Origin of the sequence: Streptacidiphilus carbonis (assembly GCF_000787775.1) — a bacterium.
GTDB lineage: Bacteria > Actinomycetota > Actinomycetes > Streptomycetales > Streptomycetaceae > Streptacidiphilus > Streptacidiphilus carbonis.
In genome coordinates, this window is record NZ_BBPM01000017.1 from 1 (window position 1) to 41852 (window position 41852).

General features: G+C 71.3%; 38 protein-coding genes, 1 other RNA gene and 1 pseudogene. 14 read left to right on the plus strand and 26 right to left on the minus strand.

Annotated features, from left to right (window positions below):
- Window positions 1-151 precede the first annotated feature (151 nt).
- Window positions 152-1039 (minus strand): sugar phosphate isomerase/epimerase family protein, encoded by an 888-nt coding sequence (locus tag TR46_RS15560; protein ID WP_042400622.1) that lies wholly within the window; start codon window positions 1037-1039, stop codon window positions 152-154.
- A 176-nt stretch (window positions 1040-1215) separates the two neighbouring features.
- On the opposite strand from TR46_RS15560, the gene TR46_RS15565 reads away from it, so the two are divergent.
- Window positions 1216-2331, plus strand: a complete 1116-nt coding sequence (locus TR46_RS15565; protein ID WP_042400624.1) for a substrate-binding domain-containing protein — start codon at window positions 1216-1218, stop codon at window positions 2329-2331.
- A 94-nt stretch (window positions 2332-2425) separates the two neighbouring features.
- On the opposite strand, the gene TR46_RS15570 is transcribed toward TR46_RS15565, so the two are convergent.
- On the minus strand, window positions 2426-3265 hold the full coding sequence (locus TR46_RS15570) for an ATP-grasp domain-containing protein (protein ID WP_042400628.1): 840 nt from the start codon (window positions 3263-3265) through the stop codon (window positions 2426-2428).
- Window positions 3262-3624 carry a hypothetical protein gene (locus tag TR46_RS15575; RefSeq protein ID WP_042400631.1) on the minus strand — a complete coding sequence of 121 codons (363 nt, stop codon included), beginning with the start codon at window positions 3622-3624 and terminating at the stop codon, window positions 3262-3264. The genes TR46_RS15570 and TR46_RS15575 overlap by 4 nt, the downstream gene beginning before the upstream one ends.
- 116 nt (window positions 3625-3740) lie before the next feature.
- Here TR46_RS15575 and TR46_RS15580 point away from each other — a divergent pair, with 116 nt between their 5' ends.
- Together TR46_RS15580 and TR46_RS41120 are read left to right on the plus strand one after the other, a co-directional pair.
- The gene (locus TR46_RS15580; protein WP_042400633.1) at window positions 3741-4220 is read left to right on the plus strand and encodes a macro domain-containing protein; all 480 of its coding nucleotides are present in this window, start codon (window positions 3741-3743) and stop codon (window positions 4218-4220) included.
- Window positions 4213-4803, plus strand: a complete 591-nt coding sequence (locus TR46_RS41120) for a hypothetical protein (RefSeq protein WP_152626511.1) — start codon at window positions 4213-4215, stop codon at window positions 4801-4803. The genes TR46_RS15580 and TR46_RS41120 overlap by 8 nt, the downstream gene beginning before the upstream one ends.
- A gap of 154 nt (window positions 4804-4957) precedes the next feature.
- Here TR46_RS41120 and TR46_RS15590 read toward each other — a convergent pair whose 3' ends face one another.
- The 8 genes from TR46_RS15590 to TR46_RS15620 form a co-directional block, all read right to left on the minus strand.
- Entirely contained in the window at window positions 4958-5872 is a 915-nt protein-coding gene (locus TR46_RS15590) for a ribose-phosphate diphosphokinase (protein WP_042400915.1), read from the minus strand.
- 306 nt (window positions 5873-6178) lie between these two features.
- Window positions 6179-6550: a hypothetical protein gene (locus TR46_RS15595; protein ID WP_042400638.1), complete on the minus strand. Its 372-nt coding sequence runs from the start codon at window positions 6548-6550 to the stop codon at window positions 6179-6181.
- Window positions 6493-7383 carry a PD-(D/E)XK nuclease family protein gene (locus tag TR46_RS15600; protein ID WP_042400640.1) on the minus strand — a complete coding sequence of 297 codons (891 nt, stop codon included), beginning with the start codon at window positions 7381-7383 and terminating at the stop codon, window positions 6493-6495. Before TR46_RS15600 ends, TR46_RS15595 begins: the two co-directional genes overlap by 58 nt.
- 190 nt (window positions 7384-7573) lie before the next feature.
- Window positions 7574-8143, minus strand: coding sequence for a Fic/DOC family protein (locus TR46_RS15605; RefSeq protein WP_042400643.1), 570 nt, complete (start codon window positions 8141-8143; stop codon window positions 7574-7576).
- A complete protein-coding gene (locus tag TR46_RS37995) occupies window positions 8140-8844 on the minus strand; it encodes an antitoxin VbhA family protein (protein ID WP_161790140.1) in 705 nt (234 codons plus the stop codon). Before TR46_RS37995 ends, TR46_RS15605 begins: the two co-directional genes overlap by 4 nt.
- Window positions 8845-9059: 215 nt before the next feature.
- An RNA gene (gene rnpB / locus TR46_RS38015) (RNase P RNA component class A) lies at window positions 9060-9462 on the minus strand.
- Between the two features lie 61 nt (window positions 9463-9523).
- Window positions 9524-10300, minus strand: a complete 777-nt coding sequence (locus tag TR46_RS15615) for an alpha-ketoglutarate-dependent dioxygenase AlkB (protein ID WP_042400646.1) — start codon at window positions 10298-10300, stop codon at window positions 9524-9526.
- A complete protein-coding gene (locus TR46_RS15620) occupies window positions 10284-11513 on the minus strand; it encodes a hypothetical protein (protein ID WP_042400650.1) in 1230 nt (409 codons plus the stop codon). The genes TR46_RS15615 and TR46_RS15620 overlap by 17 nt, the downstream gene beginning before the upstream one ends.
- Window positions 11514-11944: 431 nt before the next feature.
- Between TR46_RS15620 and TR46_RS15625 the strand changes: the two genes are divergently transcribed.
- Window positions 11945-12508, plus strand: a complete 564-nt coding sequence (locus tag TR46_RS15625; RefSeq protein ID WP_052432842.1) for a Uma2 family endonuclease — start codon at window positions 11945-11947, stop codon at window positions 12506-12508.
- Window positions 12509-12530: 22 nt separating this feature from the next.
- Here TR46_RS15625 and TR46_RS15630 read toward each other — a convergent pair whose 3' ends face one another.
- Window positions 12531-13976 carry an RNB domain-containing ribonuclease gene (locus TR46_RS15630; RefSeq protein WP_042400653.1) on the minus strand — a complete coding sequence of 482 codons (1446 nt, stop codon included), beginning with the start codon at window positions 13974-13976 and terminating at the stop codon, window positions 12531-12533.
- A 318-nt stretch (window positions 13977-14294) separates the two neighbouring features.
- A pseudogene (locus TR46_RS45550) lies at window positions 14295-16160 on the minus strand (NEW3 domain-containing protein); the annotation flags it as partial.
- A 265-nt stretch (window positions 16161-16425) separates the two neighbouring features.
- Here TR46_RS45550 and yaaA point away from each other — a divergent pair.
- A complete protein-coding gene (gene yaaA / locus TR46_RS15640; RefSeq protein ID WP_042400657.1) occupies window positions 16426-17226 on the plus strand; it encodes a peroxide stress protein YaaA in 801 nt (266 codons plus the stop codon).
- A 99-nt stretch (window positions 17227-17325) separates the two neighbouring features.
- On the opposite strand, the gene TR46_RS15645 is transcribed toward yaaA, so the two are convergent.
- Genes TR46_RS15645 through TR46_RS15655 form a run of 3 tightly spaced genes read right to left on the minus strand, consistent with a single transcriptional unit; the run spans window position 17326 to window position 20357 of the window.
- Window positions 17326-18696: a bifunctional RNase H/acid phosphatase gene (locus TR46_RS15645; RefSeq protein ID WP_042400660.1), complete on the minus strand. Its 1371-nt coding sequence runs from the start codon at window positions 18694-18696 to the stop codon at window positions 17326-17328.
- A gap of 14 nt (window positions 18697-18710) precedes the next feature.
- Window positions 18711-19454 (minus strand): zinc ribbon domain-containing protein, encoded by a 744-nt coding sequence (locus tag TR46_RS15650; RefSeq protein WP_084718537.1) that lies wholly within the window; start codon window positions 19452-19454, stop codon window positions 18711-18713.
- A 30-nt stretch (window positions 19455-19484) separates the two neighbouring features.
- The gene (locus TR46_RS15655) at window positions 19485-20357 is read right to left on the minus strand and encodes a Nif3-like dinuclear metal center hexameric protein (protein WP_042400667.1); all 873 of its coding nucleotides are present in this window, start codon (window positions 20355-20357) and stop codon (window positions 19485-19487) included.
- Between the two features lie 248 nt (window positions 20358-20605).
- Between TR46_RS15655 and TR46_RS38000 the strand changes: the two genes are divergently transcribed.
- Complete coding sequence (locus tag TR46_RS38000; protein ID WP_052432843.1) at window positions 20606-22783, plus strand: alpha/beta hydrolase family protein; 2178 nt, start codon at window positions 20606-20608, stop codon at window positions 22781-22783.
- Window positions 22784-22944: 161 nt separating this feature from the next.
- Window positions 22945-23133, plus strand: coding sequence for a hypothetical protein (locus TR46_RS15665; RefSeq protein ID WP_042400671.1), 189 nt, complete (start codon window positions 22945-22947; stop codon window positions 23131-23133).
- Between the two features lie 60 nt (window positions 23134-23193).
- Here TR46_RS15665 and TR46_RS15670 read toward each other — a convergent pair whose 3' ends face one another.
- The 5 genes from TR46_RS15670 to TR46_RS15690 all read right to left on the minus strand — a co-directional run bounded on the left by TR46_RS15670 (window position 23194) and on the right by TR46_RS15690 (window position 29920).
- Window positions 23194-24138: a 3-oxoacyl-ACP reductase gene (locus TR46_RS15670; RefSeq protein WP_042400675.1), complete on the minus strand. Its 945-nt coding sequence runs from the start codon at window positions 24136-24138 to the stop codon at window positions 23194-23196.
- A gap of 34 nt (window positions 24139-24172) precedes the next feature.
- A complete protein-coding gene (locus TR46_RS15675) occupies window positions 24173-25249 on the minus strand; it encodes a Zn-dependent alcohol dehydrogenase (protein ID WP_042400676.1) in 1077 nt (358 codons plus the stop codon).
- Window positions 25250-25320: 71 nt separating this feature from the next.
- The gene (chsH3, locus tag TR46_RS15680; protein ID WP_042400680.1) at window positions 25321-26184 is read right to left on the minus strand and encodes an enoyl-CoA hydratase ChsH3; all 864 of its coding nucleotides are present in this window, start codon (window positions 26182-26184) and stop codon (window positions 25321-25323) included.
- 277 nt (window positions 26185-26461) lie between these two features.
- Window positions 26462-27655, minus strand: coding sequence for a lipid-transfer protein (locus tag TR46_RS15685; RefSeq protein WP_042400683.1), 1194 nt, complete (start codon window positions 27653-27655; stop codon window positions 26462-26464).
- Window positions 27656-27682: 27 nt separating this feature from the next.
- Window positions 27683-29920: an acyl-CoA dehydrogenase family protein gene (locus TR46_RS15690; RefSeq protein WP_042400686.1), complete on the minus strand. Its 2238-nt coding sequence runs from the start codon at window positions 29918-29920 to the stop codon at window positions 27683-27685.
- A 231-nt stretch (window positions 29921-30151) separates the two neighbouring features.
- Between TR46_RS15690 and TR46_RS15695 the strand changes: the two genes are divergently transcribed.
- From TR46_RS15695 to TR46_RS15715, 5 genes are all read left to right on the plus strand, one after another.
- Window positions 30152-30811, plus strand: a complete 660-nt coding sequence (locus tag TR46_RS15695; RefSeq protein WP_042400689.1) for a class I SAM-dependent methyltransferase — start codon at window positions 30152-30154, stop codon at window positions 30809-30811.
- A gap of 121 nt (window positions 30812-30932) precedes the next feature.
- Window positions 30933-32537, plus strand: coding sequence for a hypothetical protein (locus tag TR46_RS43100; RefSeq protein WP_152626513.1), 1605 nt, complete (start codon window positions 30933-30935; stop codon window positions 32535-32537).
- On the plus strand, window positions 32527-33567 hold the full coding sequence (locus tag TR46_RS15705; RefSeq protein ID WP_042400695.1) for an N-acetylmuramoyl-L-alanine amidase: 1041 nt from the start codon (window positions 32527-32529) through the stop codon (window positions 33565-33567). The genes TR46_RS43100 and TR46_RS15705 overlap by 11 nt, the downstream gene beginning before the upstream one ends.
- Window positions 33568-33758: 191 nt before the next feature.
- On the plus strand, window positions 33759-34910 hold the full coding sequence (locus TR46_RS38005) for a DUF5336 domain-containing protein (protein WP_152626514.1): 1152 nt from the start codon (window positions 33759-33761) through the stop codon (window positions 34908-34910).
- A 196-nt stretch (window positions 34911-35106) separates the two neighbouring features.
- Window positions 35107-36123 (plus strand): LLM class F420-dependent oxidoreductase, encoded by a 1017-nt coding sequence (locus TR46_RS15715; RefSeq protein ID WP_042400698.1) that lies wholly within the window; start codon window positions 35107-35109, stop codon window positions 36121-36123.
- 68 nt (window positions 36124-36191) lie between these two features.
- Here the strand turns inward: TR46_RS15715 and TR46_RS15720 are convergent, their stop codons facing one another.
- Window positions 36192-36971, minus strand: a complete 780-nt coding sequence (locus TR46_RS15720) for a maleylpyruvate isomerase family mycothiol-dependent enzyme (RefSeq protein ID WP_042400700.1) — start codon at window positions 36969-36971, stop codon at window positions 36192-36194.
- 80 nt (window positions 36972-37051) lie between these two features.
- Between TR46_RS15720 and TR46_RS15725 the strand changes: the two genes are divergently transcribed.
- A complete protein-coding gene (locus TR46_RS15725; RefSeq protein ID WP_042400703.1) occupies window positions 37052-37330 on the plus strand; it encodes a hypothetical protein in 279 nt (92 codons plus the stop codon).
- A 7-nt stretch (window positions 37331-37337) separates the two neighbouring features.
- On the opposite strand, the gene TR46_RS15730 is transcribed toward TR46_RS15725, so the two are convergent.
- From TR46_RS15730 to TR46_RS15740, 3 genes are all read right to left on the minus strand, one after another.
- Window positions 37338-38423, minus strand: coding sequence for a prenyltransferase/squalene oxidase repeat-containing protein (locus tag TR46_RS15730; protein ID WP_042400705.1), 1086 nt, complete (start codon window positions 38421-38423; stop codon window positions 37338-37340).
- Entirely contained in the window at window positions 38420-39163 is a 744-nt protein-coding gene (locus tag TR46_RS15735; RefSeq protein WP_042400708.1) for a class I SAM-dependent methyltransferase, read from the minus strand. The genes TR46_RS15730 and TR46_RS15735 overlap by 4 nt, the downstream gene beginning before the upstream one ends.
- A 144-nt stretch (window positions 39164-39307) precedes the next feature.
- On the minus strand, window positions 39308-40636 hold the full coding sequence (locus tag TR46_RS15740; RefSeq protein WP_042400709.1) for a glycosyltransferase family 4 protein: 1329 nt from the start codon (window positions 40634-40636) through the stop codon (window positions 39308-39310).
- A 215-nt stretch (window positions 40637-40851) separates the two neighbouring features.
- Here TR46_RS15740 and TR46_RS15745 point away from each other — a divergent pair, with 215 nt between their 5' ends.
- The gene (locus TR46_RS15745) at window positions 40852-41448 is read left to right on the plus strand and encodes a TetR family transcriptional regulator (RefSeq protein WP_030251215.1); all 597 of its coding nucleotides are present in this window, start codon (window positions 40852-40854) and stop codon (window positions 41446-41448) included.
- Between the two features lie 167 nt (window positions 41449-41615).
- Here TR46_RS15745 and TR46_RS15750 read toward each other — a convergent pair whose 3' ends face one another.
- Window positions 41616-41846, minus strand: coding sequence for a ferredoxin (locus TR46_RS15750; RefSeq protein WP_042400715.1), 231 nt, complete (start codon window positions 41844-41846; stop codon window positions 41616-41618).
- Window positions 41847-41852 lie beyond the last annotated feature (6 nt).

The window sequence follows — 41852 nt, forward strand, 5'->3', positions numbered from 1 at the left end:
TGCCAATCCGCCGGTGCTCCAGATCATCAGCCACTGAGGCCGCTGAGGTCGCCAAGGCCACTGAGGCTGGCGCACTGCCGTGGGCTTCCTCCGCCGGGCCTTTTCGTACCGGCCCAGCGCGGCCCGGCGCGGCCCGGCGGCGGAACCCCGCTCAGCCGGCCCGCGCGAACTGGGCCAGGACGGCTTCGCGCACCGCGGTCTCCAGCCAGGCCCGACCCTGGGCCAGCAGCAACGGGAAGGGTGCGGCCTGCTCGCCCTGTCGCCCGGGTTCGCACCCCCAGACCAGCCAGCCCTGTTGGCCACCGACGACCATGTGGCGTACCCCTTCGCCGACCGGCAGGCCGCCCTCGCCCAGCGGGGCGGGGGCGAGGTCGGAGCCGTCCACGTCCTTGACCCGGGCGTAACCGAGGAACGGTGCAAGCAGGTCGGCGGCGGTGCGGGGCGAGTCCCCCGCCAGGTGGGTGTTCATCATGTCCCAGAGCACACCGACAGCGGGCGAGTCCACGCCGGCGGCCAGCCGTGTCGCGGCGGCGGCCGACCGGTGCGACCCCTCGGTCTCCAGCAGCAGACGGACGCCGCAGGTCTGGGCGAGGGAGGTGACTGCGGCGAGCCGGCGGGCGGCCCGCCGATCGGCGGCGTCCAGGTCGGCGACGGTCGAGGCGCTGCCGGCCAAGGCGACAGAAGACCGGCCACCAGGAGAGCGACCTTGACCGTCGCCCGCTCCCGGCAGGACGCGGACGAACGGGGCACCGATGTCGGCGGCGAGCCAGATGTGGCGGCGCAGCGCGGCCAGTACCGGGGCGTCCTCCCCGGGCGCGGTGATCCGCACGCGGGAGGCGACAGCCAGCGGGATCACCCGGGCCCGGGCGAAGTCCCGAGCCAGTACGGCACGTTCGGCGCGGTCGAGGTCCAGGCGCACCGGCTCGTCCAGCTCGCAGCGCAGTTCCACCCCCTGGTAGCCGTGGGTCTCGGCGAGGTCCAGGACTGTCTGCAGCGGCAGTCCGGGCAGGCCCAGGGTCGAGAAGGCGAATCTGGTCACAGGGGTCCTCGCACGGCAGGGGAGAGCGATGACGGGGGCGATTCCTGAATCTACGGAGTCAACCGAAAGCCGTCAAGAGCGTTCGATCAAACGATCTCAATACGTTCAAACGCAGATTTCCTGCAGTAGGATCAGCCGGGATGTCGCCGACCGATCGACCTGCGAGGGGATATGGCATGCGCATGCAGGTGGAGGAGCGCCATGCCCGGATCCTGCGAATCGTCCGGCAGCGGGGCAGTCTGCGCGTCGCCGCGCTCGCGGCGGAGCTGCGCGTCTCGCCGGTGACGGTGCGCCGCGACGTGGAGACCCTGGCCGAGCGCGGCGACCTGCGACGACAGCACGGTGTGGTGTCCTGGCCCGAGCCGGCGGCCCGCGCCGGTACCGGCCCGCTCGTCGGCCCGCTCATCGGCATGGTCGTCCCGGCCGCGGCCTACTACTTCGGCGAGATCATCCGAGGTGCGCAGGCGGCGAGCGCGGCCCTGGGCGGGCGGCTGGTCCTCGGCATCTCGGACTACGGCGCGGAGGAGGACCACCGTCAGATCGAACGGCTGCTGCGGGCCGGCGTCAACGGCCTGCTGCTGACGCCCGCCTGGGCGAGCGGCGTGGCACGGCCCGACGAGGAGGCGCGGGTCATGGGCCTGGGAGTGCCGACCGTGCTGGTGGAGCGGCGCGCCGCGCCCGGGACCGCGGCCGGTGAGCTGGACCGGGTCGGCTCCGACCACGCCCACGGCGCCGCCCTGGCAGTGCGCCACCTGGCCGGGCAGGGACACCGCAGGATCGCCCTCGCGGTCCGCGACAGCCCCACCGCCTTCCACCTGCGGGCCGGTTACCGGTCCACCCTGCACAGCCTGGGCCTGCCCGCCCCCGGCAAGGATCCCGGCGCGGACCTCGACCCGGCCGGGAACACCCTGGTCTTCCGCGCCACCCGGAGCGAGGGGTTCGAGGCCGCCGCGCTGGACCGGTTGACCGAGGAAGCCGATCAGGGCCGCGTCGACGCGGTGCTGGTGCACAGCGACGTCGACGCGATCATGCTGGTGCAACGGCTCCAGGCACGCGGTATGGACGTCCCCCGTGACCTCGCCCTGGTCGCCTACGACGACGAACTGGCAGCACTGGCCGACATCCCACTGACCGCCGTCGCACCCCCCAAGCGAGCCGTAGGTGAGACCGCAGTCCACCTGCTGCAACGTCAACTCACAGCCCCGGCCGAGGCGGCAGAGCACCGCCACGTGGAACTGCTCCCCGAACTCCACATCCGAGCCTCCTGCGGCGCTCGCGGCAACCCCCGCTGAGCGGGAGGTACTTGGCGTAACCGGACATGCACTGAGCGGCCTGGCCGTCAACGCGGCCCACAGTGCCTGCCCCGCCCAGCCGACCAAGCCACACTCAGATCGGTCGGTCCAGCACAGGATCGGCCGTAGCCGGCGACTCCCGCACGAAGCGCCTGTCGAACCTGTCGACCGCGCTTCGCGGTCCGGTCGCGCGCAGGACGACGTCCAGGAACGCGTCGGGGGTGGCGGCATAGCTGTGGGCGAACCACGGCATGTTGGCTTCGACGACCGCCCACTGCTCCTCTCCGTTGTCGGGGTCCTGAATAAGGCCGACGTCGACAGCCACGCCGCTGGGCAGCGAGTGGCCCACAGCCTCCAGCAACCGCTGGGCGAAGGCCCGCACCGCGGCTTCGTGCGGGTCGCCGCCGAGAGGGCGGGTATCGAGACGTCCATAGCGGGCATAGCGGCTGCCGGCGACGACCCTCCTGTCGAGGATGAACAGCCGGTACTCGACGGCAAAGGTCACTACGTCGGACACAAGGACCGCTGTGTCGGGGCCGATGCGCTCACCTTGCCTGGGCAGGCGAGCACCGTCGGCGTAAACGGCGGCCGGGAACTGCTTGTCGCTGGGCGGCTTCACGAACATCGGACGGTGCAACGCCCACGCCTCCGAAAGCGTGGTCGACTCGATCCAACGACCGGTGAATTCACGCTCCAGGCGAGCGAGCCAGTCATCGGCCGGCTCCAACAACGCCAGATCCAGACGGCCCGTGACCCGATCGGCCGCGAGCGGCCCGCCGTACCAGTGAACCTGACGACCCGCCATAGACCCGAGGACCGCAGGACCATCCAGCACCACCACGTCCAAGCCGCGCCGCTTGGCCGCCTCCGCCAGGAGCTGCGACGTACTGCTCTGCTGCGGCGCCAGCAGCAGAGCAGGCGTGATGGCGTTCACAGCTGCGGTCGAAACTCGTGGACGACCTCGATGAGGCCAACGATGTGTCGGTTGAACTCGTCCAACTCCTCGGCCGGCACCCAGAGCTCCAGGATCGACTCCCCGCCGGCCTGACGGACGGGGTAGCGAGCGAGGAATCCGGAGTCGACCTTGAAGCGCGTCACGAAACCGACGCCGGAGGCAGGAACGTTCCAGTCCCGGGCGATCCGAATCGCATAGTCCTCGTTCATCACCGGGTAGAAGATCGGCTGTTCCGGCAACCGCGGCGGCCAGGCGCGCCGACCCGACGCCTCGACCAGCGCGAGCTCCTCCGGACCGGTCGGACGCCACAAAGTCGTCGTCGGCACTGTCTCGCTCATCGCACTCTCCTGCACATTCCCACCTGGTCGGCTGCCCACCGTATGCGGCACGCCCGGTCCCCAGCCAGCGGATATCCCCGCGCCGGATGTCAGTGCCACCCGCTACCGTCCGGATCATGGCTACGGCGATCGAGTACGTCCGGGGCGACGCGACCACACCGCTGGGCAAGGGCCCGAAGGTGATCGCCCATGTCTGCAACGACCAGGGCGGCTGGGGCAAGGGCTTCGTCCTGGCCCTCTCCCGCCGCTGGCCCGAGCCCGAGAAGGCCTACCGCCGCTGGCACCGGGAACGCGCCACCAACGCCTTCGGTCTCGGCGCCGTGCAACTGGTCCAGGTCGACCGCCTGCTGTGGATCGCCAACATGATCGGCCAACACGGCACCCGCACCGGCAGCAAAGGCGTCCCCGTCCGCTACGAGGCCATCGACACCGCACTGGCCTCACTCGCCGAACAGGTCCTCGAACTGAACGCCTCCGTCCACATGCCCCGAATCGGCTGCGGCCTCGCCGGCGGCCGCTGGGAGTTGGTCGAACCCCTTGTCCGCACCCGACTGAGCGACCAAGGCGTACCCGTCACCGTGTACGACCATGAGTGAACTCGGCTCCGGCAACACCACCGATGCTGACCACCTCGCATGGGTCTGGGTAACGTTGAAACCCATGGAGAAGTGGGGCGCAGGTCTGTATGGAGATCCATGTGATGATTGCGACTTCGGCTGGTCGCTGACTCCGCAGGAGGCGATCCTCACCGTAGAGGGCTTACCAGCTCGAATCCGCGCGCTCCTGGTCGGGCGGACGGGCTTCGAGGGGCACCCGGATCTGGCGTGGACGGCCGCGGCCTACGTCAGCCACGTGACCGACAATCTCCGAAACTGGGCGGAACGGCTCGCGGGTGCCCGGTTGTCCGGGGCGGTTGACGTTCCCGGCTATGACCAAGACCTCGTCGCAGAAGCCCGTCACTACAACGAGATCGCTCCCGCGGCGGCTCTCTGGTCTCTGGAGCATGCCGTCGATGCCTGGGTTGCGTCGGTAACTGCCGCCCTCGAAGCGGGGGTTGTCCTGTGGCATGCCACCCGCGGAGCCCAGCGTGCCGAAGATGTCGCGCGCAACAACGCCCACGACGGTCACCATCACATCTGGGACATCGAACGCATCCTGCAGTACTGCGGAGATGCCTGAGAGTTGGAAGACGGCCACCGCGTCATCATCTGTCCACCAAAGCGGTCGGCCTCCATCCGTGGCCACGCCTCGTCGGCTTCAGCACCGACCAGTGCATCACGCTCCATGCCCTAGCCTCAGCCGCCGACAGCTGTCGCCACTCTGTCGGCCATCCTCAACCGCGGTGGATGCGGGCCATCGCCCTGGCGAATGCGGGTGCGACGGAGAGCACTCGCAGCTTGTCGGGCACGGGCCCGGCGGGCAGCGGCACGGTGTTGGTGCAGACGATCTCCAACACGTCCTCCTGCTCTGCCAGCGTCTGCAGCGAGCCGTTGGAGAACAGGCCGTGAGTGCAGGCCACCCTGATGGAGCGGGGTCCCAGTTCGCGCAGCCTGTCCAGGAGTTCGAGCACGGTGCTGCCCTTGGCTATCTCGTCGTCCAGCACGATGGCGTCGCGGCCGGCGACGGGGCCGATGACATGACTGATGCTGACCCGTCCGTCGGCGAACCGCTGCTTGACCCCGAAGGCCACCTCGGCCTCAAGCATTCGCGCGAAGGCATCGGCCTCCTTGGCATTGCCGAGGTCCGGCGAGACGACGGTGGTCTGCGAGAGGTCGTACCGCCGCAAGTGACCCGCGAATTCCCGCAGCGCGTTGAGATTGTCCACCGGCATCGAGAAGAACCCGTTCACCTGTGGCGAGTGGAGGGTCATGGTCAGCACGTGCTCGACTCCGGCGGTCTTCAGCAAGTCCGCCACCAACCGCCCGCCGAGTGAGATCTGCGGCCCGTCGCGCTTGTCCGAGCGCGCATAGGAATAGTGCGGTACGACCGCCGTAATCCTCGCCGCGGACGCGGCCCGCGCGGCGTCGCTCATCAACAGCAACTCGACCAGGTGCTCCTGCACCGGTGCCGTCAGCGGCTGCACGAGGTACACATCGCGTTCGCGACAGTCCTGGTCCAGTTGCACCTGCAGACAGTCGTTGGCGAACCGAGTCAGCGTGACCTGGCTCGGCGCCAGCCCGAGCTCCGCGCAGATCTCCTTCGTCAGCTCTGGATGGGCCCTCCCGCCGAACACCGCCATGTCCTGAATCACCATGCCGCCCCCGTCCTCGCCCAAGCGATGTGAGGTGATCAGGATTCCCCGCTGCCCCCAAGTTACGCGTGCGCCACGGAGTTCGATCACACCTGCACAGGGTGCGCGCACATCGACGCGATCCATCACCGCGGCCACGAGCCCAAGCCCGACGTCAGAGCTGAGCGGCCCGTCGCGAAGCTGCTCGACACCGACCGCCGCCCACGACTGAAGGCATACGCGTCACTCTGTACGGCCACGATTGATCCGATGCAGGCGACGACGCTCGCTGGTTGGCCATGACCAACGGCCTTCGCCAGGATCTCAACCCACCTTGGAGGCCCCGGGCGTCTGGGCAGCGGCCAAGGAGTCCTCCACGAGCTGGGCGTACTGGTGGAAGAGGTCGAGGACGCGGTCAGCGGCGCGTTGGGCGAAGGCTTCGAGCAGGCGGGGAGCCTCGGCGGGACAGTCGAGTTCGAGCAACTCCCAGCGCGGCCACCAATCCCAGGACCCCTTCTCCCACTTCGGACACTGCGTCAGGAAGTGGTCGAAGGCCGCCTCAGGCCCTTCGACCCGGATACCCAGGTATGGGCGGCGGTGCAGATCGAAGGGGTCCGGCTTCTTCCGCTGGCCAAGGCCTACGCCGGCCCGCAGGCCGCTGTCGGGCTCGATCCAGTGCGGCCGAGCCAGCAGCACGCCGATCTCGTCATATGGTGCCTTCTGTCCCTCGGCCTGGTAGGGGAACGGGCCAACGACGAGCAGTTTCTCGGGGGCGGTGTCGGTGCGTTCGGCCAGAGCAGTGGCGACGGCAGCCGGGAGCAGTTCCAGGACGGAGCATGCAGCCTGGTGGGCTGCCTGGAGATGTGCGCTGAACTGGAACCCGATGCGGGCCGCGGCCAGGTCGGTGGTGCCATGCCGATCATCCTCTCGATGGTGTCCAGGTAGTCCTCGGCACTGCGCCGTCCGCGAACGGCCTGGGGCGTGCTCGCCGGCGGGGCGGCGGTGAGCGCGCGGCGCAGCACGTGCGCGAAGTCGGTCAGGCCGATTGGTGTGAAGCGCGGGTCTGTGGGCTCGTCGTGGTCGAGCGTCAGGTAGAGGAGGGCCAGCTGCTTGCCGGTATGTACGGCAGCCGCGTAGTCGTCCGCGAGGCGTGAGGTCTGCCGGTCGCCCTCCTTGGCGTGGATCTTCAGCTCTATGACCAGGGTCAGGTCCGGCGTCGTGACGAGGATGTCGGCGCGGGACTTGGCACGTACGACCTCCGTCTGGACAGTGATCCGGCCTGGAGTGCGGAGGCGGGATGAGGACTGGTCGACGCTGGCAAGCAGTCCGTCCAGGACCGATGACCCCAGATCGTGCGGGCCTTGCGGGTTCAGCAGCCAGGCGATCATTCGCTGGTGGGAGACCTCCAGGTGGCCCCACTCCAGGATGCCCAGTACCGTGCTGGGCCCGAGGAACCAGCCTCCCGCCGTGGTCAGCTCGTCCAACTCGGCTTGCACAGAAGCCCAGTCGGGCCTGCCGGTGTTGGTCATCGTCGTCAACTCCCCCCGTTGTCGTCGGGAGGAGTGAATCACGGAGGTCTGACAGTCTGCAGACGGTCGTGTCCACGCCGTGTCCAGAACGGTGTTGGTTGTCGGCCGGCCGTGAGCATCCGCCGAGTCCGGTGCAGCACCGGCATCCCGGACCGATCCGGAGCGCCTCTGCCTCTCGCGCGGTCGGCACTCAGGCCAGGCGGACCAGACCGTTGAGCATCTTCTCCAGTAGATCGTTGTTCGCGTTGAAGCTGGCCACAGATGCGGCGATGTTCTCCTCTTGGTCCATGTCCTGCCAGGAGACGGTGTAACCAGCGTCGCGGGAGAGTTGGGCGAGGAAGGCGCGCTGGGTGCGACCGTTGCCTTCCCGGAATGGGTGAATAGCGTTCACGTCGCCGCAGAGGTCGGCCAGGGCTCTGACGAAACCCGGGCGGTCCAGGCCGCGTAGGTGGTGGTTGTCGGCGAGCCGGTGGAACACGTCCTCTGCGAATGGGACGATGTTGATCGACGGGCAGAACGATGTGCCTTTGGAGATCTCTACGGTCCGCAGTTCCCCAGCCCAGGGATACACGCAGCCGAAGATCTGGCGGTGGAACGCCTGTAAGTGGGCGAGGTCGTAGCCGCCGGGCAGGGGCTCGGCGTCCAGGATCGCGAGTTCTACGACGGCCAGATCCGCCTCGGCTTCGGCCAGCACAGCTGGGTCCGTGATGCCGAGCTTGTTGCGGAAGGTGCCGTTGGGCTCGACGTAGGGGTCGGTCACTCAGCAGCCTCGCGGGTATGGCGGGCGAGAGCGCGGGCACGCAGAGCTGCGGCATCGAGCTCGCCGCGGGCGTAGGCGTTCAGGTCGGCGGTGGTGTCCGCGCTGACCCGCAGTCCCTCCACCTCGGTGGAGCGGACGGCTGAGGCAACAGCCGCGCGACGGCGCTGGGCCTGCTCGTTCTGTTCGCGCCGCTGGTATTCCTCCAGAGATGCGACGTCCACGCGGCGATGAGTGCCGACTCTGCGGAACTCGATCACGCCCTTATCGAGCAGCTTGACCAGGTGCGGCCGGGAAACACCCAGAGTCTTTGCTGCCTGGATGGTTGACAGTTCCATGCTCTTGGCGATCACCTCGACCGCACGACCGGAGGCAATGAGCGCCATGGTCTCCACGAGGACCGCCAGGGCCTCACGCGGCACCTCCATGGTGACCTTGCCCGCCTCGGCGACGGTGACGTGGAACGTCTCCGCGCTGCTGGTGAGTGCGTCACGCAGGCACGGAACGGCCTCCTCCGTGGTGCGTTTGCGCTGCTCCTTCCGGGCGCGCTGCACCTGGGGCCCGCGTAGCGGCAGCAAGTCCTCTGCGGGGCGCTTCCGCGTCTTCTTCTTGGCGCGTGACGTCTGAGGCTCGTGGGCGATGCCTACTGTCTCGCCGTTGGGTTGCCGCTTCTGCTTGATTGGCTTTTGCTCCTGGTGGGTCACAGGCATTGGATGCGTCCCCGGCTTCACTGGCTAACCGTCGTCATCCGCAATCATATGAAACAAGTGAGCCAAGTGCAATATGTGAAACTACCTATAGTGACTGGCTGGCAGCTGCGGGTGGCCGAAGGGGCGCCTCGCGCGACACAACAAGACTGTGTCCACACCGGATCGCTCAGCACCTACGGGGCGCAATGCGCACACCAGAGGGAATACAGCGGACGAGTCGGCCTGTACGCCGGGTTTTGTCTCGCGGGGGCCTTGCGGCCCGCGCGGAGGCGGTCATCCATCTACGGCTGCCGTTGCCGACAGCCTCCAGCGGTCTACCCGCAGGCTCGGGCGGGCAACCCTCGAACGCCTGCGCGGAGCGCCTCGCGGCGCTCCATCTTGACCTTGCTCCAGGTGGGGTTTACCTAGCTGCCCAGGTCACCCTGGGCACTGGTGGTCTCTTACACCACCGTTTCACCCTTACCGGCGGCCGAAGCCGCCGGCGGTCTGTTTTCTGTGGCACTTTCCCGCGGGTCACCCCGGGTGGGCGTTACCCACCACCCTGCCGTGTGGAGCCCGGACGTTCCTCGGCACACCCCGTGAAGGGTGCAACGCGACCGCCCGGCCGGCTCGTCCGCCGTGTGGACCATGGTAGCGGCTCCCGGGAGGGCGCCGGCCCCGTGATCGGTTGTGTTCAAGGTCGGACGGGCGGCATGAGATCGCTCTCGCTGACGGTGTAGGTCAGCGGGGGATAGATGAAGTCCGTTTCATTGTTCTCGCGGCGTCGGAGTTGGTAGAACTCACGCTTCTGCTCATCGTCGGCCGGCATGAGGCGCGCGCCCTGCGGGAGGTACGCCTGTCCGTCGCGAAAGCGGACGAAGGTCTTTGAGGTTCGAAACGTCAGGCCCATCCACTGGTTGTCCGCCGGACGGATGCGCGCGTCCAGCACGATCTTGTGCTTGAGTCGCCGATTCGATTTGACGGAGAAGGCGATGACAGTGTTGTGAGTGAGAGGGATCTCAAACGTTTCACCATCCGACCCCTTTGATTCGAAGATAAGCTTCCTCGGCGGCCCCAGTTCGGGGTGCTCGTAACAGGAGAAGACGGCGATAAACGACTCGTCAGCCAGATCAAGGGCTTGGTCGGAATGGCTGCCCATGGTTGTGTAAGCGTTTGTGTAGCACTCGATGAGGGCGTTGTTGAAGCCGACGGAAAGCGCCGCACAGCCTTGGATCTGCTGTGCCAGCCGTTCATGCACCGTACTGAAACACTGCGCCGGGCTGCCGTACCGAGTAGTTGTACGTACGAGAGGAACACCGCCCGCCTCGTCGAGCCTGGTCAGCACGGCGCCGCGCCGGCCTTTGCCCACGTCCTCCAGACGAGCCGAATTCGACAGCTCCGCAAAGAGGTTCCCCTCGATTGGCAGGGCATACGAAAGGATCTCGTCCGAGATCCTAGACTCGGGGGGCAACGTAGTCTCCAGTATTCATGCTGAAGAGCAGTTCTTCGCCGTAGTCGATGAAGGACGAGGTCCTGTTCTCCTCGGCGTACAGCCTGCGCAGGCTGTCCATGCCGGCCTGTGTGGGTGGCTCCAGCTTCGCCAGATCGCCGGCCATTTTGAGGAACGTGTGGCCGTTCTTGTGAACGGCTTCGGCATTCGAACAACGCACCACGTAGCCGAGACGGGTCGGGAGCAACTCGGCGTCCAGCGCTGAGGGCCGGATTTCGTGGGTATACAGGCGGTTGGTCGACAGCGGCATGAAGAACACGGAGCCGGGGTAGAGCGTGATGGCGAACTGCACAGGGAGCGCGACGCCGTCGCCTGCTTCGGACGGATCCTTGAGGCGAAAGTGGAGTTTGGTCAGTCCGCTGGTGCCCTTTACGCCGTAGTCGAAGGCGTCTTCGGCCAGAGGCTGCAGTTTGTCGAGCCCGTCGTAGAAGGTGCAGAAGGCCATGATGCCGTTGACGGGCATGTCCTTGGTCTTGTCGGCATGGGACGAGATCTTGGCCTTGGACTGCTTGCGCTCGGCCGTGGCGAGGGTGTTGTGGTAGATCTGAGCGAGAACGTGATTCAGCGGCGCATGGTTCTGAAAGACGGCCGCGGCCTCGCGGTTCAGAGCCTCGACGATGGACGCGTCCGTCGGGCGGAAGGTCTCGGTCGGCCCCGATAGATTCGTGGAGCACCGGAGCAGGCGGAAATGCAGTTCGTCACCGGTTTGCGTGACGGGCGTCAGATAGATCCCGCTGCGGTGGGCCGTTCCGGGCTTGGTGGACTCCGTCAGGGACTGGAACTCGTGCTCCGCACTGATCCGTCCGAAGTGATCGGCGTCGAGGTCGAAAAAGCGACGGTAGTACACGCCGGCGCCGTGTACGCGGACGGGCACCCGGCCGAGGTCCACCAGAGCCCAAGCGCGGCGGTCGTCCTCTTGGTAACCGTGTGACAGCCCCCGCACAACGAATACCCGGGCCGCCGCATCCAACCGGCGGCCGCTGATCCCGGATACGTCGCCACACAGGTAGACGGTCTTCTGTGCGAGGTCGAGTGATCCGGATGCAAGGTCTTCCGGCGTGACCGTGGACCCGAAAAAGTCTCTGACCAAGTCATGGTTCTGCAGCGGTGAAGGCGCAACCAGGATGTTGCTCGCGTCCACGATGCCGGCTTCCGCCGGCTCTGCTGTGCCCATCAAACCGTATCTGCCATTCGCGCCCCAATGCACGAACCCGCAGAGCCAACCAGGCGGCTTGCCAGTCCGTTTGACCTACTTGCGTGGACTTCCGGACGGTACTCTCTGCCCGTCCGTTGAACCCTGCCGATGCTCTCATGAGGCTCGAAAGCGGGCAACGGGCTGCTGAGGCCCCACACTGCCGAACGGATCTCCGGCGGCGCCGGCCGCACCCACTGCAGGAACCGGCTCGCCCGCCTCCACCGCCCGGCAGACCCAGCCAGGGTGCAACGCGATCGCCCGCCGGCTCACCCTCCGTGTGGACGATGGCTAGCGGGGTCGAAGCAGGGCGCCCACCCCCGTGACTTCGGCGAAGTCGTCTCGTTGGGCGATAAAGTCGGTTGTGACCGCCACGCGCTCGGGAACCGGCGACGTCGGGGAGGAGTAGTCACATGATGGTTGCGCACGAGGTGTTCACCTACGAGGAACTGCTCGACATTCTCGAGAACTTCGAAGCTCCCCCTGGTTTCAAGTCCGAACTGGTACGCGGGGAGATCGTCTTGTCACCTCAGGGGCGTGTGCACAGCGAAATCATCCTGGCTGGGCAAGTTGCCGCCATGGCTGCCGGGCTGCCGCGCTGGCGGGCCATCTCGGACGTACTGAGTCCGTTCCCCCACACCCGGAGCGGCTTCTGCCCCGATGTGTCGATCCTGCGGAGCAGTGCCTCCAGGACCGCCAGGCCGCTGCCGCGAAGCGATATCGCAGCCGCGATCGAGGTCGTCTCGGGTGATCTCGGCGAGAAGGCCTACGGGATCAAGGTGCAGGAGTACGCGGTCGCCGGGATCGAGGCCTACCTCATCGCCGACCCGTACAAGGGCCTCTGCACGCTGTTCACCGGGCCGGAGAACGGGGTGTACCCGGAACCCGAGACCTACCCGTTCGGCGAGACGGTGAGGTTCACCGCGGACGGCACCGAGTTTGTGCTCGACACCTCCGATTGGCCGCGCATCGGCTGAGAACCCGCACCCCGGAATGCATTCACGCCGGGGCGAAGCGGATGGTGCGGGTGGCGGGGTCGGCGGTGGTGAGGCGGACGCGGAGGGGGTTGCCGAGTGGGAGCGGGGCCGCGTCGGGGCGGTCGTCGGTGAGGCGGGCGCGGACGGCTGGTTCGCGGAGTTGGACGGTGCCGGTGCGGTGCTTCCTCTCGTCCACGTCGATGACCACGCCGTCGAAGGTCTCGCCCTCGCGGCCGCACAGCAGTTCGGTCTCGACGAGGTCGACGCTGGCGCGTTCGACCTCGTGGGCGCGGCGGTCGCCGGTCTCCATCAGCCTGGGGATCTCCGGCAGCGCCGCCCGCACCCACGCCGGGACCGGTTCGCCCGCCGCCACCGCCACGCAGACCTCGCCCGCGAAGCGGTCCGCGAGCCGGCGCAGCGGTGCGGTGCAGTGCGCGTACGGGGCGGCGACGGCCGCGTGGCCGGGGTCGGACGGCAGGGTGCCGTCGAAGGCGGTGTAGGAAGCGCCGCGGAGCAGGCCGGTGCACTCGTTGAGGAAGGCGGCGTGGGCCGGGAGGGCGGGAGTGAGCGAGCGGATCAGCTGCGCGTACGGGAGACCGTCGGGCCAGTCCACGCCCAGGGCGGCGGCGACCAGGCGGAGCCGGTCGTGGGCGCTCTGCGGCGCCGCCGGGAGGGTCCGGAGCAGGCCGACGCCCGCGTCCAGCATCATCTCGGCCCCGGCCATGCCGGTGAGCAGGGAGATCTGCGCGTTCCAGGCGTCGGCCGGACGGGGTGCCCGGTAGCTGAGCTGGTAGCCGCCGTCCACCGGCTCGATCTCCTGCTCGGGGACGGGGAGGCTGATACCGCCGCGGTCCTGCTCGCGGGCCTCGCGCAGCGGCCCGACGACACCCAGCAGGGCGAGCGCCTCGTCCGCCGGGCCGGCGTCGATGGCCCGCTGCACGCCCGCGTAGTCGAGCTTGCGCCGGCTGCGGACCAGCGCGCGGCGCAGGTCCGCGACGAGCAGTACGCCGTCCGCGTCCAGGTCGAGTTGCCAGAGCAGGGCGGGCACGTCCTGGCCCGGGAGCAGGCTGGCCGCGCCCTCGGAGAGCTGGGGCGGGTGCAGCGGGACGCGCATGTCGGGGAAGTACAGGGTCTCCACCCGGCGGCGGGCCTCGGTGTCGATCGCGCCGCCGGGGTGGACGAAGGCGCCGACGTCGGCGATGGCGTAGTGGACCCGGAAGCCGTGGCCGCGCCGCTCCAGGTGCATGGCCTGGTCGAGGTCGCGCGACTCGGGCGGGTCGACCGTGAAGAGGGGCAGGGTGGTGGCGTCCTCGGCCGGAAGGCTGGGCGTCCGCACGGCCTGCTCGACCTCTGCCAGTACCGCCGGCGGCCAGCCGCCCGGGATCTCCATCCTCGCCCGGAGCTCGGCGAGTTCGCTGTCGATCCGGGCGGTGCCTGCGGTGCGCAGGTTGAGATGGCGGCGAGGCATGGCTGCAGCCTACGAGGGTGGGGCCGGGGACGCCCCTCAACGTCCCCGGCCCGGTCATGGATTGCTGATTGCTCCTTCGGTGAGGCGGCGTCAGTTCTGGCTGAAGCCGGTGAAGTCGGACTCGCCGCTGGTGCCGTCGCTGTGGGAGGTGGTGAAGACGCCCACGTCCTGGGTGGCGGCGATGCCGGGCAGGGTGGCGGTGCCGACCTGGGTCCAACTGGTGCCGTCGGTGGAGTAGTAGCCGGTTACGGCGGAGCCGGAGCGGACCAGCTTGAGCCAGCTGGGATAGACGGCGGTGCCGCTGCCGCTGTCGCTGGGGGCGCTGTTGCTGTCCAACTGTCCGTCGCCGTTGCTGTCCCACTGCAGGACGTAGCCCTTGCCGGGGGCCTCGGCCAGGATGGCGTAGCCGGGCGAGCTCGCCGGCTTGGTGATGTCGTTGCGGATCATGATGCCGGCCTTGGCCCAGGCGTTGGTGTCGGCCTGCGCGGTGATCTTGACGACTGTGGTCGAGCCGTCGTGCTCGGCGCCCTGCTGGTAGATGGTGCTGTACTGGTCGGTGCTGCCGTAGACGTCGGCGCCCGCGCCGTCGATCGCCAGGTTGGCGCCCTGCTGGCCGAAGAGCGCGGTGGTGTCGGTGTAGGTCTTCCAGGGCGCCTGCACCGGCGAGGCGATGACCGCCGAGGAGGTGGTGGTCACCTTCTCGGTGCCGCCGCTCCAGCCTGCCGCTGCGGTGGCGATCAGGTCGTACGAGGCGATCGGGGCCGGCAGCGAGGCCGGGGCCGTCACCTTGAAGGCGGCCAGGACCTCGTGGCCGACCGCGACCCGGTCCGCCTTGGTCGCCGTCAGCGCTTTGACGGTCCATCCGCTGGGGGCCTTCAGGCCGACCCTGACGTTGGTGACGGCCTCGGCCCCGTTGTTGACGAACGTGGTGTTGACGGTGGTGGACTGGCCGGCCGCCTGCTGCGGCACCACGCTGCTCAGGGTCAGCTGCGGCGGGTACAGCTTGGGCTTGGACGTGCCGGCGACCCGGTACATCACCGTGCCGTGAGCCGGGACGGCGGCGCTGATCACGCCGTTGGTCGTGGTCGTGGTCTTCGACCACAGGTCGTGCAGGGTGTAGGCCTTGGCGCTGCCGAGGCCCACCGCGACGGCCGTGGTGGAGATGGTGGCCGCGGTGCTGTTCTCGTTGAACAGGGTGACCGCGACACTGCCGTCGGCGAGCGGCTTGGCGAGGACGTCCAGGCCGCCGGCCGAGGAGACCTCGGTGGCCTGCTTGCCCAGGCTGTCCTGGTCGACCGCGATGACGTCCTTGTTGGCGTAGATCGACAGGGTGCCGGCGCTCGCGGTACGGAGATCGGTGCCCGAGATCAGCGGGGCGGCCATCTCGGCCCAGAGCGAGAACTCGGACCGGTCCTCGGTCGGCGTCATCCCGTTGCCGACCTCCAGCATGTCGGGGTCGTTCCATGCGCCGGGTTTGGCGCCGGCGCTGAGGCCGACGTTCTGGTGGAAGATCGAGAGCATCGAGCCGTACGAGGCGTTGATGTCCCCGGTGGTCCGCCAGAGGTTGCCGACCGAGCCGCCCCAACTGGCCACGTCGTCGTTGCCCCAGCTGCAGAGGCTGTAGACGATGGGACGGCCGGTCTTCGCCAGAGCGTCGCCCATGGCCTGGTAGCGGGTCTGGGCCGGCACGCCCTGGTTGTTGCAGTTGTCGTACTTGAGGTAGTCGACGTCCCAGGCGGCAAAGGAGTTGGCGTCCTGCTGCTCGTGCCCGAGGCTGCCCGGGTACCCGGCGCAGGTGAGGGTGCCCGCGGTCTCGTAGATGCCCAGCTTGAGGCCTTTGGAGTGGACGTAGTCGGCGACGCCCTTGATGCCGTCGGGGAACTTCACCGGGTCGGGGACCAGGTTGCCGCCGGCGTCGCGGCTGTGGGTGAGCCAGCAGTCGTCGATGTTGACGTACTGGTAGCCGGCGGCGGCCAGACCGCTGCTGACGATCTTGTCGGCGGTCTGCTCGACCAGTTGCTCGCTGACGTTGCAGCCGAAGGCGTTCCAGTCGTTCCAGCCCATCGGCGGGGTGAGCGCCAGGCCGTTGTCGAGGGCGGCGGCGGGGGTGGCGCTGAGCGGGACGGCGGCGAGGGACGCCGAGGTGAGCACGGCCGCGACGAGCGCGGCCCAGGTCTTGCGCATGCCTTCTCCTGTATCCGAGTGGGTGGAACGGGACAGGGTGGTTCGGCAGTGCTGTGCTGTTGCTGTGCTGGTGCTTTTGCTGTGCTCCCTGCGCAGGGCCTGACCAAGACAAGCAAAACGCACAGCAAACGTCAATATCAAACACAGGCTTACATGATATGAGCCCAAAGCATGGTGGATTGGTTTGGATTCGCCCTGGCGGCATCAGGCCCTACAGTGACGCGGGAGCTGTTCTAGATCTGTCGCGTCACCGAGGGGTACTGCCGTGCTGGTGCTGTTGCCGCCGTCCGAGGGAAAGGCCGCCACCGGATCGGGGGCGCCCGTGGCACTGGACGGCCTCGTCCTGCCGGAGCTCGGACCGGCGCGGGTGCGCGTACTGGATGCGCTGGTCGCACTCTGCTCCCCCGGCGGCGACGAGGACCGTGCGGCGGAGGTGCTCGGGCTGAGCCCGGGGCTGCGGGGCGAGATCGCGCGCAACGCGGTGCTGCGGACAGCGCCGACGCTGCCGGCCGGCGAGCTCTACACGGGCGTGCTCTATGACGCGTTGGAGCTGTCGACGCTCAGTCCGGAGGCGTACGCGCGGGCGGAGCGGTCGCTGCTGGTGTTCTCGGGGCTGTGGGGCCCGGTCCGGCTCAGCGACCGGATTCCGCCGTACCGCTGCTCGGGCGGGGTGAAGCTGCCGCCGCTGGGGGCGCTCGGCACCTACTGGCGCAGGGAGACGGCGGGGGCGATGCCGCGGGCCGCCGGGGGCGGGCTGGTGCTGGACCTGCGGTCCTCGGCGTATGCGGCGCTCTGGCGTCCCCAGGGGGAGGTCGCCGGACGGACGGCCACGGTGCGGGTGCTGCACGAGCGGGAGGTGGGGGGTGTGTTGAAGCGATCGGTGGTCAGCCACTTCAACAAGGCGACGAAGGGACGGATCGTCAGGGAGCTGTTGGAGTCGGCGGCGGAGCCGGGGTCGCCTGCGGAACTCGTCGAGGTTTTGCGGGAGTTGAAGTACACGGTGGAAGCGGGGGCGCCGGCTGGCGGGAAGGCCTGGACGCTGGACGTCGTGGTCAGTGAGCTGTAGGGCGGCGCTTCTGCTTGTTTTTCGGCTGCGGCGTGTGCGTGGTTTGTCGCGCAGTTCCCCGCGCCCCTGCGGTGCCGCGAGTGGACCGCTGCGGGGAAGTCAGCGCAGGTGTGCCGTGTCGTTGAGGAGGCGTAGGGACGCGTTGCCGTCCGCGTAGTACTGGACGGCTGAGAACGACGCGGCCGAGAGTTCCATTCGGTAGAGCGACTCCGGTGGGGCACCCAGCGCGAGGCGTACCAGGGTCTTGACCGGGGTGACGTGGGAGACGACGAGGACGGTTCGGCCCGCGTACCTGGCCAGGAGCTTGTCGCGGGCGACGGCAACGCGGGAGGTGACGGTGGTGAAGCTCTCGCCGTTCGGGGGTGCGGTGTCGGGGGAGGCCAGCCAGGCGTCCAGTTCGGCCGGGAAGCGCTGTTTGGCCTCGGCGAAGGTCAGGCCCTCGAAGGCGCCGAAGTCGGTCTCCCGCAGACCCTCCTCGATGCGTACGTCCAGGCCGAGCCGGTCCGCCGCGGCCTGCGCGGTCTGCCGGCAGCGGAGCAGCGGTGAGCTGACGATCGCCTGGACGGTGCCGCGGGCGGCGAGGGCCGCGGCCACCAAGTCGGCCTGGACGCAGCCGCGTTCGGACAGCTCGGGGTCGGTCCCGCCGCTGCCGGAGAAGCGCTTCTCGGGGGTGAGCGCGGTTTCGCCGTGGCGCAGCAGCACCAGGGTGGTGGGGGTGCCCAGGTCCGGCGCAGCGCCCCAGCCGACCGTGGGGGCCGGAGCCTCCGGCAGGGCGATGGGCAGTGGCTGCTGTTGCGGGCCCTGCGGCGGGGCGGTGGAGGTCGCGGCGGTAGTTGTCACTGCAACGGGGACGGCGGTCGCGAAAGGAGTCGGTGCCGTCGCCGCAAGCGGGGCGCCCGGGTCCGCCGTCGGTGCCGCCGAAGCGGCCGGTGCGGCCGGGTCCGCCGTCGATGCCGCCGAAGCGGCCGGTGCGCCGGGGTTCGTCGTCGGTGCGGGAGCAGCGGACGGGGCGGCTGCCGCGCTCGCGCGGGGCTTGGCGGTCCACTGGCGTCCGGCACGCCCCGCGTCCATGGCCTCGTTGGCGAGGCGGTCCGCGTGCTTGTTCTGGGCGCGGGGCATCCAGTGGTAGCCGACGCGGCCGCGCGGGAAGATCGCGCGGGCCTCGGCGGCCAGCGGCTGCATGTCCGGGTGCTTGATCTTCCAGCGGCCCGACATCTGCTCGACCACCAGCTTGGAGTCCATCCGGACCTCGACCGCCGCCTCCGGGTCGAGGGCGTGGGCGGCCCGCAGCCCCGCGATCAGGCCGCGGTACTCGGCGACGTTGTTGGTGGCCACGCCGATGTACTCGGCGGCCTCGGCGAGCAGTTCGCCGGTGTCGCCGTCACGCACGGCCGCGCCGTAGCCGGCCGGTCCCGGGTTGCCCCGGGAACCGCCGTCGGCCTCGATGATGAACCGTCGGGTGGACGCCACGGCCGCCGGACCGCCTAGAGGCCGGAGTCGGAGGTGCGGATCAGGATGCGGCTGCAGTTCTCGCAGCGGACCACCTCGTCCGGCGCGGCGGCGCGGATGGTGCGCAGGTCGGCGGTGGCGAACTCGACCCGGCAGCCCTCGCAGCGGCGCTGGTAGAGGCGGGCCGCGCCGGTGCCGCCCTGGGTGTCGCGCAGGCGGGTGTAGAGCTTCAGCAGGTCGGCGGGGATGACGGCGGCGATGGCGGCGCGCTCCCGGGTGACCTTCTCGGCCTCCGCGTCGATCTCGGCCTGCGCGGCGTCCCGGCGGGACTCGGCCTCGGCCAGGCTGTGCTGGGCGTCGTCGCGGCGGGCGGTCATCTCGGAGACCCGGGCCTGCCCGGTCTCCAGCCGCTCCATGATCTCCAGGACGACGTCCTCGAGGTCGCTCTGGCGCTTGGCCAGCGCGCCGACCTCGTGCTGCAGGTTGGCGAGGTCCTTGGCGGAGCCGACCGAGCCGGAGTCCATCCGCTGCTGGTTGCGGGCGGCGCGGGTGCGGACCTGGTCGACGTCCTGCTCGGCCTTGACCAGCTCGCGCTGGGTGTCGCTGAGCTGGGTCTCGGCGGCGACGGTGAGCGAGCGCAGCTCGGTCAGGTCGCCGCTGCGCTGCTGGATGTCGGCGTGCTCGGGCAGCGTGCGGGAGCGGTGGGCGAGCTGGTCCAGGCGGGAGTCGAGGGCCTGCAGGTCGAGCAGGCGGATCTGGTCGGCGGGCGCGGCGTTCAGGGGGTGCTCCTCGGGTGGTGCGTCGGTCGGTCAGGGGGTTTGCGGGGCTGTGCGACCGCCGGGCTGTTCGGCGGCGGCCGGCATCGGGGTGTGCAGCGTCCAGGCGTCGGTGACCTGCGTGGACACCCGGGTGCTGAGGCTCCAGCCGTGCTTGTCGGCGGCGGCCAGCAGCTCGCGTTCGGCGCTGCGCAGCCAGGGCCACTCGGTGGCCCAGTGGGCGGCGTCCAGCAGGGCCAGCGGGCTTGCTTCGCGGGCCTCGGAGACGGGGTGGTGCCGCAGGTCGGCGGTGAGGTAGGCGTCGACGCCGGCCGCGCGGACCGCGTCGAAGAAGGAGTCGCCGGAGCCGCCGCAGACGGCGACCCGGTGCACCGGGGCGTCGGGGTCGCCCGCGGTGCGGACGCCCTGCACGGTGGCGGGGAGTCCGGCGGCGACCCGGGCGGCGAAGGCGGCGAGGGGCTCTGGCCCGGGCAGTTCGCCGATCCGGCCGGTGCCCCGGCGGCCCGCCGGGTCGGTCGGGTCGGGGATCAGCGGCCCGGTGACCCGCAGGCCGACCGCCTCGGCCAGCGCGTCGGAGACGCCCGGGTCGGCGGAGTCGGCGTTGGTGTGGGCGGTGAGCAGCCCGACACCGTGCTTGATCAGCTTGTGCACGACCCGGCCCTTGAAGCCGGTGGCGGCGACCGAGGTGACTCCGCGCAGATACAGCGGATGGTGGGTGACCAGCAGGTCGGCGCCCCACTCCAGGGCCTCGTCGACCACGGCGGCGACCGGGTCCACGGCGAACAGCACCCGGCCCACCTCGGCGTCCGGGTCTCCGCAGACCAGCCCGACCGCGTCCCAGGACTCCGCCCTGGCGGGCGGGTAGAGCTCGTCGAACACGCGGAGGACGTCGGAAAGGATCGGCACCCGTCGAGATTACACGCAGGCCTGCCAAGCACTGTTCGCCGTCCGGGAGCTGACCGCCGCCGGGGATTCGGGCAAGGCCTCGCTCACCCTTATGAGTGAAGGGGCATCGATCCGTTCGGGTGCCGGGGGTGGCGTAAGTAGCGTCTGTGGTGCGGCGGGGGCGGCAACGCTCGGTTGGTCCCGGCTGCGGGCCTGCGGCTGGGAGCCGCTCGGGTCCCACCCCCATGACACCTGGTTGGTGACCTCCCATGACTGCGACACCTCTCACCCTCGTCGGCGCCTTTCCGCACACCCGTGCGGCTCCGGCGCTGCGCCGGGTCGGCTTCACCTTCTCGGCCGACGGCGGCTATGCGGCCTGCATGGCCTCGTCCGGCGAGGGCGGCTGGTATGTGGAGAGCTGGCGGCTGGACCGGGGAGACGGGCCCGGAGCGGCCGGGACGGGTCGGGAGCAGGTGGTCGGCGGCCTCATCGTCGGCGGACTCGGCGTTCCCGACAGCGAAGGAGCGCCGGGCGAGGCCATACCGGTCGCGCTCCCCCAGGCGCCCGGCGCGGTACCGGAGAGCCTGCGTTCGCAGCTGGTCTCGCTGCCGGACGGCCGGGTGCTGATCTGCCGTCGCCACGGCGACCAGCAGCACGACCTGGTGGTGCGCACCCCCGCCTCGGTGCGGGAGACCTTCGTCGGTACCCTGCGGATCCCGGGGCTGCGGCTGATGGCGATGCCGGCGCCGGGCCCCGGCGGACCGGTCGCGGTGGCGCTGGGCACCGACAGCCGCGCGGTGACCTCGGTCTGGCTGGTCAGCGCGGACGGCGGCGTGCAGCCGCAGCAGGTCGCCGAGTTCCCGGGGATGTCGGGCGGCGGGGTGTGGCTGGACCGGGGCGGACGGATGCTGGCCCTGGACCACCTGGTGCCGGGCAGCGCGGGGGGTACCGGGGCCGCGGGAGCTGCCGGGGGTGCCGGGGGCGCCGCCGCGCCCGCGGTGAAGACGGTGGTGCTGGACCTGGCGACGGGTACGGTCAGCCCCTTCCTGGAGTTGACCCCGCGCAGCAACGACCGGCTGGTCGCGGCCGACCCGGAGAGCGGGCTGATCCTGGTGCGCAGCGACGCCCCCGGGCAGGACCGGCTCGGCTGGGGCGTCCTCGGCGGCGACCAGCCGCTGCGCTTCCCCGACTGCCTGCACCGGACCAGGGAGTTCCTGCGCCCGATCGCCATCGAGCCGGCCGGGCCCGGGGTCCCCGCGAGCGGGCAACGGGTGGCGGTGCAGGGCGACTGGGGCGCCGGATCCACGCTGGCCACATGGCAGCCGGACTCGGGACGGCTGGAGACGCTGCCGGTGCCGGCCGGGCGGCTCGGCGGGGTGGGCCACTGGTCCGCGTCGGGGCTGCGGCTGCCGTACTCCTCCCCCGACCATCCGGCCGGGATCGCCACCGTGCAGGTGGACCGGCTGCTGGAGGGTCCGCCCGAGGCCGAGGAGCCGGTGCCGACGATGCCGCTGCGGCTGGCCCCGCTGCAGGGCGGCGCCGCCGGGATGGGCAGTGTGATCCGGATACTGCCGACGCCGCAGGCCCGCCGGGAGGCCGCGCTGCGTTCCGCGCCGTCCGGGTGGCGGCTCGACGGCAGCGCCGCACCGGGCGACGGCGGCCGCTGGCACGGTGCCCGTACGGTGGAACTGGCCGGGGCGGCCGGTCCGATGGAGGCCGTGGTCTACGGGGGCGACACCTGGCTGACGGCGCAACACCTGGTGATCGCCCTGCACGGCGGCCCGGCCGACGCCTGGCGGCTGGAGTTCGACCCGGCGCTGCAGCGGATGGCCGGCGAGGGCCTGGCCGTGGTCGCCGTCAACCAGCGCGGCAGCACCGGCTACGGCGTCGAGTACGCGCAGGCGCTGCAGAACGCCTGGGGCGGCCCCGACCTGGACGACGTACTGGCGCTGCTGTCCTCGATCAGCGGGCAGCGAGCCGCGCTGGGACTTGAGCCCGCGTCACTCTTCGGGGTGAGTTACGGGGCGTTCCTGGCCCTGCTCGCCGCCTGCGCCGCGCCCGAGCAGATCGCCCGCTGCGCGGTGGTCGCCCCGTTCCTCTCCGGCCCCCGGCTGCTGGCCGAGGCCGGCCCCGCCGTCCAGGCGCTGACCCGGCGTCTCGGCGGCACGCACGAGCCGGAGGACGGCGGCGGCGCCCGGGACGTACTGCGGGTGTGCCACCGGCTGGCCGCGCCGCTGCTGGTGGTGCACGGCGACCGGGACGAGGTGGTGCCGGTGTCGCAATCGCGCACGCTGCGTCAGGAACTGCTGCGGATGGGGCACACGGAGGGTGCCGACTTCCGCTACGTCGAAGCGGCCGGGGCGGGCCACGAGGTACTGGCCGAGGACGGCGCGCCGGTGCTGCACGAGCTGCTGGCGGGCTTCCTGCGGACCGGGCGCCCGACCTGACGACGAATGACGTCCGACCTGACGCAGAGTACCGACCGGTAATGATCGTGCACCCTTTGTTATCGAGCCGACGGGACCTGGACAGGGCGCATTGCATAGGGTGATCGGGATAGAAGACGCACAACGGCACTGAAGCTCACACAACGGAGAGACGACTTCTCATGTCAGATGCCCTCACAGACATCACTGAGAACCGCCTGGACGCTGCTCCGGGGGACACACACGACCGGTTCGACACCGCAGGGAAGCACCGCGGCTCGGTGGCCGACGACGATGTGGAGGGCCGGCGCGAACCGGCCGGCCACGGTCGCCACCGGCGGGTGCTGCACAACGGGATGACGGTCGACTGACCGTCATCCCACTGCAGCCGGGGGCTGCCAGGACTGCTCGGGCACCGGCCCGACGGTCCGTCAGCCCCCGTGCCGCAGGCCCAGGACGGCGAGGTTGGCATAGCCGTCGCCCGGGGTCCTACCCTGGTAGAAGGGGCTCAGCAGACCGTCCAGCTCGTCCGGGGTGAACAGGTCCTTGGCCGTGTCGAATCTCGCCAGCACCGGCGGCTGGCCGAGCACCGCCACCATCCCGCCGTGGACCACGAACAGCTGGCCGTTGACCCGCTCGGCAGCGGGCGAGGCCAGATACCCGACCAGCGGCGACACATGCTCGGGCGCCAGCGGATCGAGCCCCTGCTCCGGCGCGCCCATCGAGCCGACGAACACATCGTCGGTCATCCGGGTCCGCGCCCGCGGGCAGATCACATTGGACGTCACCCCGTAGCGAGCCAGCGCCGAGGCGCAGCTGAGAGTCAGTCCCACGATCCCGCCCTTGGCCGCCGCATAGTTGGGCTGCCCGGCCGAGCCGGCTACGAAGGCCTCCGAGGAGGTGTTGACGATCCGCCCGTACACCGGCCCGCCCACCGCCTTGGAGCGCTCGCGCCAGTGCGCGGCGGCGAACCGGGTGGTCGCGAAGTGGCCCTTGAGGTGGACGTGGACGACCGAGTCCCACTCCTCCTCCGACATCGAGAAGACCATCCGGTCCCGCAGGATGCCGGCGTTGTTGACCAGGATGTCGAGCTGCCCGTAGGTGTCCACGGCCACGTCGACCAGGGCGCGGGCGGCGTCCAGGTCGGCGACGTCGCCGTAGTGGGCCACCGCCCGGCCGCCCTCGGCGACGATCTCCGCGACGGTCTCGTCCGCCGGCGCGGCCGAGGCCCCGCCGCTGCCGTCCCGGCCGGGTGCGCCGAAGTCGTTGACCACGACATTGGCGCCGAGCCTGGCCAGTTCCAACGCCTCGGCGCGGCCGAGGCCCCGGCCCGCGCCGGTGACGATCGCGGTCCTGCCGGAGAGAGAAGTGCTCATGCCGGGACAGCTCCTTCTGCAGAGGTCGGCTTTCTCAGAGGTCGATGACGGTGCGCAGGGCCTCGCCGCTGCGCATCTGCTGCACCGCGTCGTTGATCCCCTCCAACCGGACGTGGTGGGTCACCATGCCCTCCAGGTCGAGACGACCGGCCCGCCACAGGTCGATGACGGTGCGGTAGCCGCGGAGCACGTCGGTGCCGCCGTAGAGGGAGGGAAGGATGCGCTTCTCGTTGAAGAACAGCTCGAACATGTTGAACTGCGCCATGTCGTCCATCGCCCCGGCGCCGACCACGACCAGCGCGCCACCGCGCCGCACCGCGTCGTACGCGGCCCGGACCGTGGCCGACTTCCCGACCACCTCGAAGGCGTAGTCGAAGCCCTCGCCGCCGGTCAGCCGCTGCTGTGCCTCGGCCAGCCCCTCCGGGGCCACCGCCTCGGTCGCGCCGAAGCGCAGCGCCCACTCGCGACGGGCGGCGACCGGGTCCACGGCGACGATCTGCGCCGCACCGGCGACCCTGGCGCCCTGGATGGCGGCGATGCCCACGCCGCCGCAGCCGATGACCACCACCGAGGACCCCGGCTCGACCTCGGCGGTGTGGATCGCCGCGCCCACCCCGGTGGTGACCCCGCAGCCGATCAGCGCGCCGACCTCGAACGGCACGTCGTCCGGCAGCTTCACCGCGCATCCGGCCGCGACCACGCTCTCCTCGGCGAACGTCCCGGTGCCGGAGAAGCCGAAGATGTCGGCGCCGTCGTGGTGGTAGTTGGGGCTGCCCATGTTGGCGAACCCGGCGAGGCAGAGGTTGCCCTCGCCGCGGAGGCAGCTGGGGCACTTGCCGCAGGGCGGCATCCAGCAGACGACGACATGGTCGCCCACGGCCAGCCCTTCGACGCCCGCGCCGACCTCGGTCACCTCGCCGGCGCCCTCGTGCCCCGGCACGAAGGGGGCGGGCTGCGGCAGCACGCCGCTCATCGCGGACAGGTCGGAGTGGCACAGGCTGGCCGCCCGCAACCGCACCTTGACCTTGCCGGGACCCACCTCGGGGAGGGTGACCCCGTCATGGACCTCGAGCTTCTCCTGGCCTGTCTCGTGCAGGACTGCTGCGCGCATGGCTGCTCCCCTGGTGGGTGCTCGGTGGTGGGTGCTCGGTGGTGGGTGGCTCCGAACGGAGCGGTGGTGGCTCAGTTGTAGGTGATGACGGTGTCGGCGAGGACCGGCGCGTCGGCGCGGTCCACCGAGGTGGCAGAGACCAGGAGCCGCTTGCCGTCCTCGTCCCAGACCCGGATCCGCAGGGTCTCGCCGGGGAAGAAGATGCCGGCGAAGCGGGTGCCGTAGCTGCGCACCCGGCTGGCATCGCCGCCGAGGACGGTGTCCACGACCGCCTTGAGCGTGGTCCCGTACGAGCAGAGCCCGTGCAGGATGGGGCGGTCGAAGCCGGCCAGCTTGGCGAAGTCCGGGTCGGCGTGCAGCGGGTTCCAGTCGCCGGAGAGCCGGTAGAGCAGCGCCTGGTCGTGGCGGACCGGCGCCTCGCGCTCCCACTCCGGCGCGCGCTCGGGCAGGGCGATGCGCTTGCTCTCGCCCCGTTCGCCGCCGAATCCGCCCTCGCCGCGGACGAAGACCTCGGTGTCGGTGGTCCACAGCGGGCCCTGCTCGTCGGCGGCCTCGCCGCGCATCACCAGCACCGCCGCCTTGCCCTTGTCGTAGGCCGCGGCGAGGCTGCTGGTGAGAACCGCCCGGCCCTCGACCGGCACCGGCCGGTGCAGCTCGATCCGCTGGCCGCCGTGCAGGACGTTGGCGAGGTTGATGTCCAGCCCGGGCAGGGTGAACACCCCCGCCTTGGCCAGGCCGCCGCCGGCGACGGTGACGAAGCTGGGCAGGACCTGCAGGTCCTTCTCATAGGTGTAGCGCAGCTCGTCCGGGTCGATCGCGGGACGCTGGGCCCCGGCGCCGACGCCGAGGTGGTAGAGCAGGACGTCCTTGGCTTCCCAAGCGAGGTCGGTGGTGCGCGGCGGGGCCGCGAGTGCCGTGACGGCGTCGATGGGCATCTGTCCTGCTCTCCTCTTGCTGCTGCTGTTTCCTGCTTGGTCCGGCTGCTTGGTCCTGCTGTTTGGTGGACCCCGACGCGTCCGTCCGCACCGTCGGACGCGTCGGGGCCGCTCTGCACGGGTCGCGGCTGGTTGGGTCGGCCGCGCCCGCGGGTCGGTGGGTCGGGCTCCGGCAGGGGCCCTTGTGCCGCAGCCTAGTAGAACGTGTTTCACCTGACTCACCGTCAGGTATAACGCATCACGGAGCCCTTGAGAACTCCCCGAGCCGCCCGACAGGTCAGCGCCGCAGCATGGTCACCACCGCCGCGCCGCCCAGTCCGATGTTGTGCGCCAGACCCACCCGCGCGCCTGCGACCTGCCGTTCCGCCGCCTCGCCGCGCAGTTGCCAGACCAGCTCGGCGCACTGCGCCAGCCCGGTGGCGCCCAGCGGATGGCCCTTGGAGATCAGACCCCCGGACGGGTTCACCACCCAGCGCCCGCCGTAGGTCGTCGCACCCTCGGCGACCAGCTTGCCGCTCTCCCCGTCCGCGCACATGCCCAGCGCCTCGTAGGTCAGCAGCTCATTGACGGAGAAGCAGTCGTGCAGCTCGACCACGTCCACGTCCTCGATGCCGAGGCCGGACTCCTGGTAGACCGCCAGCGCCGCGGCCCGGCTCATCGGCTTGCCGACGACGTCGATGCACGACCCCGAGGCGAAGCTCGCCTCCGTGTCGGTGGCCATGGCCTGGCCCAGGATCTCCACCGCGCGGTCCTGCAGCCCGTGCTGCTCGACGAAGCGCTCCGAGACCACGACGGCCGCCGCCGCGCCGTCCGAGGTGGGCGAGCACTGGAGCTTGGTCAGGGGCTCATGGATGGTCCTGGACGCCAGCACCTCCTCCAGGGTGTGCACGTCGCGGAACTGGGCCCTGGGGTTGGCCGCGGAATGGCGGTGGTTCTTCACTCCGACCAGGGCCAGCTGCTCGGCGGTGGTGCCGTAGCGCTCCATGTGCTCGCGGGCGGCGTTGCCGAAGATCTGCGCGGTCGGCGGCGTGGCCGCGAATCCATGCCCGGCCGCCATCACCCCGTAGTGCCGGGCCACCGGGCTGGTGGCGAAGTCGCCGGCCCCCGCACCCGCGCCGAGCGCGCCCCGGCTCATCTTCTCGAAGCCCAGCGCGAGGACACAGTCACTGCCGCCCCCCGCGACGAACTGACGGGCCATCATCAGCGCCGTGGAGCCGGTGGCGCAGTTGTTGTTGACGTTGTAGACCGGGATGCCGGTCAGCCCCAGCTCGTAGACGGCCCGCTGACCGGCCGTCGACTGCTGCAGGCAGTAGCCCACCGGCGCCTGCTCGACCTGCGCGTAGTCGATCCCGGCATCGGCCAGGGCGGCCTGCCCGGCCTCACGGGCCATGTCCCAGTACTGCCAGTCCCGGCTCTCCGGCTTCTCGAAGTCGGTCATGCCGACGCCGACGACGTATGTCTTTCCAGTCATTCGCCCGACTCCCGTCAGTGGCTGTGGTCAATCCCTCGGCAGCCCGAGGATGCGTTCCGCGACGACGTTCAGCTGGACCTGTGTGGTGCCGCCGGCGATGGTCAGGCAGCGCGCCATCAGGAAGGCCCGGGCCGCCTGGCCGCCCACCCCCTCCGACACCGCGCCCGCCGGACCGCACATCTCCAGCGCCAACTCGGCCACCTGCTGGGCATGCGGAGCCGACACCAGCTTGCGGACGCTGGCGCCCGGACCGGGGTCGAGACCGTCCAGGCTGCTCAGCGCCGTCCTGAGATCGATGCAGGTCAGGACATGCTCGGCGGCGACCAGCCGACCCAGTCGGGCGCTCCGGTCGCTGTCCGTCCCCAGGCCCGCACCCGACAGCGTCAGCAGCCTGCGCACCGCGTCGACGGTCGGGCTGGCGTCCGCCATGTGCACCCGCTCATGGCCCAGGGTGTGCCTGGCCACCCGCCAGCCGCCGTCCACCTCGCCGACCACCGCGTCGGACGGGAGGACGACGCCGTCCAGGAACACCTCGTTGAAGACCGAGTCGCCGGTGAGCTCGCGGAGCGGCCGGATATCGATTCCTGGAGTCGTCCGCATATCGACAAGGAAGTAGGTCAACCCCTGGTGCTTGGGCCGGTCCGGCGAGGTCCGCGCCAGCAGGATCCCGAAGTCGGCGGTGCGGGCGCTCGACGTCCAGACCTTCTGCCCGTCCACCCGCCAGCGCCCGTCCGGCAGTCGTACCGCGCGGGTGCGCAGCGATGCCAGATCTGAGCCGGCCTCGGGTTCCGAGAACAGCTGACACCAGGTCAACTCACCCTTCAGAGTCGACATCACGAAGCGTTCACGCTGCTCCGCGGTGCCATGGGCGACTATCGAGGGAATCACCCAGGTGCCGATGGTGAGATCGGGCAGCACCACCCCGGCAGCCCGCAGCTCCTGCTCCACCACCAACTGCCGCAACGCGTCCGCCCCGAGCCCGTACGGCGGCGGCAGGTGCGGAGCCGTCCACCCGCCCGGGGCCAGTCCGCGGCGCTGCTCAGCCGGGTCGAGCCCTCGGACGGCAGCGGCGGCGGCACGCGGTCCGGCGCGGAACTCCTCGGCCTCGGGCGGGAGTTCCAGCACCGGCCGGTCGAACCCCTGCTCCGCGGCGATCCGTGCCACCCGTCCGTCGAGTTCCGCACCGGCGCCCAGCAACTGACGCAAAGTCATCGCTCGCCGCAGCCGCAGATGCGCCGGATGCTCCCAGGTGAACCCGATCCCGCCGAGCACCTGGATACAGTCCTTGGCGTTCTCGAACGCCGCCTCCAGCGCCAGCGCCGCCGCGACCGCCGCCGCCAACGGCGCCGGGTCGCGCGCCGCCTGCCAGGTCGCGGCCCGGGCCGCCTCGGCCCGGACCAGCATCCACGAGCACAAGTGCTTGACCGCCTGGAACTGTCCGATCGGCCGCCCGAACTGCTCCCGCACCCGGGCATGCGCGACAGCCGTGTCCAGCGCCCACCCGGCAATCCCGCAGGCCTCCGCCGCCAGCACCACCGACGCCAGCGCCCGGACCTGCGCACCGTCCACATCGAGCCGCTGCTCCTCGGCCAGCAGCACCCCGGCGGCCCCGGCCTCGACCACCGCCAGCCCCCGGGTCAGATCCAACGCGGGACGCGGACGCACCTTCAGCCCCCCGGCATCCGCATCCGCGCCCGCATCCGTACCCACCGCGAACCAGCCCGACCCGCCGTCCTCCAACGCCGCAGCCAGCACCAGCACCTCGGCCTCGTCACCCCCGAGCACCGGACCGCTGCTCCCGCTCAGCCGCCACCCGTCGGCGACACGCTCGGCGCGCAAGCCGCCCGGCTCCAGCGCCAGCGCCCCCGTACAACTGCCGTCGCCCAGCCCGGCCAGCCACCGCTTGGCCTCCGCCCCATCGGCCGCAGCGAGCACCGTGGACGCCAGCAGCGTCGGCAGATACGCACCGGGCAGCACGGCACGGCCCGTCTCCTCCACCACCACGGCCAGGTCCAGCAGGTCTCCGCCGCCCCCGCCGTGCTCGCCGGGCAGGTGCAGGCCCATCAGCCCCTGCCCGGCGAGCCCGTCCCACCACGCCGCCCGCCCAGGACGCGCCCGCTCCTGCCCATCCACGGCAAGCGCGTCCCCAGCGGGCCCGTACCGTCCGAGCCGATCACGCACGACCTCCGGCGGGACCTCTTGCTCCAACCGGCCCCGCACGGCCGCCCGCAGCTGACGATGGTCCTCGCTGATCCCTATGGCCATGCGCTCCCCTTCGGCCCTCGGCTCCGGTCCACCCCGGCGGCATACGCTGCCAACCGGTATCTGACGCACCGTCAGATTAGAACCCGTTGTAGATTTCGGAAACCCCCGCCCCGCAGAACCTTCCCCGGGCACCTCCGCCGGTGGCCCGTGCGCGAGCGAAGGCCGCCCGGCGTACCGTCGAGTAGGGTCCAGACCCGGGACTACGCAGGCAGTGACAGGAGAGCAGCTCGGATGACGGACACCGACACGACAGCAACCACCGCCGGGGTGCCCTCCGCCGCTGTGCTCGCGGCGTTCGAGGGGGCGACCGGGTTCATGCCCGTGGGCGAGGGGCTGGCGCTGTATGCGGCGGCTGTCGCCGCGGCGGAGCGGACCGGGTTGCCGTTGCTGGAGGTGGGCAGCTACTGCGGGCGCTCCACGCTGCTGCTCGCCGACGCCGCCCGGCGGGCGGGTGTGACGGCGCTCACCGTCGACCACCACCGGGGGTCCGAGGAGCAGCAGCCCGGCTGGGAGTACCACGACGCCTCGCTGGTCGACCCGGAGGTGGGCCGGATGGACACCCTGCCGCGGTTCCGCCGCACCCTGCACGCGGCCGGGCTGGAGGACCATGTGATCGCCCTGGTGGGACGGTCTCCGCAGGTGGCGGCCGTGTGGGGTTCGCCGCTGGGGCTGGTGTTCATCGACGGCGGTCACACCGACGAGCACGCCACCGGCGACTACGAGGGCTGGACGCCGCACCTGGCCCCGGGCGGCCTCCTGGTGGTGCACGACGTGTTCCCGGACCCGGCGGACGGCGGCCAGGCCCCGTACCGGGTGTACCTGCGCGCGCTCGCCGAAGGCTTCACCGAGGTCTCGGTGACCGGCTCGCTGCGGGTGCTGCGGCGGGGCTGAGCAGCCGCCCCGCCCCGCCCCGTACCGGCACTGATCGCGGACAAGCTCCGCACCCCGGAGCCCGGCTTCGGTACGGTGGCGGGAACAGACGCGCCAGCGGGAGGCGGGGGAGGGACCGGCAATGGCCGATGCGGAGGACAGCGCACCTGCTGTGTGGGATCCCACAGCCAGGGACGGCGCGGGCGGCTGGGTGCGCCGTCGCGACCCCAAGACGGCGGCCATGTGGCAGCGGCCGGAGAACCAGGAGCCGGACGGGAGCCCGGAGGGCCCGGCGGAGCAGTCGGAGGCCGAAGCCGGCGAGGGACCGCAGTCCCCCGCCGCGTCCGACCTGTCGCCGCCGCCCGGGCCACCGGCCGTTCCACCACCCGGACCGCCGGCCACGCTGACAGCCCCGGCCCGGAACGCGGCCGCGAGCCCTGATTCCGGGCCCGGCCATGGCCCCGGACCCGCCCCCGACGGGGACGAGCCGACCTCCGTTCTGCCCCCGCAGCCGAGCACTCCGCCGCCGACGCAGTTCGACCAGCCGTTGGGCCGTCCCTACGTCCCCACAGCCAAGGACATACCGCAGGTCACGCCGCCGCAGGGCGGACCGGCTCCGGCCGGGCCGCAGCCACCGCCGACCGCGCCGGGAGCGGCGTACGGGTACCCGCCGCCGGCCCAGGGCACGCCGGGCTACAGCGCCCCCGGCTACGGGGCGCCGGGCTACCGGCCCCAGGGGGCTCCGGCCGCGCCGCAGTACGGCCCGCCCCCGGGCGGTGCTCAGCCGCCCTACCAGGGCCAAGGTCAGGGTGCGCAGGGCCCCTACCAGGGCCAAGGTGCCACCCTGCCCGGCCAGGCGCCGCACCAGCCGCAGCCGCAGCCGCACCAGACGCAGTACCAGCAGCCCGGCCAGCCCCCGCTGTACCCGATCCAGCCGCAGCCGCAGCACCAGTACGGCTACCCGCCGGCCTACCCCGGCGGCCCGGGCCCGGGCCCCGGCCCCGGTGGACCGGGCGGCCCCGGCGGCCCCGGCGGCCCCGGCGGCGGTGACGGTCGGCGGCGGAACCTTCCGCTGCTGATCGCCCTGGTCGTCGTGGTCGCCGCGCTGCTGGGTGTGGGCGCGGTCTGGGGTCTGGGCCTGACCAAGAACAAGGCCGCCGCGAGCAACACCACCGCGCCGCCGGTGGCCACCAGCGGCGCGCCCTCGACCAGCGCCGGCCCCTCGGACTCCGCCTCGCCGAGCGGCAGCCAGTCCGCCAGCCCCTCGGCGAGCGACACCGCGCAGGCCCAGTCGCAGGCGTCGGCCGTCGACCAGTTGCTCTCCACCTCGGCGAGCTCCCGTTCCCAGGTGGCCAATGCCGTCCAGGCGGTCGACAACTGCACCGACTCCGGCTCGGTCTCCAACGCCCAGAGCGTGCTGACCCAGGCCGCCCAGGCCCGGCAGTCGCTGTCCCAGCAAGCCGCCTCCCTGGACGTGTCCCAGCTCCCGACCGGGGCCGCCGCCGCGATGAAGACACTGAGCCAGGCCTGGTCGGAGTCGGCTGCGGCCGACACCGACTTCGCCACCTGGGCCGGGGCGATGGCCAACGGCGGCTGCACCCCCGGCAACTCCCCGCACACCGCCGATTGGAACAACGGTTTGAGTCAGAGCACCTCCGCAACCACCGACAAGAAGAGCTTCGTCGCGGCCTGGAACCCGATCGCGACCCGGTACGGCCTGGCGACAAGGACAGACGGTGAGATCTGACCACCCCCTCGACCGTTACGACGTCCCCGAGCCGCGCCGCCGGGCCGCGCGGGCAGCCACCGCCGCCGTGGTCGTGGCCGCCCTGGTGCCGCTGGGCTTCGCGGGCTGGCTGGGCTGGGAGGCCGTCGCCGGGCCCAAGAAGGACGGGAGCGGCGTGGCCGTGGGCAGCCTCCCGGCTCCGGGGCTGGCCACCGGACCGGCCGCCGGAGGGACCTCCGCCTCGGGAGCCGCCTCCGGCAGCGCGGGCCCGTCCGCCTCGCACCCGGCGTCCCGGGCGGCCTCAGCCTCGGCCTCGTCCTCGGCGTCCGCCGCCCACTCCGACGCCGGAAAGGTCCCGGCCGCGTCGGGGCAGCCCCTGGCGGGCAAGACCGTGGTGATCGACCCCGGCCACAACCCGAACAACGGCTCGTACGCCACCGAGATCAACAAGCTGGTCCAGATCGGCAACGGCACGACCAACTGCGACACCACCGGCACCGAGACCGACGGCGGCTACCTGGAGGCGGACTTCACCCTCGACGTGGCCCGGCGGGCCCGCACCCTGCTGGAGGCCGAGGGCGCCAAGGTGGTGTTCACCCAGGACGGCGCCACGACCTGGGGTCCCTGCGTCACCGAGCGCGCCGCCATCGGCAACAATGCCCACGCCGATGCGGCGATCTCCATCCACGGCGACGGGGCCCCGGCGAGCGACCGCGGCTTCCATGTGATCCTCCCGGCCGGCGTGGACCAGGGCGCCGCCGACAACCTGGCCATCGTGGCACCCTCCCGCACCCTGGGCGTCGATGTCCGCGCGGCCTTCCACAGCGTCACCGCCGAGCCGTTCGCCAACTACATCAGCAACGGATCCGGCCTCGACGTCCGCAGTGACCTGGGCGGACTGAACATGTCGAAGGTGCCCAAGATCTTCATCGAATGCGGCAACATGCGTAACGCGACCGACGCCGGGGAGATGACCAGTGCCTCCTGGCGGCAGCTCGCCGCGCAGGGGGTCGTCAAGGGGATCACCACCTTCCTGGAGAGCGGCAACTGACGGTGGGTCGCCGCTCCGGACGGCGGCGGCTTCGACGCCCGTTTCGACGCCGGTTTCGCTGCGTGATTCAACGTGGGTTTTGACGCGAACACACGAAACCGGAATGATCCAGACGTCTCCATCAAAGCCCGAACACCGTACGCTATGGGCGGTCCAAGCATCGCCCCACCAATCACGAGAGGGCTCTCACGGTGAACCCCAGAACCGTCACCAGGGGAGACGCGGCGCTCGCGGCTGCGGCGCTCCTGTTGCTGATCTCCTCGTTCCTGCCCTACTACAGCGCCGACTGCGGCAGCTCCACCAGCTGCACCGCCAACGCCTGGCACGGCAGCTTCTTCCCGCTGCTCCCCGCAGTGTTCTTCCTGGGCGTGATCGGCGCGGCGCTGGTGCTCGTCGGCCGGCTGATGCCGCAGGCGCCCAAGGTCGCCGGCATCGAACTGGCGCACTGGGGCACGGTGCTGACCGTCGCAGCGCTGTGGTCGGCGCTGTGGTCGCTGTTCTCCACCCCGTCCCCGCTGTTCAGTCACTCGTTCGGGGCATATCTCGGCTTTCTGTTCGCACTGTTGACGGCCGGTGCGGCGATCGCGACCCCGCTGCTGCCCGCTCTGACGGCACCGCTGGCCCCCGCGTCGCCGACGGCGCCGCAGCAGATGACCGGCCCCGGCGGCTACCCGACGTACGGTCAGCCGGGTCACCCCGGCCACCCCGGCCACCCCGGCCAGCAGCCCTACCAGCCGCAGCCGGGGCAGCAGTTCCACCACGGCCAGCCGGTGCAGCAGGCCCAGCCGGGCCAGCCCTTCAGCGGGCCGGTCGCCCCGGCGCCCAACCAGCAGCAGCCCCAGCCCCAGCCGTACCAGCAGCAGCCCAGCGGCTACGGCTACCCTCAGCCCGCCCCCGCGGCGTCCGCCCCGGCCCCGACTCCCGCCCCGGAGCCCACGCCCGCCGCGACCCCGCAGGACGCCCCGCCGCCGCGCGAGCGTGAGGACAACGCGACCGCGCTGCTCACGCCGGTGGTCAAGCCGCAGTCCTCGGCCGCAGCCGAGGAGCAGGCCGCCCAGCCGCACAACCTGGAGAAGGCGGCCCAGCCCGAGCCGGCCGCCGCGGCGCCTGCTGCCGCACCCGCCGCCGAGAGCCCGGCGGCACCGGCGTTCGCGCCGTTCTGGTTCGCCGTCCCCGCGCCCCGCGCGCTAGCTCCGGAAGGGGACGACGGGCCGTCCGTCGGCGAACTGGTCCCCGGCACCTGGTACCTGGCCATCGCGCAGCGCGGCGACGCCCTGCTCACCCAGACCCAGGAGGGCAAGCGCGGCCTGCTGTCCGACACCTCGGGCATCCAGCGCGGTTGACAGCGAGCGCACCTGCGCACACATCGGCGCCGGCATCGGCGCGCCTGACGGGCGCGGGCCGGGACAGTTCACCACTGTCCCGGCCCGCGCCCGTTGTGGCCTCACGCCACGCGCCCTACGCTCACCCCCAAGCAAAACTGACGGACCATCAGATCTGCTCCACGCCAGCCTCGACACCGACCTTGGGGGTCCCACCATGCGACTCGGGCTCGCACTCGGCTACTGGGGCGCCGCCCCCTCCCCCGGCTTCCTGGACCTCGCCGTCGAGGCCGAGCGCCTCGGCTACCACAGCGTCTGGACCGCCGAGGCCTGGGGCTCCGACGCGTTCACCCCGCTCACCTGGATCGCCGCCCGCACCACCACCATCCGCCTGGGCACCGGCATCGCCCAGATGGCGGCGCGCACCCCCACCGCCACCGCCATGCACGCGATGACCCTGGACCACCTCTCCGGCGGCCGGCTGATGCTGGGCCTGGGCCTGTCCGGACCGCAGGTCGTCGAGGGCTGGTACGGCCGGCCGTTCCCGCGCTCCCCGCTCACCGCCGTCCGGGAGTACGTGGACGTGGTACGCCAGGTGCTGCGCCGCGAAAACCCGGTGACCCTGGACGGCGCCTACCACCCGCTGCCCTACCCCGGCGCTGACGGCACCGGCCTCGGCAAGCCGCTGAAGCCGATCCTGCACCCGCTCCGGTCCGACCTGCCGATCCTGCTCGGCGCCGAGGGCCCCAAGAACATCGCCCAGACCGTCCGGATCGCCGACGGCTGGCTGCCGCTCTACTTCTCCCCCACCGCCCGGGGCGACGACCTCTACGCGGACGCACTGGCCCAGGCCCGCCCCGGCTTCACTGTCGCCCCGCTGGTCCATGCCCGCGTCTGCGAGGACGTGGCCGAGGGGCTGGCGCCGATCCAGGCCATGCTCGGCTTCTACGTCGGCGGGATGGGGGCGCGCGGTCGCAACTTCCACGCCGACCTGATGGCCAGGATGGGCTACGAGTCCGAGGCCCGGCGCATCCAGGAACTCTTCCTGGCCGGACGGCAGGACGAGGCCGTCGCCACCGTCCCCGCCGCCTTCGCCGACGAGATCTCCCTGGTCGGCCCACGCGCCCGGATCGCCGAGCGGCTGCAGGCCTGGACGGCGAGTCCGGTCACCGACCTGCTGGTCACCACCCGCGACCCGCTCACCCTGCGCACCCTCGCCGAACTGGTGCTGTGAGCGGAGCCACCCCTGTACCAACCGCGCCTGCACCACCCACACCTAATCCGACCAGCCTTGACGGAACGTCAGTCAAGCGTCAGGCCGTCCAGCCACAGCCCGACCACCCGGTCGTCGCCGATCACCTGGACGTCGTTCCTGCCGTCCGGCAGCCGCTTGTTGACCAGCAGCATCAGCTCCGCCGCGGGCCCCCGCAGCACCGCGTCGCCCTTGGCGTGCCCGTGCTCGTAGGTGAAGCCCTCCGGGGTGCGCCGCAGCAGCCATTCCCCCGGCACGTCGGTGCAGTGCACATGCAGGCTGTCGCCCTCGCCCTCGCCCCGCAGCCGGTCCCGGTTCGGGAACGCCCGGGACGCCGGTGCGAACGCATTGGCCAGCAGCTCGTCGATGTTGTCCGCGGCCAGCTCCGCGTCGATCCCGCCCGGCGTGCCGCCCACCGCCAGCTCGGCGTCGATCCGGTGCACCAGTGTCTCCTGTGCCATCCGCCGCCCCCACCAGCCGGTGCTGTGCTCCCCCGCCCAGCCCCACACCGGCACCCCGGGGCCGGCCTCCCGCAGCACCGCCGTCACCTGCAGGGCGCCGCGGAGCAGCCACTCGGCCAGTCCGGCCGGGTCGGCGGGGGCCTTGGCGTCGGGCAGGGCGCTCCAGTCGACCCGCTCCTGCGCACGGGTGCTGACGATCTGGGTCACCCAGCGGTGCACCTTGCCCAGATGGGTGCAGAGGTTGACGAGGCGCCACTCCGGGCAGCTGGGCACCATCACCTCGGGATCGCCCTCGGCCATCGCCGCGGCGAAGAGCCGCGCGTCCGCCTCCACCGCTGCCAGGTACCGTTCGTGTCCGAGCAAGTCCACCGCAGGTCACACCCCCTTCTGGAAACATCTTCCGTGTGCGTGGAAGTTAGCATCCCTCCGGGCCGGGCAGGCGTCAGAACATGAGCGGTCTCCTACGTCTGATCGGACTCGCCCTGTACATAGGGGCGCTGATCCTCGTCATCTGGTTCCTGCTGTACCTCTTCGACGCCAACACCGGCAACTCGGTGGTCAACTGGTTCCGTGAGGCAGCAGACTGGCTCGCCACCTGGTCCAGCCACCTCTTCCACGGCGCGGACATCCACAACAACAAGCTGCGCGCCCTGCTCGTCTTCGGCCTGCCGGCCCTGGTCTACGGAGCCGTCGGCAACGCCCTCGGGCGCACCGGCTCCCGCGAGTGACGGAGCGTCAGCACTCCTGCGGCGCGCAGCACTCGTCGGCGAGTCCGGTCGGAAGCTGTGCGCCGCCGAAGACGGTCGCGGTGGCCTCGTCCCCGCCCAGGGCCGCCACGGCCAGCAGCAGCGCGCCCGCCGTCCAGGTGGTGCGCTCCTCGGGCCAGACCGCGTCGTCCTCGAAGACGTAGCCGGTCCAGTAGCTGCCGTCCTGGTGGCGCAGGTGCTGGATGGAACGGAGTATCTCCACGGCGCGGTCGGACTCGCCGATCGCCCAGAGCGCCAGGGCCAGCTCGGCGCTCTCACCGCCGGTGACCCAGGGCCGGTCCGAGACGCAGCGGACGCCGAGGCCCGGCACCACGAAGCGGTTCCAGTCGCGTTCGATCCGCTCCGCGGCGGCCGCTCCGCGCAGCGCCGTCCCCAGCACCGGGTAGTACCAGTCCATGGAGTAGCGGTCCTTGTCCAGGAACGCCTCCGGGTGTCCGGCTACCGCGTGGCCGAGCCGTCCGGCGGCCAGCTCCCAGTCGGGCTGCGGCTCCTCCAGGCAGTCGGCGATGGCCAGCGCGCACCGCAGCGCATGGTGCACGCTGGAGCAGCCGGTGAGCAGCGCCTCGTCCGGCGCGCTCCCGTCCTCGTCGCGGCGCCAGGCGACGGTGCCGTCGGCCCGCTGGAGGCCGAGGACGAACTCGACCGCGCGGACCACGGTGGGCCAGACCTCCTCCAGGAAGGTGTCGTCGCCGGTGGCCAGGTGGTGGTGCCAGATCCCGACGGCGATGTAGGCGCAGAAGTTGGACTCCCGGTTCCGGTCCGTCACCACGCCGTCCGTGTAGGCGGAGTACCAGGAGCCGTCCGGGTTCTGATGCCGCATCAGCCAGCGGTAGGCAGCCTCGGCGGCGGCGTGCTCGCCGGCCACGTCCAGGGCCATCGCGGCCTCGGTGTGGTCCCAGGGGTCCAGGTGGCCGCCGGCGAACCAGGGGATGCCGCCGTCGGCCTGCTGGTCGGCGAGGATGCTGCGGACCGTGGCGGCGGCCTGCCCGGCGTCCAGCACACCCGGCAGGACCAGGACCTCGGGGACGGCGACGGGCCCGGTGCCCGCCGTCACCCGAGCACCGTCCGGTCGGCCCGGGGCTTGGTCGCATAGGCGACGAAGCTCTTGCCGATCAGCGGGTTCAGCGCGCTCTCGGCGGCCCGGGTCAGTCTGCTGATCACCGGGGTGCCGACGATGTCCCAGACCAGCAGCTGGTGGTAGGCGCGGACCGGCAGCGCCTTGTCATTGTCGACGCCGACCGCGCACTTGATCCACCAGTACGGCGAGTGCAGCGCATGGGCGTGGTGCTGACCGTAGGGCTCCAGCCCGGCCTCGCGCATCCTGCCGACCAGCTCGTCGCCGCGGTAGATCCGGATGTGGCCGCCCTCGACCTCGTGGTACGCGTCCGAGAGCGCCCAGCAGACCTGCTCGGGCAGCCAGCGCGGCACGGTGATCGCGATGGAACCGCCGGGCTTGAGCACCCGGACCATCTCGGCGAGCACGCCCTTGTCGTCCGGGATGTGCTCCATCACCTCGGAGATGATGACCTTGTCGAAACTGTCGTCGGGGAAGGGCAGCGCCAGCGCGTCGCCCTCCATCGCGACCGCCGAGGCGCCGGCCGGGGCCTCGCCCTCCTGCTCCATCGCCGAGAACCAGCGCTTGACCTCGCGGATCTCCTCCGCGTTGCGGTCCAGGGCGATGACGCGGCCACCGCGCCGGTAGACCTCGAAGGCGTGCCGGCCACCGCCGCAGCCGAGGTCGAGCACCCGGTCGCCGGGGGCGATCGGGAAGCGGGAGAAATCGACGGTCAGCACGGTCGCGGGGCTCCATTCGCGTCGTCGACGCCGACGGCTTCGGGCAGTCGGGCAGTCGGGCGTCGGTCACGTGGGAAGACAGGGGGAGGGTCGGGCAGGGATTCGAAGGCTCGAAGGGTTCGCGGGCGACGGGTCACCCGCGGGCTAGACGTACCTCCAGCCGTCGCCGGTCCGGGCGCGTTGCCCGACGCCGGTGGCGATGGCCTCGCGGTAGCGCTCGGCGGTGAGTTCGGCGGCGCGCTCCCAGGTGAACCGGGCCAGCACCCGCTCGCGTCCGGCGGCGCCGATCCTGGCCCGCAGTTCGGCGTCGTCCAGCAGCCGGCCCAGTGCCACCGCGAGCGCTCCGGCGTCGCCCGGGGGCACGGCCAGGCAGGTCTCGCCGTCGGCGCCGGAGACCTCGGGGATCGCGCCGCCGGTGGTGGCGACCAGCGGGGTGCCGGTGGCCATCGCCTCGGCGGCGGGCAGCGAGAAGCCCTCGTAGAGGGAGGGCACGCAGGCGACCTCGGCGCTGCGCACCAGGTCGACGAACTCCTGGTCGTCGATGCCGCCGCGGAACTCCACCGCGCCCTCCAGGCCGAGCCTGCGGATCGCGTCGGCCACCGGCCCGTCCTCGCGCCGCCGGCCGACCACGACCAGGTGCGCCTCACGCTCGGTGCGGACCTTGGCCAGCGCTTCGACCAGGTGGACCAGGCCCTTGAGCGGGACGTCCGCGCTGGAGGTGGTGACGATGCGTCCGGGCACTACCGGCACCGACGGGTCCGGCGACCAGAGCCGGACGTCCGCGCCGATCGGCACCACATGGATCCGCTCGGGGCGCACGCCGAGGTGCTCGCTGATCTCCCGGCCGGAGCTCTGCGAGACCGTCAGGATCGAGTCCAGCCGCTGGGCGACCCGGCGCTGCATCCGGGTGAAGCCGTACCAGCGGCGCACCGACAGCTGCTTGAGCGGGCCCTCGGCGGCGGCGAGGTCCAACTCCCGGTCCACGGTGACCGGGTGGTGGATGGTGGTGACCAGCGGGAAGCCGATGCGCTCCAGGCCGAGCAGGCCGTAGCCGAGGGTCTGGTTGTCGTGCACGACGTCGTAGCGGCCACGGTGCCGGGCCAGGTGGCGACGGGCCCGCATGCTGAAGGTCAGCGGCTCGGGGAAGCCGCCGGTGCGCATGGTGGCGTACTCGACCACGTCGGCGAGGCTGCGGTACTCGCCGAGGCGGGGATTGCGGAACGGGTCGGGCTGCCGGTACAGGTCCAGGCTGGCGATCTCGGTGAACGAGAGCCTGCCCCGTTCGACCTGGTCCAGCACCGGGTACGGCTGGCCGCCCAGCACCTCGACGTCATGGCCGAGCCGGGCCAGCTCGCGGGAGAGGTGACGGACGTAGACACCCTGCCCACCACAGAAGGGGTTGCCCTTGTAGGAGAGCAACGCGATCCGCAGCGGCCGGTCAGCGGGCGCGTGGCCCCGCACGGCACTGGTCACCTTGGATTCTTCTCCTCTGTCAGCGGCTGCCTCGGTCAGGGTAATCTAGAACACGTTCCAATGATGCAGCGCATGGAGCCCCTGAGATTACCGGCCCGTAGCTTTCGGCTCCGGAGCAGGGCTGGTGATTCGCGCCACCCGTGGTGTCTGCGCCATCATTCGGAACACCGACAGCACAGCGCCGACAGCACGACGACCCAGACGGGGTGAGCGACCTGACCACCAACCCCAGGCCGCCGGCCGCGCCGCCGCTCACCGAGCGGCAGGAGGCCCGACGCCGCCGGATCCTGCACACGGCGGCCCAGCTCGCCTCCCGCGGGGGCTTCGACGCCGTGCAGATGCGCGAAGTCGCCGAGAGCTCGGGCGTCGCTCTGGGCACGCTCTACCGCTACTTCCCCTCCAAGGTGCACCTGCTGGTCGCCACCATGCAGGACCAGCTCCAGCTGATGCAGTCACAGCTGCGCAAGCACCCGCCCTCCGCGACCGACCCGGGCGCCCGGGTCACCGAGACGCTGATGGGCACCTTCCGCGGGCTGCAGCGCGAGCCGCAGTTGGCCGAGGCCATGGTCCGGGCGCTGACCTTCGCCGACCGCTCGGTGAGCGCCGAAGTGGACCAGGTCAGTCGGCTCACCGCGGTGCTGATCACCGAGGCGATGGCGTTGGACCACCCGCTGAGCCGCGACCAGTTGGCCGCGGTGCGGGTGATCGAGCACACCTGGCACTCGGCGCTGGTCACCTGGCTGAGCGGGCGCGCCTCGATCGCGCAGGTGCGGATCGATCTGGAGACGGCCTGCAAGCTGCTCGCGGAGTAGCTGCCGTCGGTTTTCGGGTGCGGCATGAGCATGGCTTGTCGCGCAGTTCCCCGCGCCCATGGGGGCTGCAACTGAGCCACTGCGGGCGAGTTGCACTGTCCAGGGGCGCGGGGAACTGCGCGACAAGCCAGCAACGGTCCACACCTGAAAAAAGAACCGCACCCCCGTCAGTCCGGCGGAAAGACGGGCTCGCTGCTCCCGGCGAGCCGCAGGCGGATGGCCTCGACGGGACAGCTCTCGGCCGCTGCCAGCAGGGACTCCGCCGCGTCCGCCTCGTCCTCCACCGGATGCGACTGCCGCGCGGCGTCCAGCCGGAAGCCGTCCGGCGCCGAGGCCACGCAGAGCCCGGAGCCGATGCACACCGACCGGTCCACCTCCACCCGCCAGCGGTCCCCCATCAACCC

Bases quoted from the DNA above. Each gene is read 5' to 3' on its own strand.
- TR46_RS15690 (WP_042400686.1), bottom strand. From the start codon at position 29,920: ATGGCCATAGGGATCAGCGAGGACCATCGTCAGCTGCGGGCGGCCGTG.
- TR46_RS15600 (WP_042400640.1), bottom strand. From the start codon at position 7,383: ATGACCAACACCGGCAGGCCCGACTGGGCTTCTGTGCAAGCCGAGTTG.
- TR46_RS15695 (WP_042400689.1), top strand. From the start codon at position 30,152: ATGACGGACACCGACACGACAGCAACCACCGCCGGGGTGCCCTCCGCC.
- chsH3 (WP_042400680.1), bottom strand. From the start codon at position 26,184: ATGCCCATCGACGCCGTCACGGCACTCGCGGCCCCGCCGCGCACCACC.
- TR46_RS15665 (WP_042400671.1), top strand. From the start codon at position 22,945: ATGTCAGATGCCCTCACAGACATCACTGAGAACCGCCTGGACGCTGCT.
- TR46_RS15750 (WP_042400715.1), bottom strand. From the start codon at position 41,846: ATGGGGGACCGCTGGCGGGTGGAGGTGGACCGGTCGGTGTGCATCGGC.
- TR46_RS15675 (WP_042400676.1), bottom strand. From the start codon at position 25,249: ATGCGCGCAGCAGTCCTGCACGAGACAGGCCAGGAGAAGCTCGAGGTC.
- TR46_RS38000 (WP_052432843.1), top strand. From the start codon at position 20,606: ATGACTGCGACACCTCTCACCCTCGTCGGCGCCTTTCCGCACACCCGT.
- TR46_RS15725 (WP_042400703.1), top strand. From the start codon at position 37,052: ATGAGCGGTCTCCTACGTCTGATCGGACTCGCCCTGTACATAGGGGCG.
- TR46_RS15685 (WP_042400683.1), bottom strand. From the start codon at position 27,655: ATGACTGGAAAGACATACGTCGTCGGCGTCGGCATGACCGACTTCGAG.
- TR46_RS15580 (WP_042400633.1), top strand. From the start codon at position 3,741: ATGGCTACGGCGATCGAGTACGTCCGGGGCGACGCGACCACACCGCTG.
- TR46_RS15625 (WP_052432842.1), top strand. From the start codon at position 11,945: ATGATGGTTGCGCACGAGGTGTTCACCTACGAGGAACTGCTCGACATT.
- TR46_RS41120 (WP_152626511.1), top strand. From the start codon at position 4,213: ATGAGTGAACTCGGCTCCGGCAACACCACCGATGCTGACCACCTCGCA.
- TR46_RS15620 (WP_042400650.1), bottom strand. From the start codon at position 11,513: ATGGGCACAGCAGAGCCGGCGGAAGCCGGCATCGTGGACGCGAGCAAC.
- TR46_RS15630 (WP_042400653.1), bottom strand. From the start codon at position 13,976: ATGCCTCGCCGCCATCTCAACCTGCGCACCGCAGGCACCGCCCGGATC.
- TR46_RS43100 (WP_152626513.1), top strand. From the start codon at position 30,933: ATGGCCGATGCGGAGGACAGCGCACCTGCTGTGTGGGATCCCACAGCC.
- TR46_RS15575 (WP_042400631.1), bottom strand. From the start codon at position 3,624: ATGAGCGAGACAGTGCCGACGACGACTTTGTGGCGTCCGACCGGTCCG.
- TR46_RS15670 (WP_042400675.1), bottom strand. From the start codon at position 24,138: ATGAGCACTTCTCTCTCCGGCAGGACCGCGATCGTCACCGGCGCGGGC.
- TR46_RS15565 (WP_042400624.1), top strand. From the start codon at position 1,216: ATGCGCATGCAGGTGGAGGAGCGCCATGCCCGGATCCTGCGAATCGTC.
- TR46_RS15715 (WP_042400698.1), top strand. From the start codon at position 35,107: ATGCGACTCGGGCTCGCACTCGGCTACTGGGGCGCCGCCCCCTCCCCC.